Raw genomic sequence first — 57223 nt, 5'->3', positions numbered from 1 at the left:
CAATTAACAGTAATAGCGGGCGGTCAAACAGTAAGTTGATGAAATCGGATTGAGAACTGCTGGCCGGGCGAATCAGATAGAGCTGGTAATTATCTTCACCGTCGCGCACAGAGAACGGCCCGACCAGTTCCACGCGACCATACTTTTTCTTCTGCGGGTGATCGGCGTTATCCGCCTGACCAATAAAGTTGCGAATGATCTGCATTTCGCTGCGTTCAGCACCGATCACGCGGCCTTCGGTGGTTACCAGTAATAAACGCTGACCAGGTGGTGCCCATTTATCAATGGCACGGAACAGGCGACGCCACCACATTAAATCGTTGGGGGGATCGTTCGCCAGTTCCGCTTCGACATGCTGCTCAATCATCAGCCCCTGACGCTGTTCGCTATCCAGAAGCTCGGTCATCTGGCGTGAATCGAGCTTGGGTAACATCAAAACCAGCATCAACACCAGCGCCAGCGTCAGCCAGAAGATGGCGAAGATGCGCGCGGTTAAACTGCCTATCATGAAGCAGAAACCATCAGATAGCCGCGACCACGCAACGTTTTAAACCACGGATGCCCGTCTTTGCGATCCGGCAGCTTACGGCGCAGGTTGGAGATGTGCATATCGATAGCACGGTCGAAAGGCGTCAGGCGTTTGCCCAGCACTTCCTGGCTTAAATGCTCACGAGAAACTACCTGGCCCAGATGCTGCGCCAGCAAATAGAGCAGGGTAAATTCAGTACCGGTTAACTCCAGCGTTTGTCCGTCGAAGCTGGCTTCCTGACGACCTGGATTCAGCACTAACGCATCTACTTCCAGCGTCGGTGAACCGTTGTCGCTATTTTGCTGTTGCTCGCTCCAGTGCGAACGGCGCAGGATCGCGCGAATACGTGCAACCAGCTCACGATCATTAAACGGTTTCGGGAGATAGTCATCCGCGCCCAGCTCAAGGCCAAGAACGCGATCAAGTTCACTGCCGCGCGCTGTTAACATAATGACAGGCGTCTGGTGTGTCTGGCGAAGTGCCTTCAATGTATCGATACCATTTTTCTTCGGCATCATCACATCAAGCAAAAGTAAATCAATGCTGTCGTCCAGAAGATCAAGCGCCTGTTCTCCATCATGGGCAACAATCACGTCGAAACCTTCCATCTCGAGCAGTTCCTTTAACAGGGACGTTAGCTCTCGGTCATCATCAACTAACAAGATTTTATTCATTCTTTAATTACCTCCGAGGCAGAAATTACGTCATCAGACGTCGCTAATCCATGACTTTACGTTGTTTTACACCCCCTGACGCATGTTTGCAGCCTGAATCGTAAACTCTCTATCGTTGAATCGCGACAGAAAGATTTTGGGAGCAAATGATGCGCATAGTTACCGTTGCCGTCATGGCCTCAACGCTGGCAGTCAGTTCACTAAGCCACGCTGCTGAAGTCGGTTCAGGCGATAACTGGCATCCGGGCGAAGAACTTGCGCAGCGCAGTACGCAGAGCCATATGTTCGACGGCATAAGTTTAACCGAACATCAGCGTCAGCAGATGCGAGATCTTATGCAACAGGCCCGGCACGAACAGCCTCCTGTTAATGTTAGCGAAGTGGAGACAATGCATCGCCTTGTCACCGCAGAAAATTTTGATGAAAACGCTGTGCGCGCTCAGGCAGAAAAAATGGCGAAAGAGCAGATCGCTCGCCAGGTTGAGATGGCTAAAGTCCGCAACCAAATGTATCACCTGTTAACGCCGGAGCAGCAAGCGGTTTTAAACGAGAAACATCAACAGCGAATGGAGCAGTTGCGCGACGTGACGCAATGGCAAAAAAGTTCATCGTTGAAGCTATTGAGTAGTAGCAACTCACGTTCCCAGTAGTAAACCCTGTTTTCCTTGCCATAGACACCATCCCTGTCTTCCCCCACATGATGTGGGGGTTTTTTTTATCCTCAATTTGCCTGTTGCTTAATGCATTGCAGATGATTTGCTTCCGTTATACTACCGTCAGTTGATAGCGGGAGTATTTATGAATCAATCTTATGGACGGCTGGTCAGCCGGGCGGCGATTGCTGCGACGGCGATGGCTTCGCTGCTATTGCTGATTAAAATTTTTGCATGGTGGTATACCGGTTCGGTGAGTATTCTCGCCGCGCTTGTCGACTCGTTGGTGGATATTGGTGCGTCACTGACCAATTTATTGGTGGTGCGTTATTCGTTGCAACCGGCGGATGACGAACATACTTTTGGTCATGGTAAAGCAGAATCCCTGGCTGCGTTGGCGCAAAGTATGTTTATCTCTGGTTCGGCGTTGTTTTTGTTTTTAACCGGGATCCAACATCTGATTTCACCGACGCCAATGAATGATCCAAGTGTCGGTATTATCGTCACAATTGTCGCGTTAGTTTGCACCATCGTTCTTGTCTCGTTTCAGCGTTGGGTGGTTCGCCGTACACAAAGTCAGGCGGTGCGTGCAGATATGCTCCATTATCAGTCTGATGTTATGATGAACGGCGCGATTTTGCTGGCACTTGCATTATCCTGGTACGGCTGGCATAGCGCAGATGCCCTGTTTGCTTTGGGTATTGGCATCTATATTTTATATAGTGCGTTACGCATGGGGTATGAGGCGGTACAGTCATTGCTGGATCGCGCGTTACCCGATGAGGAGCGGCAGGAAATTATTGATATCGTGACTTCCTGGCCGGGAGTAAGCGGCGCTCACGATCTTCGCACGCGGCAGTCAGGGCCGACTCGCTTTATTCAGATTCATTTGGAAATGGAAGACTCTCTGCCTCTGGTTCAGGCGCATATGGTGGCTGATCAGGTAGAGCAGGCTATTTTACGGCGTTTTCCAGGCTCGGATGTCATTATTCATCAGGACCCTTGTTCCGTCGTGCCCAGGGAAGGTAAACGGTTTGAGCTATCATAATGCTTGCGAAAAGAGAGCCAGACCCGCATTTTGTGTATAAATTACCGCCATTTGGCCTGACCTGAATCAATTCAGCAGGCAGTGGTTGTTATACTATCTGCATATTCGTTTGGTGTTCGATATGCAGAATCGACTTCCGGCAACAGATTTCATTTTGCATTCCAAAGTTCAGAGGTAGTCATGATTAAGAAAATCGGTGTGTTGACAAGTGGCGGTGATGCGCCTGGCATGAACGCAGCAATCCGTGGTGTCGTACGTGCGGCGCTGTCGGAAGGTCTGGAAGTCATGGGGATTTATGACGGCTATCTTGGCCTGTATGAAGACCGTATGGTTCAGCTTGACCGTTACAGTGTGTCTGACATGATCAACCGTGGTGGTACATTCCTCGGTTCTGCGCGCTTCCCTGAATTCCGCGACGAAAACATCCGCGCGGTGGCTATCGAAAACCTGAAAAAACGTGGCATCGATGCGCTGGTTGTTATCGGTGGTGACGGTTCCTACATGGGTGCAATGCGTCTGACCGAAATGGGTTTCCCATGCATTGGTCTGCCGGGCACCATCGACAACGATATCAAAGGTACTGACTACACCATCGGTTTCTTCACTGCACTGAGCACTGTTGTAGAAGCGATCGACCGTCTGCGTGATACATCTTCTTCTCACCAGCGTATTTCAGTGGTGGAAGTAATGGGTCGTTACTGTGGCGACCTGACTCTGGCTGCAGCAATCGCCGGTGGTTGTGAATTTGTTGTTGTACCGGAAGTCGAATTCAGCCGTGAAGATCTGGTAAACGAAATCAAAGCGGGTATTGCGAAAGGTAAGAAACACGCGATTGTGGCGATCACTGAACACATGTGCGATGTCGATGAACTGGCGCATTTCATCGAGAAAGAAACCGGTCGTGAAACTCGTGCAACCGTGCTGGGGCACATCCAGCGTGGTGGTTCTCCGGTGCCTTATGACCGTATTCTGGCTTCCCGTATGGGCGCATATGCGATTGATCTGCTGCTGGCAGGCTACGGTGGTCGTTGCGTAGGTATTCAGAACGAACAACTGGTTCACCATGACATCATCGACGCTATCGAAAACATGAAGCGTCCGTTCAAAGGTGATTGGCTGGACTGTGCGAAAAAACTGTATTAATGATATCGGGAAAAGGCAGCTTTCTTTTGCCTGAAACCGATGACAAAAGCAAAAATGCCTGATGCGCTTCGTTTATCAGGCCTATATGAATTCTGCAATTTATTGAATTTGCAAATTTTTGTAGGCCGGATAAGGCGGTTACGCCGCATCCGGCATGAACAAGCGTACATTGTCAGCAATTTGAGGCGGATTCATTCCGCCTTTTTTACTCCCCCATATATACCCTCAAGTTATATCCAATCTTTTTTTATTCTTTAATGTTTGATTCACGTTCTGGCACGCTTTGCTTATCACAACACAACATAAGAGAACCGGGCGATGAACAAGTGGGGCGTAGGGTTTACATTTTTGCTGGCGGCGACCAGCGTTATGGCAAAGGATATTCAGCTTCTTAACGTTTCGTATGATCCTACGCGCGAGTTGTACGAACAATACAACAAAGCGTTCAGTGCCCACTGGAAGCAGCAAACGGGCGATAACGTAGTGATTCGTCAGTCGCACGGCGGCTCAGGTAAACAGGCAACGTCGGTGATTAACGGCATAGATGCTGATGTAGTGACGCTGGCGCTGGCTTACGACGTGGATGCGATTGCTGAACGTGGTCGAATTGATAAAAACTGGATCAAACGTCTGCCGGATAACTCCGCGCCGTACACCTCCACCATTGTCTTCCTGGTGCGCAAGGGTAATCCGAAGCAAATCCATGACTGGAACGACCTGGTTAAGCCCGATATTTCAGTGATCACGCCTAACCCGAAAAGCTCTGGTGGCGCCCGCTGGAACTACCTGGCAGCGTGGGGATACGCGCTGCATCACAATAATAACGATCAAGCGAAAGCACAGGATTTCGTGCGGTCGTTGTATAAAAACGTTGAAGTTCTGGATTCCGGCGCGCGTGGCTCTACTAATACTTTCGTCGAACGTGGTATTGGTGATGTGCTGATAGCCTGGGAAAACGAAGCACTGCTGGCAACGAATGAATTGGGGAAAGATAAATTCGAAATCGTCACGCCGAGCGAGTCTATTCTCGCGGAACCGACGGTGTCGGTTGTCGATAAAGTGGCGGAGAAAAAAGGCACCAAAGAGATCGCAGAAGCCTACCTGAAATATCTCTATACCCCAGAAGGTCAGGAGATTGCAGCCAAAAACTATTACCGTCCGCGCGATCCGGAGATAGCGAAAAAATATGAAAACGCTTTTCCGAAGCTGAAATTGTTTACCATCGATGAAGAGTTTGGCGGCTGGACGAAGGCGCAAAAAGAGCATTTTTCTAACGGTGGTACGTTCGACCAAATCAGCAAACGTTAATTTTGTTGAAGGTAACCAGGCCCGGAGGCATCTTGCGACCGGGTTTTTTATTTGTCACGATTTTGCGTTACCCTTGCATCTCTTTGAGGTACAGGGAAAAAACGATGAAAAAAACGGTTATTTTCATTTTGGTGATGATAGTTATCGCCGTTGCTGCGGGTTTCGGCTACTGGAAATTTACCGGTGATTCGGAGGTATTACGTAAGATTGTCCTTGAGCAATGTTTGCCCAATCAGCAGCAAAACCAAAACCCTTCGCCATGTGTGGAGGTAAAACCTAATGCCGGGTATGTGGTTTTAAAAGACATTAACGGCCCACTGCAATATCTGTTGATGCCAACGTATCGTATTAACGGTACTGAAAGCCCTTTGTTGACCGATCCTTCAACGCCTAACTTCTTTTGGTTGGCCTGGCAGGCGCGTGATTTTATGAGCCAAAAATACGGTCAGCAGATTCCCGATCGTGCGGTATCTCTGGCGATTAACTCCCGCACCGGGCGCACGCAAAATCATTTTCATATTCATATTTCTTGTATTCGTCCAGATGTACGCGAACAACTGGATAACAATCTGGCGAACATCAGTAGTCGTTGGTTGCCGCTGCCGGGCGGATTACAGGGGCATGAATACCTGGCGCGTCGGGTAACTGAAAGCGAATTAGTACAACGTAGTCCGTTTATGATGTTAGCGGAAGAAGTGCCTGGGGCACGGGAACATATGGGAAGTTACGGGCTGGCGATGGTACGACAGAGTGATAACTCGTTTGTATTGCTGGCGACGCAACGAAATCTCCTGACGCTGAATCGTGCTTCAGCCGAGGAAATTCAGGATCATCAGTGTGAGATTTTGCGTTAAGGCGAGTTAAGTGCCGGATGTGATATCCGGCACCTGTCAGACTTAAGCCTGTTTAGCGGCTTCTGCAGCTTTAACGATCACTGCGAAGGCGTCGGCTTTCAGAGAAGCACCGCCAACCAGTGCGCCGTCGATGTCCGGCTGAGCGAACAGTTCGGCGGCGTTAGAGGCGTTTACAGAACCGCCGTACTGGATGATCACTTGTTCAGCGATGTTAGCGTCAACTTTAGCGATGTGATCACGGATGAATTTGTGAACAGCCTGAGCCTGCGCTGGAGTTGCAGATTTGCCAGTACCGATTGCCCATACGGGTTCGTAAGCGATTACTGCACCTTCGAATGCAGCAGCACCCTGAGTTTTCAGCACCGCGTCGATCTGACGTGCGCACACTTCTTCAGTTTTGCCCGCTTCGTTTTCAGCTTCGGTTTCACCGATGCACAGAACCGGAGTCAGACCCTGCTCTTTCAGCACAGCGAATTTTTTCGCGATCAGTTCGTCAGACTCTTTGTGGTAAGTACGACGTTCAGAGTGACCGATGATGATGTACTGTGCGCCGATGTCTTTCAGCATAGCGGCAGAGGTTTCACCGGTGAATGCGCCGGACAGGTTCAGATCCACGTTCTGCGCGCCCAGCATGATGTGGCTGCCTTCAGCTTCACGCTTCGCCATATCGATGTACATTTCCGGTGGTGCGATTGCAACCGCACAGCCAGCAACACCTGCCAGCTCTTTACGCAGGTTAGAAACCAGCTCGTGAACCATGTGGCGGCTGCCGTTCAGTTTCCAGTTACCCATCACTAAAGGATGTCGCATTTTAATTCTCCACGCTTATAAGCGAATAAAGGAAGATGGCCGCCCCGCAGGGCAGCAGGTCTGTGAAACAGTATAGAGATTCATCGGCACAAAGGCTTTGCTTTTTGTCATTTATTCAACCCTTCAAGCGATTCAGATAGCGCCAGCTTAATCGGTTCAACAGCGAAGGTTAGCCCTTTTTCGCCGTTGTCCGCGACAACATAGCGCAATGCGCCTTCTGTCTCGGTGTAATAACGTTTGTTTTTCCCCGCAGTAAGGAGTGATTGCAGCTTTTTTTGGCTCTGTGTTTTGGTCATCAGCGGGGTAAGCGTGCGGATCATTGCCGCCATGTATTCCTGGGCTTTTGCTTTAGCGGCTTTTTGCTCTGGTCCCTGGATTGGTAGCCAGGTAATTTGAATACTTTTGATTTTTAAAGTGCCGCGCTCCAGCGCCGTAGAGGCATACAAGTTCTCGTTAATTTTACTGGCGGCGCGAGTCAGGTTGGCTTTGTCGGGGCTGCTGTCGATGGCGCGAAATTCGTTCAGTGGCAGATTGGGATTCTGGCTGTTAAAGTCTTCTCGAAACTGGCTGATGGAGAGATCGAAAGTGGGGGCACCAGCCAGCAGGTAGGGCGCTGTCGTTGCCGTGCCAGGCGATTGTGCGTGCACCGTTGCACTAACGGATAACACAACAGATAAGAGAAAAAACAGTGAACACCCTGACTTCATCGGCAGTACCTTTTGTTATGACTGGGTTCGATTAAAACGATATCTGTCGCCCTTGTCAAAAGGGTAGAATCCTGGAAAAGACAACCATCAAGGAACTTACATGACCATACAGCAATGGTTATTCTCGTTTAAAGGGCGTATTGGACGCCGTGATTTCTGGATTTGGATTGGCCTCTGGATCGTTGGGATGCTGGTGCTTTTCTCACTGGCAGGTAAAAAATTACTCGATATCCAGACCGCCGCGTTTTGCCTTGTGTGCCTGTTATGGCCGACAGCGGCAGTGACGGTGAAACGGCTGCACGATCGCGGCCGTTCTGGCGCATGGGCATTTTTGATGATTGTAGCGTGGATGCTTCTGGCGGGTAACTGGGCGATTTTACCGGGCGTCTGGCAATGGGCGGTAGGGCGTTTTATTCCGACGTTGATTCTGGTGATGATGCTTATTGATCTTGGCGCATTTGTCGGCACGCAAAGCGCAAATAAATACGGAAAAGACACCCAGGACGTAAAGTATAAGTCCGAGAATAAATCAAGCCATTAGTCCTTAATATATCTCTTATTGCTATTTTTATCCGGGATCGTTATTTCCACGTTGCAAATGACGATGCCCGGAAAATCTTCTTCATTTCCTCATCTTAAGCAATATCAAAAAAAATGGTAATCCATAAGATCATTACTTGTTTGTTCTTCTCTTAACGGCGCATTATTCTTAAGTGGCAATCGACAGAGAGGCGAATATACAGAGGTGCCCTATGAAAGATGTCGTAGATAAATGCAGTACTAAAGGATGTGCGATTGATATCGGTACGGTTATTGATAACGATAACTGTACCAGCAAACTTTCGCGCTTTTTTGCCACCCGCGAAGAAGCAGAGTCCTTTATGACTAAACTGAAAGAGCTTGCTGCTGCCGCATCCTCTGCGGATGAAGGGGCCAGCGTGGCTTATAAGATTAAAGATCTGGAGGGGCAGGTTGAGCTTGATGCGGCCTTCACCTTCTCATGCCAGGCCGAGATGATTATTTTTGAGTTATCACTGCGTTCACTTGGTTAATGGAGTTAAACATGGCTTATAAACACATTGGCGTGGCAATTTCCGGGAATGAAGAAGATGCCTTACTGGTGAACAAAGCCCTGGATCTCGCCAGACATAACGATGCCCACCTGACGTTAATTCATATCGATGATGGCTTAAGCGAGTTGTATCCGGGTATCTACTTTCCGGCAACAGAAGATATTCTTCAACTGTTGAAAGATAAGTCGGATAACAAACTGTATAAACTGACGAAAAATATTCAGTGGCCGAAGACGAAACTGTGCATTGAGCGCGGAGAAATGCCAGAAACACTGCTGGAAATTATGCAAAAAGAGCAGTGCGACCTCCTTGTCTGTGGTCATCACCACTCGTTTATCAACCGTTTGATGCCAGCATATCGCGGAATGATCAATAAGTTGAATGCGGATCTACTCATCGTGCCGTTTATCGATAAGTAACCGCTTACCAGTAATGCTCCGCTGTCATGTGGCCCGGTCGACGACGTAAATGTTTCGTCATCTGCCGGGTCTCTTTCAGCAGTTGCTGCGTATCACGCACCATCTGCGGATTGCCACACAGCATCACATGGCTGGTCTCTTTGTTCATTGGCAGGCCAACCGCATTTTCCAGTTCACCACTTTCAATCAACGCCGGTATCCGGCCGGTAAGTGAACCCGCTACCGTTTCCCGGCTGACCACCGTCTGAATGCGCAGTTTTCCCTCGTAGCGTTTTTCCAGTTCCTGCATAAGAGGCAAATAACTTAAGTCGGCGGCATAACGTGCGGCGTGAACCAGTACCAGATTTTTGAAGCGATCTAAATCTTTGCCCAATTGTAGAATCGATAAATAGGGGCCAATCGCCGTACCGGTCGCCAGCATCCAAAGTGTTTCGCAATCCGGCACTTCATCCAGCACAAAGAACCCTGCCGCCTCGCTAACGACCTGCACTTCGTCACCCGGTTTTAGCGCCGCCAGTCGCGGGCTTAATTTGCCATCGGGGACGGTGACCAGATAAAACTCCAGATCGGGATTGTCGGGCGAGTTCACATAGGAGTAGGCACGCTGAACGCGTTCGCCATCAATTTCAAGGCCAAGTTTGGTGAATTGCCCGGCGGTAAACGGAAGCACGGGAGCGTGAACGGTGAGACTAAACAGGGCGTCGGTCCAGTTCTGCACTTTAGTGACTTTGCCTGTTACCCAATCAGCCATGTTTCTCTCCTGTTTTGATTGACTTGCCTTATCTTCGTTCTCCGAACAAAAAAATTCCAGTCCCGAAGGACTGGAAGGCTCAATCGATCAAATCGATCAGAGAATATGCACCTGCATTTCCGGGTCTTTACGATCCAGATAATGAATCGACTGAATGCGACGAATGGTACGTGATTTACCACGGATCAGCAGCGTTTCAGTGGTGGCAATATTGCCTTTGCGGCTAATCCCTTCCAGCAGATCGCCTTTGGTGATGCCGGTGGCAGAGAAGATGACGTTATCGCTACGCGCCATATCGCCCAGACGCAGCACTTTACCGGCTTCAATACCCATTGCTTTGCAGCGTGCCAGTTCCTGTTCGCCAATGCGGCGATTTTCCAGGTTATCACCTTTGACATCATGGCGTGCCAGCAGACGGCCGTTCATATCGCCATCTAATGCACGGATCACCGCCGCAGAAACCACACCTTCTGGCGCACCGCCAATGCCGTACAGCACATCAACTTCGCTATCCGGCATACAGGTAAGAATGGAGGCGGCGACGTCGCCATCCGGAATAGCAAACACGCGCACGCCGAGTTGTTGCATTTCTGCGATAACCGCGTCGTGGCGTGGTTTCGCCAGAATCGTTACCGTCAGTTCGCTTAACGGTTTGCCGAGTGCCGTTGCAACATTGCGCAGGTTATCCGCCAGCGGCAGATTCAGGTCGATGACGCCTTTGGCACCAGGTCCGACGATCAACTTCTCCATATACATATCCGGCGCATTGAGGAAGCAGCCTTTATCGCCTACAGCCAGCACCGCCAGCGCGTTAGCCTGGCCCATCGCTGTCATTCGCGTACCTTCAATCGGATCCACAGCAATATCCACCGCATCGCCGCGACCAGTACCGACTTTTTCACCAATGTAGAGCATCGGCGCTTCGTCGATTTCACCTTCACCAATGACGATGGTACCGTCAATGTTGACCTGGTTGAGCATAATACGCATGGCATTTACTGCCGCACCGTCAGCGGTATTTTTATCGCCGCGTCCTAACCATTTGTAGCCAGCCAGCGCCGCAGATTCAGTGACGCGGGAAAATTCGATGGCAAGTTCTCGTCTCATAGCAAACTCTAAGCAGTAAGGAATGGCGCGAAGTGTAGCACAGGGGAGGGGGCGGATTATTGATGTGTGCGGGGATTGCCCCCGCACGGAGCCATAGTCTGCGACATGCCGGATGCGGCGTGAACGCCTTATCCGGCCTACACAAAATGGCATCGGTTCGTAGGCCTGATAAGACGCGTCAGCGTCGCATCAGGCAATCAGCATCAGGCAATCGGTCAGATGCCTGACATTACTCCTCGTGTTCTTCCCACGCCATCGCACGTTTAACCGCTTTTTTCCAGCCTGCGTAACGGTAATTACGCTCGGTAGTTTCGATGCCTGGACGGAACTCGCGTTCAATCACCGCTTTCTCTTGCAGTTCGTCGAGATTTTGCCAGAAGCCAACCGCCAGACCGGCGAGATACGCCGCACCTAAGGCGGTAACTTCGCGAACTTCCGGACGCTCAACGCGAGTGCCAAGAATGTCCGACTGGAACTGCATCAGGAAGTTATTCGCCACCGCGCCGCCGTCCACGCGCAGGGCGTGCAGGCGAATACCGGAGTCAGCCTGCATTGCTTCCAGCACATCGCGCGTCTGATAGGCAATGGATTCCAGTGTCGCGCGGATAATGTGATTAGCGTTCACGCCACGAGTCAAACCGAAAATCGCCCCGCGTGCATACGGATCCCAGTACGGTGCGCCCAAGCCGGTAAAGGCCGGAACGACATATACACCGTTGGTGTTTTGTACTTTGGTCGCAAAATATTCGGAATCGTCGGCGTCGCTAATCAACTTCATTTCATCACGCAGCCACTGAATGGATGCCCCCGCCATAAACACCGCACCTTCCAGCGCATAGTTCACTTCCCCGCCTGGGCCACAGGCGATGGTGGTCAGCAGGCCGTTTTCTGATTTCACCGCTTTATCGCCGGTGTTCATCAGCATAAAGCAGCCGGTGCCGTAGGTATTCTTCGCCATCCCTTCTTTCACGCACAACTGACCGAATAGCGCCGCCTGCTGATCACCCGCGATCCCAGCGATCGGAATACGAGTGCCGCCTTTGCCGCCAATGTTGGTCTGGCCGTACACTTCAGAAGAGCGACGCACTTCTGGCAGCATCTCGCGCGGGATATCCAGCGCGTCGAGCATTTTGTCGTCCCAGTCCAGAGTATGGATGTTGAATAACATGGTACGGGATGCGTTGGTGTAATCGGTCACGTGAACGCGGCCCTGAGTCATTTTCCAGATAAGCCACGTATCAACCGTACCAAACAGCAATTCACCACGACGCGCACGCTCGCGAGAGCCTTCCACATGGTCGAGGATCCACTTCACTTTGGTGCCAGAAAAGTACGGGTCAATCACCAGACCGGTATTGCTGCGGATATAATCTTCTAAACCGTCACGTTTTAAATGCTCGCAGATCTCGGCGGTACGACGGCACTGCCAGACGATGGCGTTATAGATCGGTTTGCCGGTTTCTTTTTCCCAGACGATAGTGGTTTCACGCTGGTTAGTAATACCAATAGCTGCAATTTGATCGGAACTGATATCGGCTTTCGCCAGCACTTCCACCAGCGTGGAGCTTTGGGTGGCCCAGATTTCCATTGGGTCGTGTTCTACCCAGCCTGGTTTTGGGTAGATTTGCTCAAATTCGCGCTGTGAGACGCTAATGATATTGGCATCGTGATCCATCACGACTGCGCGGGAGCTGGTTGTGCCCTGGTCGAGTGCAACGATATATTTTTTTTCAGTCATGTTTAATTGTCCCGTAGTCACATTACAGTGAAGCTTTTTGTTCTGAAGGAGTTGTGATCTCCTTTTCTTCCACAACACAGATATCGCAAGGCAAATGGCGGCCAATCAGTTTGCGGTAGGCAAATGCACCTACAATCGCACCGACGATAGGGCCAAAAAGCGGCACCAGGAAGTAAGGAATGTCTCTGCCGCCGGTAAAGGCGACATTGCCCCAGCCCGCCAGCCAGGCAAAGGCTTTCGGACCGATGTCACGCGCTGGGTTCATGGCAAAGCCCGTCAATGGACCCATAGATGCGCCAATAACCGCAATCAGTAGACCAATCAACAACGGTGCCAACGGCCCACGTGGTACACCGTTGCCATCGTCCGTTAACGCCAGGATCAGCCCCATCAGAATAGCGGTAATCACCATCTCAACTGCGAAGGCCTGCACAAAATTGATATGAGGATTAGGGTAAGTAGAGAAAGTACCTGCCAGATCAACACTTTCAACGCTGCCGCGAACAATGTGATGAGTCTGCTCGAAGTCGAAAAATAAATTGTAGTAAAGCCCGTAAACTAAAGCCGCAGCACAGAAAGCGCCGGCAACTTGTGAAACGATAAAAGGAATAACTTTGCGCTTGTCGAAACAGGCAAACAGCCACAATGCAATGGTAACAGCGGGATTAAGATGCGCGCCGGAAACCCCTGCGGTCAGGTAGATGGCCATTGCCACCCCCAGTCCCCAAATGACACTGATTTCCCACTGACCAAAAGACGCACCAGCGACTTTTAGTGCTGCAACGCAACCCACACCGAAAAAAATCAACAACCCGGTACCGAGGAATTCAGCAATGCACTGGCCTTTCAAGGTTGATGTTTGACTCATAATCGGATCCTGAAGAGTTAATGTTTGTTGTATGCGTGAAAGTCACGGACCTCCACGATGCTTGTAGGCATGCTGTAAACTTATCGTTAACGAGCAAAAACGAGAAATATCGAACTTAAAATGTGTGTGCTTCGTCATAAAATGAGCGTTATCGCGCCATTTATTCCATCTGATTGTACATGATGCATGTTTGTTAGATCATTCGCGCAACAAATTTATTAACATTTTCGATTGGTGTGGATTATGTCACCAGGAGAAGGATGAAAAGTGTGGCAAACCGTAATCTGCAAGGCGTGCCTCTGGACAGCGATGGCGCGGCTTCATACAATCGGAGCTAACTAAAGTGCGCTCGTATTTATTAAGGCGTCACCGATAATCGGGACGAGGATTTTTATCCATCAACGCCTTGCAATTCAGGAGAGGTATGACAATGTCATTAGAAGTGTTTGAGAAACTGGAAGCAAAAGTACAGCAGGCGATTGATACCATCACTCTGTTGCAGATGGAAATCGAAGAGCTGAAAGAAAAAAATAACTCACTGTCGCAGGAAGTTCAGAATGCCCAGCATCAGCGCGAAGAACTGGAGCGTGAGAACAACCATCTGAAAGAACAGCAGAACGGCTGGCAGGAACGTCTGCAGGCCCTGCTGGGTCGCATGGAAGAGGTTTAATCTCTTCCACGCAGAGGCGCCGCAAGGCGCCTTATTTTTTACTTCACTGTATTTTTAGCAGACAACATAATCTCCATCGCCTGTTGGCGATATTTATCTGCCGTATCTGGCTCCATTAATGCAATGATCCCCACAGCCCTGGGGGTGTCTTCAAGATAAACACTGATGGTTCTTTTCTGCTGACCATCAAAATTTATCAACACATCCTGATACTTACAGGTGAAATGTTTGGCATTACAATCATGAAACTGGAAGGTTTCTTCATTGTATTGATCCTTGAGATTGTCTCGCTGCATCTTCTTTAACTCTTCCAGCGAGTCATCGGCGCTACGTCCTGCGGGCAGGCGGAAAGCCGAAATAAAGACGCTATTATCTTCACTTCTTATATCAATGGTTTTATCAGTACTAATAGAAACCGTATTCCAGTGTCGGTTTGGGACAGTCACGGAAATAGCTGCCTTCTCAAACGTATAGTGCCACGGGGTGAACAGACGAAACGTATTGCCGACGTTGGATAAAAGCAGGACTCCCAATACCCAACAGCACCCGCGAGTAAAACTGGCGAAGTTACGCGTTTTTTTAGTGAATGTGCACAGAATACCTGACACAAGCACGGGAAGTAATAACGGCCCAAGAAGTACTGAACCGATATACTCGCCAACCATCCCAGGATCTCCAGTAAGCAAGTTACTGTGCTGAAGATGACTAAGAAAAACAGTTATTATCCATAGTATTAATAAGATAACGTATCTCATATCAATCCATTATTATTAACATGCACATCAGATCATTGACGAGCAGAAAGCATCATTTTCATTACTTCTTCTTGATATTCGTCCAAATAATCTGGGTCGATAGCTGCGACCAGTTGTATCAAATTAGTGTTATCCAGTAGGGTCATGAAAATAGCATGTCTTACTTTGCCATCACTCATTGTTTGCACTCCTTCCTGATAAGCGCAGGCAAATCCCTGAACATCACAAACATGCATTTTTGCAGTTCCGTTTTGAGTCGCGGTAAGTTCCTCGATTGAATGCACACCGAGTTCATTTTGTGAGAAGGCAACAATAGCTAAAATAGCATGGGCATCCCGGGTCACCAGGGTTGGTCCTTGTTTTACTATATTGGCAACCCACTGTTTGCTCGGAACCGTGACGGTGATACCTGGCTCCGGGAAAGTATAATCCCATATGCTGTGTCGTTCCCACACCGTATAGCTGCTATAGATAAGAAATAATCCCATTAACCAACAAGTGCCGCGAATAAAGCTGCGGCTGCTTCTTTTTTTTATCGTTATACAGATGATTGTGGCGATAATAAATGATAAGGCAAGTGGGTTAAAAAATACGTTAGCAAAATATAAAATCATTTCACCCGCGTTGCCAGATAAAAGAAATTTGTAGCGGAAATGGTTAACGGCTATAAGTAATAAATATATAAATAAAAGAATAATATTCTGCATGAATACGTCCATGTATAAAAAAGGGGAATTTAATTCCCCTTTTAACGCATGGCAGATACTTATTCAATATCCAGCGGATCTTCTGAAAGAATAATCCCGGTATTGTCGGCATAAAGATGGTCGCCGGAGAAGAAGGTGACGCCGCCAAAATTGACGCGGACATCGCTTTCACCAATGCCTTCGCCAGCGGCACCGACCGGAATTGCGGCCATCGCCTGGATGCCGATATCCAGCTCTTCCAGATCATCTACCTGGCGCACTGCACCATAAATGACCAGGCCTTCCCATTCATTTTGTACCGCCAGACGCGCCAGTTCAGCATCGACCAGTGCGCGACGAACAGAACCACCGCCATCGACGACAAGAACACGACCACGGCCATTCTGTTCGAGCAGATCGTACAGCAACCCGTTGTCCTCGAAACATTTTACCGTGATGATTTGTCCGCCAAACGACGCCCGTCCACCAAAGTTGGAGAACAGCGGTTCCACGACGTTGACATCTTCTTGATAGATGTCACAAAGCTCGGAAGTATCGTATTTCATAGGCTTAACATTCAGTTGCTGCGAGAATTTTCAGTATATCGCGCTATGTGGGTTGTTGGCAAAATCATCAATTGTTAATTGATATTTGTCAGTTATGCTGCCCACTGGCTTAGGAATATCCCCAAAACAAACAGCAGGTTAGTCAGTAATGCCCCTTTAACAGTGCGTTCCAGCATCGGACGCATCGCCACCGGGTCCATTTCACGCATCACATAACGGGTTTGTTTCACTAACAACGGTGCCGCCAGCAGGAACAGCCAACCCCACAGGCTATGCAGCGAAAAGAGATTAAACAGTGCCAGGCACACCAGTGACCCCATCAGCAGACAGGCATGGTAACGGCGTGCGTTCACTTCACCTAAGCGTACAGCCAGCGTGTTCTTGCCATTCTCGCGGTCGCTATTGATATCACGCAGATTATTAATGTTCAGTACCGCAGTAGCCAGCAGGCCACATGCTGTAGCCGGAAGGATCAACGCCGGAATCAGGGTATGCGCCTGCAAATACCAGCTCCCCATCACGCTTAACCAACCAAAGAACACCAGTACGGAAATATCGCCAAGGCCAATATAACCATAAGGACGATTGCCCACGGTGTAGGTGATAGCGGCAATGATCGACAACCCGCCAAGAATCAGGAAACCGACAAAATCGGCCAGCGTATGGCACGCCACTGCAACCAGTGCCAGCCCGGAGAGACAGATGAGCACGACGGTAATAATGAGCGCCCGTTTCATCTCTTGCTGGGTAATGACCCCTTTTTGCATCCCGCGTAGTGGTCCGATACGGTCAGGTTTGTCGCTGCCTTTAACGGCATCACCGTAATCATTGGCGAGGTTAGAGAGGATCTGTAACAGCCCGGCGGTAATCAGTGCCAGCAGAGCGACCAGCGGATCGAAGTGACCTTGCCACCATGCCAGCGCCGTCCCGACGATAATTGCAGCAAAGGCGAGGGGGAGGGTTTTAGGTCGTAAACTTTCCAGCCACGCCTGAGTTCGGCTAATTTGTTGTTCAGTCATAATACGCGCCAATAAAAATGGGGCCTTTCAGCCCCATCAAACAATGATGAAAATGATTGAACGCGATTATAGGATAAAACGGCTCAGATCTTCATCTGCCACCAACGCATCCAGATGTTTGCTCACATAATCTGCGTCAATGATGATAGTTTGACCGCTTAAATCGCTGGCGTCGTAGGAGATCTCCTCCATCAAACGCTCCAGAACGGTATGTAAACGACGTGCACCGATGTTTTCGGTAGATTCGTTCACCTGCCATGCGGCTTCCGCGATGCGCTTAATACCGGAGTCGGTGAACTCAATGTTTACGCCTTCAGTCGCCATCAGTGCTTTGTACTGCACGGTGATAGAGGCATTCGGTTCGGTCAGAATACGCTCGAAGTCGCTGGTGGTCAGTGCCTGCAGCTCAACGCGGATCGGCAGACGACCTTGCAGTTCCGGGATCAGGTCAGACGGTTTAGCAATCTGGAACGCACCAGAAGCGATAAACAGAATGTGGTCAGTTTTGACCATCCCGTGTTTAGTGGAAACGGTGCAACCTTCTACCAGTGGTAGCAGGTCGCGCTGAACGCCTTCACGAGAAACATCCGGACCGGAAGATTCGCCGCGCTTACAGATTTTGTCGATTTCGTCGATAAACACGATCCCGTGTTGTTCAACGGCATCGATAGCGTCTTGCTTCAGCTCTTCCGGGTTCACCAGTTTCGCCGCTTCTTCTTCAATCAGCAGCTTCATGGCGTCTTTGATTTTCAGCTTACGCGCTTTTTGCTTCTGACCACCCAGGTTCTGGAACATAGACTGCAACTGGCTGGTCATCTCTTCCATTCCCGGAGGTGCCATAATTTCAACACCCATCGGTGCTGCGGCAAGATCGATCTCGATTTCTTTGTCATCGAGCTGGCCTTCACGCAGTTTTTTGCGGAATGCCTGACGTGCTGCAGACGGTTCCTGCTGCTGTTCGGTCTGTCCCCAGTTGTTTTTGGCCGGAGGGATTAGCACGTCGAGAATGCGCTCTTCTGCCAGTTCTTCAGCGCGATAACGGTTTTTCTCGATAGCCTGGACGCGTACCATTTTCACGGCGGCATCGGTCAGATCGCGAATAATAGAATCCACTTCCTTACCGACATAGCCCACTTCGGTGAATTTGGTGGCTTCAACTTTGATGAACGGCGCATTCGCCAGCTTCGCCAGACGACGGGCGATTTCAGTTTTACCGACGCCGGTCGGGCCGATCATCAGGATGTTTTTTGGGGTCACTTCATGGCGCAGCTCTTCGTTGAGCTGCATGCGACGCCAGCGGTTACGCAGTGCAATCGCCACAGAACGCTTAGCGTTATCCTGGCCGATGATGTGCTTATCCAGTTCGCTGACGATTTCGCGTGGGGTCATTTCAGACATGGGAGATCCTTACGCTTTGTAGCTTAATTCTTCGATGGTGTGGAAATGGTTGGTATAGATGCAAATGTCGCCTGCAATATCCAACGCCTTTTCAGCAATTTCACGGGCGCTAAGTTCAGTGTTTTCTAACAGCGCGCGCGCCGCCGCCTGGGCGTAAGGGCCGCCGGAACCGATAGCAATAAGATCGTTTTCTGGCTGCACAACGTCACCGTTACCGGTGATGATAAGCGATGCAGTTTCGTCCGCGACCGCCAGCAGTGCTTCAAGTTTGCGCAACATGCGATCGGTACGCCAGTCTTTTGCCAGTTCAACGGCAGCTTTAACCAGATGGCCCTGATGCATTTCCAGCTTACGTTCAAACAGTTCGAACAGCGTAAAAGCATCCGCAGTACCGCCCGCAAAGCCCGCGATGACTTTGTCGTTGTACAGACGGCGGACCTTTTTCACGTTGCCTTTCATTACGGTATTGCCCAACGTGGCCTGGCCATCACCAGCGATGACCACATGGCCGTTACGGCGTACGCTTACTATAGTTGTCACGAGCTGACCCCTTGGTTACGAATACAGAGTACAAACCCCGTACAAAAGTACGGGGCATAATGCAATTATAGATGGGGGAGATTTTGAGGGTTTCAACCCCCGGTGGCGAGCCGAATACAGTTTGTGTGACCCGCCATCTTCAAACGATTGAGGGTGTTGTCTGCGTTTTCTTTGCCTTTCACCGGGCCAATGACCACACGATTCCAGCCATTGTTGGTGGTAATTTTCGAGTCAAAACCTTCGAACGCCAGTTGAGCACGCACCGTCTCTGCCTGTTCCGCGCCTCTGAACGAACCGCACTGTACCATCCAGCGGCGTTCATCTTTTTTCTCTGCCGTCGGTTTTGGCGCGTCTGCGGCACGAGCAACGGGCGCAGCCTGCTGTGGTTTCGGCTGTGCAGCAGTATGCGCAGGCGTTTGCAGCAGATCCTGGTACGGTTGCTGAGTGGACGCAGGTTTAGACTGCCGCGGCTGAGACTGTACTGGCGCGGCTTGCGCAGTACGTGTCTGTTGCTGCCAGCTTTGTTCTGTCGCACGTGGCTGCTGGGCCAGACGTTGCTGTTCTGCTAACTGCTGCGCCTGACGCTGGCGTTGTAGCGTTTGCTGGCGCTGTTCCGGCGTCTGCTCATTCCACGGAACTTCAATTAGCTGCGTTGGCTGCTGGCGCATATCGGCCTGCATTTGCTCAAGAAGCTGGCGCTGTTCCGGTGTCAGTTGTTCCGGCGTTTTCACTTCACCACCGGCAGAAGGTTCTGTTGGCGCACGCACACCAGGCTGGCGACTTTCCAGCTCTTTTATGTAACGCCAGCGTTCTTCCGGTTTCGGAGGTAGTCCATTTCCGGTCACTTTCTGGCTTTGCAGCGTCTCGGACTCTTCTTTCTTGTGATGCGTAATGAAGTACAGACCACCGATAAAGGTCACAAGAACGGCGGCAGCAATAGCGACCATTGCGGGAGAAACCGCAGGCAGATTTCGTTGCTTTTTCCGTGAGGTGCTCTTTTTTCGCCGCGAAGGTGCCGGTTGGCTGCGGCGTACATAATCTCGTTGTGCCACTATCGTTTCGCTGTATTTATTCGTTCGTCAGCCCGCCATGTTACTTAAGCGGCGGGCCTTTGACCAGTCACGGAAGTCTTAAAGGTTTACTTTAAGTCAATGTGCGCGTCGATCCCCGGATAATAAGCTCGCAGTCCATTAAACGTGAGCCACTGCCGACCGTTTGCCCTTGCATTTGATCAAGCAATAACAGCATAGCTTCCCGACCGATTTCGTAACGCGGCTGCGCAATGGTTGTCAGCGGCGGATCACAGAATTGCGTCAGGTCGATGTTATCAAAACCGATGATGGAAAGGTCGTCAGGGATTTTCAGCCCCTGACGTTTGGCCTGTGAAAGTGCGCCGAGCGCCATCACATCGCTATGACAGAAGACGGCAGTAGGCGGCTGCGGAAGGTCGAGCAACTGTTGCATGGCCTTACTTCCGGCTTCGAAGGTGAAATCGCCTCGGGCGATATATTGCGGATCAACCATAATTCCGCAGCGACGCAGCGCCTGAACGTAGCCTTGCAGGCGATAGTGACACAGCGGCATCTCTTCTGGACCAGCAATACAGCCAATCCGTTTATGTCCCTGTTCATACAGGTAATTTACCGCATCGAATGCCGCGGTCAGGTTGTCGATATGAACCGTCGGCAGCTCCAGCTCCGGCGCAAATTCGTTCGCCATCACCATAGGCGGCAGATTACGTTGCTCCTCTATGCTGGCATCAAACGGCAGCCTTGAACCCAGCAGCAACATGCCATCAATTTGCTTGGTGATGATTAAATCGATAAAGGTTTTTTCCTGCTGATTTTGATGTGCGCAGTCACCAATCAGCACCAGATATCCGTGACTTGCCGCCGTAATTTCGATACCGCGAATAATTTCGCTAAAGAAGGGATCACAGATATCCGGGACAATTACCAGAACTGTACGGGACTCATTACGCTTAACGTTACGTCCCATTGGCTGTGGTAAATAACCCACTTCCCGAGCGGCTTTTTCAACCCGATTACGAGTGGCCAGGGAGACTTTATCGGGATTCATCAATGCTCGGGAAACGGTCGCTGTAGAGACTTTTGCTTTCAGGGCAACGTCTTTCATGGTTGCGGCAGTTTCCTGCTTCTTCTTCGCTTTCACACTCACTCCTCGCCTGGCACGTCAGGCGTACTACATCCATGTTTACTTCATATCGGCAACATTTTTAGCAGATAGTGCGTGAAAACGGTTACAGAATTTTCATGAAAAGTGTGATGAATATTTAATTTTTCGATCCGCCTCGCATCGTGAGCGGTTTAGCCTTCAATGGGATCGACATCCAGCACCCATTTCACTTTTCGTGAATCCGGTATTGTGTTGATAAGCGCCAGAGTGCCATTAATGATGTGCTGCAAGCGCACGCGGGAAGGGTGTTGCAACAAGATCTGCCAGCGCCAGCGACCGCCTCGTTTGGGTGCCAGTGCCGGAACCGGGCCGAGAACCCACAGTTTGTCATCCGCCAGCGGACTGGAGAGGATCAGATTGCGCAACTGCTGCAGGAACAGCGGTGCGTGCTGATTATTATGATCTTCTGCGCGCACAATCACATGGCTGGTCCACGGTGGCAGTTGCATCATTCGCCGTTCGGCCAGCGCCTGTTCGGCAAAGGCGTCGTAGCCTTTATAGAGCAACGTTTGCAACAGAGGATGTTCCGGATGGTGTGTTTGCAGCACCACCTCACCCTGTTTACCTGCACGCCCCGCACGACCAGCGACCTGAGTGTAAAGCTGGGCAAAACGTTCTGCTGAGCGAAAATCGGCAGAAAATAGCGCGCCATCGACGTCCAGTAACGCCACAAGCGTGACATCCGGAAAGTGGTGACCTTTCGCCAGCATTTGCGTACCAATCAAAATCCTCGCGCCACCGCGATGCACTTCCGCCAGTTGCTGCTCCAGCGCGCCTTTACGGCTGGTGGTGTCGCGGTCGATACGTGAAATGGCTACACCAGGGAACATCGGCGCAAGCGTCTGTTCAAGCTGCTCAGTGCCCAGCCCCACCGGCATCAGGTGCGTAGAGCCGCAGGACGGACACTGGCGCGGCACCGGGCGCTGGCTATCGCAATGGTGGCAGCGCAGATGTTGCTGTGCCTGATGCAGCGTGTAGTAGTGATCGCAACGTGGGCATTCGGCAATCCAGCCGCAGTCGTGGCACAGCAGCGCAGGCGCAAAACCACGGCGATTAAGAAAGAGAATAACCTGGTTGTCGGCCTGTAAATGCTGGCGCATACGACTGATTAACGCTGGAGCCAGCCCTGCCTGCACCTTCTGACCTTTTAAATCCAGCACGTGTTGAATTGCCGGACGCGCATTACCCGCCCGACGTGTCAGGCGCAGCAGGCGATATTTTTTCTGTTGCACGTTGCATAGCGTTTCCAGTGCAGGCGTTGCCGAACCGAGAATGATCGGGATTTGCTCGCTGTGCGCGCGATATACCGCCAGGTCGCGGGCATGATAGCGCCAGCCTTCCTGCTGCTTGTAGGAACTGTCATGCTCTTCGTCGATGACAATCACGCCGAGATTTTTAAATGGCGTAAACAGTGCGGAACGCGTACCAATCACAATCGCTGCTTCGCCATTTTTCGCTTTCAGCCACGCCGAAAGGCGTTCGCTGTCGTTCAGACCAGAATGCAGAACTTCCACGGGGGCGTTAAATCGTTCACGAAAACGGGCGATAGTTTGCGGTGTCAGGCCGATTTCCGGCACCATTACCAGCGCCTGCTTGCCCTGGCTGAGAACGTTTTCCAGCACGCTTAAATAGACTTCCGTTTTACCGGAACCGGTGACGCCCGCCAGCAGCCAGGCAGAAAAAGAATCGGCCGCGCTATGAATTGCGCCAACGGCGGTGGCTTGTTCAGTATTCAGCCGCAGACGTTCGCCAGAAACGGCATAGCCCGTTCGCCAGTCGCTAAATTCTGGCGTTTCGCTTGCCAGTTCACACAAACCTTTTTTGCGCAGCGCCTGTAGTGCGGCATCATTAAATTCGAGAGTGGCGACCTGGTCGCGCCAGATTTTCCCTTGCCGCAATGCTGCCAGCGCTTGCTGCTGTTTTGGCGAACGTTTCAGGCTGTTGATATCCACCGCCTGACCCTGCTCGGTGGCAAACCAGTACCACATTGGCGTGTTCGCCGCAGGTCGCCCCTGGCGCAGTAAAATCGGCAAGGCATGAAATAACACATCGCCAATCGGATGATGATAGTAATCCGCCGCCCATAGCAGTAATCGCCAGACGGAGTGAGTAAACACCGGCTCACTGTCCAGCACTTCTCCCACCGCTTTCAGTTCGTTGAGTGGCAACTCGCTGACGTCGCTAACCGACACCACAATCCCGATGCGTTCTTGCTGTTTGCCAAACGGCACGCGCACGCGACACCCGGCTTTAACCGTCATGCCTTCAGGCAGCAGATAGTCAAAGGTACGAGGGAGCGGAACGGGCAAGGCAACGTGGGCAACGGGCATAGCATCATCCTGACTTGAAATTCGGTGGAACAGTATACACATTGCCGTAGAGGAGTGCGGATCAGTTTGCATACGCTGGTTAATTTCTGTATGATTCGGCGCCTTTGATACGAAATGATCGTATTGAAACTATACTTTAAACATCGCGTGGTGTCTGGCGTTAGGGCTGGAAGAGCGACGCGGCCTTAAACCGAGGTTTTCCCATGAAAAAAGATATTCACCCGAAATACGAAGAAATTACTGCTAGCTGCTCTTGCGGTAACGTAATGAAAATCCGCTCCACCGTTGGTCATGACCTGAACCTCGACGTGTGCAGCAAGTGCCACCCGTTCTTCACTGGCAAACAGCGTGATGTTGCTACCGGTGGCCGTGTTGATCGCTTCAACAAGCGTTTCAGCATCCCGGGCAGCAAATAAGACCGGATTTCCGAAAAAAGCGCCGCACGGCGCTTTTTTTGTGCCTGAAAACTTTCATCAGCAACATAACTCATTGAGTTTGTGTTTTTTTATCTTTTCTTTCATCGCGAAAATCCATTTTATCGATACCGTATTTTTTCATGCGCAAATACAGCTTTTTTCTGGGTATCTGAAAGTAATCTGCAACGTCGTTTATACGACCCTGGTGGAAGTTGAGAGCATCAATAATTATTTGTCTTTCATAACTTTCTACTCGTTCATCCAGCGGTGCTGGATCAGTCTCCATCATCTGCAAATTGACCGAATCGTCCAGCATTAAAACACCTACTGCAACCAGTTCTGCTGCATTCACCAACTCAATGATATTACCCGGCCAGGCACGCGCCATCAGCCGTTTATAAAACGTTTTTCCCAGCAACGGCTGTTGGCGATTTAATCGTTTACAGGTGAGTGTCAGATAATGGTGAAAAATAGGTTCAATATCCCCCGGTCGTTGGCTTAGTGGTGGGCATTCAATGTGGGTGAGTGAAAAAAGAAAATACAATGCGGGAATGATTTTCTGTGCGGCGGCCAGTTCAGCCAGAGGGCTTTGATTAACAACCATCAGACGAAACGATCGATCCTGTGGGCGTTCCTGGAGTTGAATCAAGAGACGCTGATTTTCTTGTGTTAAATGTTCAAGTTCTTTTAATAACAGCGTGCCACCTTCTGCCTCTTTCACCCATTCTTCCAACGGTTGCTGACTATTAGCGCTGAGTGTGCGTTCAATTAAAGGTCTTTCTTTGCGAGAACTAAATTGATGAAGATAATGAGCAGCTAATGTTCTCCCTGTACCCGGTTCGCCGTAAAAACAGACGGGAAGATCGGTTTCTGCCAGCGTTTCAAGTTGTTGGCGTGTCTGGCGGATCCAGCCGCTGTTACCGATTAAGTGTCGATTAAACTGAGTGTGTCGCCATTTTTTTTGTTCCAGATAAGCTTCACGCTCTGCCAGTGCTTTTTCGATAAGTGATAGAAATTGTTCCGGATTGACCGGTTTTTGCAGGAAATCCCACGCTCCCTTTTTTACCGCTTCAACGGCCATAGGAACATCGCCATGACCGGTGATCATCAGAATAGGAAGATTAGGGTCGATCAGCGTTATTTTTTCCAGCAGCGTAATGCCTGAAATATCTGGCATGCAAACGTCGCACACAACGATGCCTTCCCAGGTATTTTGCAGCAATTGTAGGGCCTCTGAAGGGTTGCTACAGGTACATACTACATAACCCTCTTGCTGTAAGAGAGCGCTGTAGGCTTGCAGAACATCATTATCGTCATCAATTAACAGTATTGTTGGGTGAGTGTCTGTCATGCTTAAAGCTTCCTGAAACGTAGAATAACCAGCGCATGGTGGTCGAGAGTAGACGCGATATGTAACTCTCCCTGGCACTGACGCATAATAGAATGACTAATCGAAAGGCCAATACCCAAACCTACAGCTTTGTCAGTGGTAAAAGGTGTTAATAGTCGATCAGCCAGAAGCACAGGCCAGCCTTTTCCATTGTCAGCAATATATAGCGTTACAGTGGTGGCTTCTTCTTCAAAGTTAATGGTTATTGTGGGCGGTTCTTCCAGACAGGCTTCCAGGGCATTGGTAAATAAATTAACTAAAACTTGTTGAATTAAAACATCATCGCCATACACAGCAGGGAAATGATCCGGGTAGTGAAGAGAGGCTTTCAGTGGTCGATGTTTCAATGCCAGAAGTTCCCAGGATGAATAAATTACCTGCTGTAAATTGATTGCGCCGCCAGCTAATTCACTATCACGACGGCGGGCGAAGTTGCGCAGTCGTTTAACGATGTTATCCATGCGTTCGACCAGCGATCGCATAGTGACGATATAATTTTTTACCAAACCAACGTCTTGTTGTTCTAAAGCGCGGTTGGCACTGAACAGATACATAGATAATGCATTAAGTGGTTGATTAATTTCATGTGCCAGTGTTGTCATTGTCTGCCCGACTACGGCCAGTTTTGCGGTTTGGATCAATTCACTTTGTGCAGTACGAAGGTTTTTTTCAGTCGCTATTCGATCGCATATTTCCTGCTCCAGTTGACGTTGTTGTTGATTAATTTGTTCAATGGTCTGGCGGAGCAGGTTGGCAATTCTCCCAAGTTCATCGTTGCCGGAGACAGGGATATCAGCATCGAGTTCACCATTGCTTAACTTGACGACGGCATCATTCAGTAACTGAAATCGGCGGATCATTCTGGGACGAATGTAGAGGTAATTTACCAGAATGACGAACAGCAAGGCGGTAACCATAGCCGACAAAATCAGTAGCCCGCTGATTTGCATTATTTTTTCCAATCGTAGATTGAATGTTTGTAGTTGTTGATGGCTATTTCCTAATTGAGTTTCTAATTGGTTGCGTATTTGCGTAAATACACGCTCTTTATCCCCGATAGTACTCATGAGGGGCTGTTGAGCTTGCTGCCAGGCAGCGAGGGTTCCGGGTAGATAATTTTGTTGAGTACCAAGCTCCCACAAGGAATAAACCGTCTGATGTAATGTGATGGTACTGGAATAAGACGATAACGATCTCACATTTTCGTCAATGCTGTGCTTCAAAAAATTCAGGTATTGAATATGTTGTTTTAACGAATCTATATCTCCACTATGTGTGTTAAGCATCTCCTTCAGTGTGCTGACGATCTGGGTTTCTATATGTGAAAGTTCGAAAACAAGTTGTAATTCTTTTTGAATAGTTTGTTGAGCATTTTGCAAATCCTGATTTTCGTGCAGATCTTTTCGTTGGCTGAGTTGATTGAGCAACGACGATTGTTGCCAACTTAAATCCTGAGTCAGAGAGTTAAGCTCATTATTGAAATCATCATGTAACCAGTTAACTCTTGAGGATATAACGTCGAGTTTTCCTTTTTCTTGATTGTTGTTATTCACCGCGCTATCGAGCTTGCTAAGCAATCTGTGACTACTGGCAACCTGTTGGTTAAGCGCATTTTGATGTACTGAATCAAGATGGGGATTAATGGCCTTAATTTTTTGCAGCCGTTGTTCAATTTGTTCTCTCACCTGAAGACGATTAACGGTATTGGTTGTCTGTTGTAGCTCATTGAATTCATTTACCAATGCGGTAAGGTTTTCTTCAAAAAGAAATGAAGCCTGAATCCGCGGGAAATAATCATCAAGCGCGTAGCGAACCTGAGAATTTTGTTCATACCACGAATAGAGGCTAACTACGCTAACGAATAGCGTAAGAACGGCACTAAAAACAAAGGCGAGGCGTAAGCTCGTCCCTATAGTATGTAGTTGTTTCACTTTAATGACTCGAGTTGCATGTTCACTAATTGCTGTTGATGCAGGAAAAACTGCTGCCATGCCATGATCTGAGCTTCACGAAAGCCTGATTGCAGTTCGAATTGCTGCAGGTACATGGAATTAATAGCCTGTTGTGGGGTAACAGGAACGGCTGTTAATAATGTGCGCACATCTGGCAATTTACGCTTAAGCCGATGTTCTGCGGCATATAATGATTTCCAGGTGTTTTGAAGTTCGGTAAGGCGAAAAGTAATCGCATTATCAAATAACAATTGCACGAGCTTTTGGCGTTGCATAATCAACGGATAATCAAGGGAAGGGGAGGAAAATAATCGTAGTTGTTGCTCCGCGAGAGGAGTGCCGGAGGGCAGTGGGTATACCGGATATTTTCCTGAGTCAGAATCGCTCAATGCTTGTTGTCCTTCCGGGCTCAATAAGAAATTAATAAAACGACCCGCCTCCTGTGAATGTTCACTGCCGTTTGTGATAGCAATAAACATAGGTGCTGCGCGAGAGTTTGGGAAATAACTGAAACGTAAGGTTGAATTATTAAGCAGTACGTTAGCGTAATTGTCGATTATCGGACCAGCGTCTCCCAATCCTGTGCTGATCTTATTTGCTACACCGAAACTACGTGATGAAATGGTCGCGAGATTGCCGCCTATTTTCAGTAGTGTGCTCCAGCCGTTATTCCATCCTTGTTGTTGCAGGAGATCTTCAATCATCAGATGAGTGGTATCTGAACGCGAAGGGCTACTCATTAATAAGGTTCCTTGATAACGTGACCTGCTTAATTCCTTCCATGAAGTAGGTACTGGCTCATTTTTATCTTCCAGATGCGCTACATTGATCAGGATGCCATAGCCCGATACTGCAACTGCAACGGTGGTTGACCGAATAGAGTCGGGGACTAACTTTCTGCTTGTTTCTATCTGATTATTAAATGGCTGGAGCAGGTTTTTACTTTGTAATCGCTGTAGCAACATGGGGGATGAACTCAATACCAGATCAATATTTTCACCCAATGGATTTTCAAGCAGGCGCTCAATGGATGCACTGGTTCGGTTGAGTGTTCGGATTTGGGTTGCCAGGGGTTGCTTTTGCCATTGACTGATAATGTGCTCTGTCGCTTCCGAAGAAAGCGTTGTAGCAATCACCAGCTCTTGTGCTGAGGTGACGTTGACGCATAAAAGCCAACAGATTAGTGTTCGTTGTATAATACGAATCATGTCAAAAATCCTATTAACGAGAGAAAAACTCTTACGCTGTAATTCATATCATTATCCGTTCGCTAATATACTCAATGAACAGCAAGACACTTGTGTCAGTATCAGAAATTATCATTAATTTGGATGTAGCCAGCGTCACTATATCCGGAAGCGTTTGTTAAAAAAAGATCAATATTGCACCTCTGAACACGTGTATCTTGCGGAAATAGCGGTTGTTATGGGTATGCTCGGTAATTAATTTCCACACTTGCGCTATCGGATTCAGGTTATGACCGGATTCTATTGTTTCTTTGCGCCAGCCTTCATGCGCCGGAAGAATGGCTTTAATTCGAGCGCAAATGTGCTTGTCATGAAGGATATCATGAAAATGTTTAAGTCCTCCTTGTTGTTGAGCGGTGATGAAAACTTTCATGTTGCGCAGCATGATCCTCCGATAGGGTAAAATCAAGTATCTTCAATGATCACGTGTATAGATACAAAATATGTGACTGACATCAAAAACTGAAAAAATTAATAAAAGGAATTATTTTTATATTGGGGCTGTTGTAACCCGTTAAGACTTAAATAAGAGCCGAATTCTATTTTGGGATGTGAAAATGGGAAAGAAATGGAACATGATATTTGTATTTTTGAGTCAATTTTGACTCATTTGCCTTGTATTGTAACTTAAACTCTCTTGCTTCACTATCTTCAAAACCAATGAAGCAAGGGCTTTTGAAATACTCATCAGAGAGTAGCAACTAGCATTGCTGTTTAAAATAACTCTATGAACTGGAAGGTGATGTATGCTTTCTCTATTGAAACCTCAAGTGGCAACACATAAGGTTCCTGAAAGTGAAATAAAGAATACCTATAATCGTTATCGTATGCAGGCGCTATTTAGCGTGTTTATCGGTTATCTTTCGTATTATATTGTCAGGAATAACTTTGTTCTCTCCACACCTTATTTAAAACAAGATCTTAATCTGTCTGCGACTCAAATAGGGCTACTTAGCAGTTGTATGCTAATCGCCTATGGTATTAGTAAAGGGGTAATGAGTAGCCTGGCAGACAAAGCTAATCCTAAAGTCTATATGGCTGTGGGTTTAGTTCTTTGCGCCCTCGTTAACGTGGCGCTTGGTTTTAGTTTTGCTTTTTGGATGTTTGCGGGACTTGTCATTCTGAATGGCCTCTTTCAAGGGATGGGCGTTGGCCCTTCGTTTATTACAATAGCCAACTGGTTCCCTCGTAAAGAACGGGGCATCGTCGGTGCGGTCTGGAATATTTCGCACAATGTGGGGGGCGGTATTGTTGCTCCGATTGTTGGTGGTGCATTTGCCGTATTGGGTACTGAACACTGGAAAATAGCAACGTATGTTGTTCCAGCGATTGTATCAGTTGTCATTGCTATAGTCGTGCTGATGACAGGTAAAGGTTCTCCCGTAAGTGAAGGTTTACCACCATTAAGCGAAATTGTTCCGGACGACGTCAGCATTAAAGCAAAAGATGATCGTGCGCCAGAAGATATGACTGCCTGGCAAATTTTTTGTACCTATGTGCTAAAAAACAAGAATGCATGGTTCGTCTCTTTCGTTGATGTTTTTGTCTATATGGTGCGTTTCGGAATTATCAGTTGGTTGCCCATTTACCTGTTAAGCGTGAAACATTTTACGAAGACTGAAATGAGCACGGCATTTTTAATTTTTGAATGGGCGGCTATTCCAACGACGTTATTTGCTGGCTGGTTGAGTGATAAATTATTTCATGGTCGCCGTATGCCACCCGCGATTATCAGTATGGTATTGATTTTCTTCTGCCTGCTGGGCTACTGGAAAAGCGACTCTCTGCTCTCTATTACCATTTTTGCTGCTTGCGTAGGCTGCCTTATCTATGTTCCGCAGTTCCTGGCTTCTGTGCAGACAATGGAAATTGTCCCCAGTTTTGCCGTGGGTTCCGCAGTCGGTTTGCGTGGTTTTATGAGTTATATTCTTGGCGCAACGCTTGGTACAAGTTTGTTTGGTGTTATGGTCGATCAGGTAGGTTGGGATGGCGGTTTTTATCTTCTGCTTGCTGGTGTTATCTGTTGCATTATTTTCTGTACGCTAACGCACTTTGGCGCGGTCGCTATGGAACGACAGCGTCAAAATGACGTGGCTGCGTTTTCGCAAGAGCTTCAGACCAATAAAAATTAGATTTTGGGGGCCAGTCACGAGGTGATTGGCCCATTACCAGGAAAACAGCGGCCATTCTTTAGCGACGGTAGTGAGTTGTGGCGCATCGAAAACGGCCTGTGGTGAAACCACCGTTTCTTCAAGCGGGATATTTTTGCCGTAGCGTTCTTTGAGCTTCGCCTGGACCAGCGGGTTGCTAAGATCGAACTCTTTCAGTTTTTGCTGCTCGCCCACGCTCATTCCCAGCGCGTTCTGATACACCTTCCACACCACTTCTGAACAATACTGGCGATCGTCGCTCCACGAGAAGCTGAAGTCATACGGTTTACCAAGATAACGTTTTGTCGCTTGCGCCAGTTTTTGCTGTTGTTCGGTATTCAGCCCGCCTTCAACACGGCGCACAATGTATTTGCCCTTTTCACCGTGGGCGATCCACTGCTTCAGCGGGGTGTATTTCACCGGGCCGACGGCTTCAAAGACGTAGGGCTTTTTATTGCGTATCACCAGCATACCGGTATGGCTGTAATCGGAATGGGTCGCCAGTTGGATCGCTTTACTTTGCGATGAGCGAGAGATCTGAAAGATGATGTCGCCGGTTTGTGGCTGCCAGGCAAAGGCTGGCGCAGAAACCAGCAGGCTGGGGATGAGTAGCCTGATTTTCATCGTTAAACGTCCATGTATAAAAAGGCGGTGGGTTAGATCTGAGCCGCTGACAACGTGCTTGTTGTTTATGCCGGATGCGGCGTGAACGCCTTATCCGGCCTACAAGTTCGTGCAAATTCAATAGATTGCAATATGACGTAGGCCTGATAAGCGTAGCGCATCAGGCGATTTTGCCTTTGGCAGCACTCCCCACGCCGCTCTTTTCCGCTTTAGTATTCCCACGTCTCCGGGTTAATCCCCATCTCACGCATGATCTCTTTTGCCGCTTCCGGGATTTCGTCGCTGCGCTCTTTACGCAGATCGGCATCATCCGGCAGCGGTTGCCCGGTAAAGGCATGCAGAAACGCTTCACACAGCAGTTCGCTGTTGGTAGCGTGACGCAGGTTATTCACCTGACGACGCGTGCGCTCATCGGTGAGGATTTTTAACACCTTAAGAGGAATGGAAACCGTAATCTTTTTGACTTGTTCACTCTTCTTGCCGTGCTCAGCGTATGGGCTGATATATTCGCCGCTCCATTCAGCCATGAGATACTTAATCCTCTTCGTCAATAAATTGAGACCAGACCGTACAATTAATAAGGTTACTGGTCATAAACCCGCATAGTTTACCGTACAGGCGCTACCGTGACATCGTGTAATGCGCCTGTCAGCGTGATAATGCATGTAATTTTAACGGCAATTTCTGATTTGCTCAATCTATACGCAAAGAAGTTTAGATGTCCAGATGTATTGACGTCCATTAACACAATGTTTACTCTGGTGCCTGTCTTTTCACCGACTCAGCCCAGGGAACTTCATCACATGACGCGTAAACAGGCCACCATCGCAGTGCGTAGCGGGTTAAATGACGACGAACAGTATGGTTGCGTTGTCCCACCGATCCATCTTTCCAGCACCTATAATTTTACCGGATTTAATGAACCGCGTGCGCATGATTACTCGCGTCGCGGCAACCCGACGCGCGATGTCGTGCAGCGTGCGCTGGCAGAACTGGAAGGTGGCGCTGGCGCGGTGCTTACTAATACCGGCATGTCAGCCATCCATCTGGTGACTACCGTCTTTTTGAAGCCGGGCGATCTGTTGGTTGCGCCGCACGATTGTTACGGCGGCAGCTATCGTCTGTTCGACAGTCTGGCGAAACGTGGTTGTTATCGCGTGCTGTTTGTTGATCAAGGTGATGAGCAGGCATTACAAGCGGCACTGGCAGAAAAGCCCAAACTGGTGTTGGTAGAAAGCCCCAGTAATCCATTGTTACGCGTCGTGGATATTGCGAAAATCTGCCATCTGGCAAGGGAAGTTGGGGCGGTGAGCGTGGTGGATAACACCTTCTTAAGCCCGGCATTACAAAATCCGCTGGCATTGGGTGCCGATCTGGTGTTGCATTCATGTACGAAATATCTGAATGGCCACTCTGACGTAGTGGCTGGCGTGGTGATTGCTAAAGATCCGGATGTGGTCACCGAACTGGCCTGGTGGGCAAACAATATTGGCGTGACGGGTGGTGCGTTTGACAGTTATTTGCTGCTGCGTGGTCTGCGAACTCTGGTTCCGCGTATGGACCTGGCTCAGCGCAACGCGCAGGCGATTGTGAAATATCTGCAAACCCAACCGCTGGTGAAAAAACTTTATCACCCGTCGCTGCCGGAAAATCAGGGGCATGAAATTGCCGTGCGTCAGCAAAAAGGCTTTGGCGCAATGTTGAGTTTTGAACTGGATGGTGATGAGCAGACGCTGCGTCGCTTCCTGGGCGGGCTGTCGTTATTTACGCTGGCGGAATCATTAGGGGGAGTGGAAAGTTTAATCTCTCACGCCGCAACCATGACACACGCAGGCATGGCACCAGAAGCGCGTGCTGCCGCCGGGATCTCCGAGACGCTGTTGCGTATCTCCACCGGTATTGAAGATGGCGAAGATTTAATTGCCGACCTGGAAAATGGCTTCCGGGCTGCAAACAAGGGGTAAAAATGAGTGTGATTGCGCAGGCAGGGGCGAAAGGTCGTCAACTGCATAAATTTGGTGGCAGTAGTCTGGCTGATGTGAAGTGTTATTTGCGTGTTGCGGGCATTATGGCGGAGTACTCTCAGCCCGACGATATGATGGTGGTTTCCGCCGCGGGTAGCACCACTAACCAGTTGATTAACTGGTTGAAACTAAGCCAGACCGATCGTCTCTCTGCGCATCAGGTTCAACAAACGCTACGTCGTTATCAGTGCGATCTGATTAGCGGCCTGTTACCCGCCGAAGAAGCCGATAGCCTCATCAGCGCCTTTGTCAGCGATCTGGAACGTCTGGCGGCGCAGCTCGACAGCGGTATCACCGACGCAGTATATGCGGAAGTGGTAGGCCACGGTGAAGTGTGGTCGGCGCGTTTGATGTCTGCGGTGCTTAACCAACAAGGATTGCCTGCGGCCTGGCTCGATGCCCGTGAATTTTTACGCGCTGAACGCGCCGCACAACCGCAGGTTGATGAAGGCCTGTCTTATCCGTTGCTGCAACAATTGCTGGTGCAGCATCCGGGCAAACGTCTGGTTGTGACCGGGTTTATCAGCCGTAACAACGCCGGTGAAACGGTACTGCTGGGGCGTAACGGTTCCGACTATTCCGCCACCCAAATCGGTGCGCTGGCGGGTGTTTCCCGCGTAACTATCTGGAGCGATGTCGCCGGGGTATACAGCGCCGACCCGCGCAAAGTGAAAGATGCCTGTCTGCTGCCATTGCTGCGTCTTGATGAAGCCAGCGAACTGGCGCGTCTGGCAGCCCCTGTTCTCCACGCCCGTACCTTACAGCCCGTTTCTGGTAGCGAAATCGACCTGCAACTGCGCTGTAGCTATACGCCGGATCAAGGTTCTACGCGTATTGAACGTGTACTGGCTTCCGGCACTGGTGCGCGAATTGTCACCAGCCACGACGATGTCTGTTTGATTGAGTTTCAGGTGCCAACCCGCCAGGATTTCAAACTGGCACATAAAGAAATCGACCAGATTTTGAAACGTGCTCAGGTGCGTCCGCTGGCAGTTGGCGTGCATAACGATCGCCAGTTGCTGCAATTTTGCTATACCTCCGAAGTGGCTGATAGCGCCCTGAAAATTCTCGATGAAGCAGGATTGCCAGGCGAACTGCGTCTGCGTCAGGGGTTGGCGTTGGTAGCGATGGTAGGCGCAGGTGTCACCCGTAACCCACTGCATTGCCACCGTTTCTGGCAGCAACTGAAAGGTCAGCCGGTCGAATTTACCTGGCAGTCGGATGACGGTATCAGTCTGGTGGCAGTACTACGCACCGGCCCGACCGAAAGCCTTATTCAGGGACTGCATCAGTCCGTCTTCCGCGCGGAAAAACGCATCGGCCTGGTCCTGTTCGGTAAGGGCAATATCGGTTCGCGTTGGCTGGAACTGTTCTCTCGTGAGCAAAGTACGCTCTCGGCGCGTACCGGATTTGAGTTTGTGCTGGCAGGCGTGGTGGACAGCCGCCGCAGCCTGTTGAGCTATGATGGCCTGGACGCCAGCCGCGCGTTAGCCTTCTTCAATGATGAAGCCGTCGAGCAGGATGAAGAGTCGCTGTTCCTGTGGATGCGCGCCCATCCGTATGATGATTTAGTGGTGCTGGACGTTACCGCCAGTCAGCAGCTTGCTGACCAGTATCTCGATTTCGCCAGTCACGGTTTCCACGTTATCAGCGCCAACAAACTGGCGGGAGCCAGCGACAGCAACAAGTATCGCCAGATCCACGACGCTTTCGAAAAGACCGGACGTCACTGGTTGTATAACGCCACCGTCGGCGCGGGCTTGCCGATCAACCACACTGTGCGCGATCTGATCGACAGCGGCGACACTATTTTGTCGATCAGCGGGATCTTCTCCGGCACGCTCTCCTGGCTGTTCCTGCAATTCGACGGCAGCGTGCCGTTTACCGAACTGGTGGATCAGGCGTGGCAACAGGGCTTAACCGAGCCTGACCCGCGTGATGACCTTTCCGGTAAAGACGTGATGCGCAAACTGGTGATTCTGGCGCGTGAAGCGGGTTACAACATTGAACCGGACCAGGTGCGCGTGGAGTCGCTGGTGCCAGCACATTGTGAAGGCGGCAGCATCGACCACTTCTTTGAAAACGGCGATGAACTGAATGAGCAGATGGTGCAACGACTGGAAGCCGCCCGCGAAATGGGGCTGGTGCTGCGCTACGTGGCGCGTTTCGATGCCAATGGCAAAGCGCGTGTTGGTGTAGAAGCGGTGCGTGAAGACCATCCGCTGGCATCACTGCTGCCGTGCGATAACGTCTTTGCCATCGAAAGCCGCTGGTATCGCGATAACCCGCTGGTGATCCGTGGGCCAGGCGCTGGGCGCGACGTCACCGCCGGGGCGATTCAGTCGGATATTAACCGCCTGGCGCAGTTGTTGTAATTTCAGGAATCTAATAATGCCTGGTACACATGTTTTCGTGTCTATGGTTTCTAACTAAATATATTGATTTATCATTTGGTTATAGGCCGGATGAAGCGTTTGCGCTACATCCGGCAAGAAGCAATAAGTACGTTGTCAGCCTGCATCTGTAATCCGGTCTGCCTTGCATTCCGGATTTTCTTTTCCTTACCATCCTGAATTTTTCTCATCTTTCCTGATTTTTCCTCACCATCATTGGTCATTTTTCGGTTGACGCTCCTCCGCTTTTCCTTCATCTTTACATCTGGACGTCTAAACGGATAGATGTTCACAACACAACATATAACTACAAGCGATTGATGAGGTAAGGTATGAGCTTTTTTCACGCCAGCCAGCGGGATGCCCTGAATCAGAGTCTGGCAGAAGTCCAGGGGCAGATTAACGTTTCGTTCGAGTTTTTCCCGCCGCGTACCAGTGAAATGGAGCAGACCCTGTGGAACTCCATCGATCGTCTTAGCAGCCTGAAACCAAAATTTGTTTCGGTGACCTATGGTGCGAACTCCGGCGAGCGCGACCGCACGCACAGTATTATTAAAGGTATTAAAGAGCGTACTGGTCTGGAAGCTGCACCGCATCTTACCTGCATTGATGCGACTCCCGACGAGCTGCGCACCATCGCCCGTGACTACTGGAATAACGGTATTCGCCATATCGTGGCGCTGCGTGGTGACCTGCCGTCGGGAAGCGGTAAGCCGGAAATGTATGCTTCTGACCTGGTGGAGCTGTTAAAAGAAGTCGCGGATTTCGATATTTCAGTAGCGGCGTATCCGGAAGTTCACCCGGAAGCGAAAAGCGCCCAGGCGGATTTACTCAACCTGAGACGCAAAGTGGATGCTGGAGCCAACCGCGCTATCACTCAATTCTTCTTTGATGTCGAAAGCTACCTGCGCTTTCGCGACCGTTGTGTCTCTGCGGGGATTGATGTGGAAATTATTCCGGGCATTTTGCCGGTCTCTAACTTTAAACAGGCGAAGAAATTTGCCGACATGACTAACGTGCGCATTCCGGCGTGGATGGCACAAATGTTTGACGGCCTGGATGACGACGCCGAAACCCGTAAACTGGTGGGTGCAAATATCGCAATGGATATGGTGAAAATTTTAAGCCGTGAAGGGGTAAAAGATTTCCACTTCTATACTCTGAACCGTGCTGAAATGAGTTACGCGATTTGCCATACGCTGGGTGTTAGACCGGGTTTATAAGTGTTTTTGTTTCGGTGAAAATCACACAGTGATCACAAAATTAAAACAAAGCACAAAATGCCTCCTCGAAGCGAGGGGGCAGACCAGCAAAACTATTGACTCGCTTTTTCTCCTTTATTCCTTAAAGGAACAGGGAGAAAACAGCGATAAAGCCTCTTTGTATAAAGTATTTATCCGTAATCGGACATAATCAAAAAGGCTTATTTAAGATCATTTTGATCTACATCTCTTTAACTAATGATATGTAAGATCCCAACTATCGCATCCGTGGATTAATTCAATTATAACTTCTCTCTAACGCTGTGTATCTTAAGGGTAACACTGTAGAGGGAGCATATTGATGAGCACGTCTGACGATATCCATAACACAACAGCTAGCGGAAAATGTCCGTTCCATCATGGCGGTCATGACCAGAGCGCCGGTGCGGGAACAACCACTCATGACTGGTGGCCAAAACAACTCCGTGTTGACCTGTTAAACCAACATTCTAACCGTTCTAACCCACTGGGTGAGGACTTCGACTACCGCAAAGAATTTAGCAAGCTAGATTACTACGGCCTGAAAAAAGATCTGAAAGAGCTGCTGACAGAGTCCCAACCGTGGTGGCCAGCAGACTGGGGCAGCTACGCGGGTCTGTTTATTCGTATGGCCTGGCACGGCGCGGGGACTTACCGTTCAATCGATGGTCGCGGTGGCGCGGGGCGTGGTCAGCAACGTTTTGCACCGCTCAACTCCTGGCCGGATAACGTCAGCCTGGATAAAGCGCGTCGTCTGTTGTGGCCAATCAAACAAAAATATGGTCAGAAAATCTCCTGGGCCGACCTGTTTATCCTTGCGGGTAACGTGGCGCTGGAAAATTCTGGCTTCCGTACTTTCGGTTTTGGTGCCGGTCGTGAAGACGTCTGGGAACCGGATCTCGACGTAAACTGGGGTGATGAAAAAACCTGGCTTGCCCACCGTAATCCGGAAGAGCTGGCAAAACGGCCATTAGCAGCAACCGAAATGGGGCTGATTTACGTTAACCCGGAAGGACCAAATGCCAGCGGTGAACCGCTTTCCGCGGCTGCAGCTATTCGCGCGACATTTGGCAATATGGGAATGAACGACGAAGAAACCGTTGCGCTGATCGCAGGTGGTCATACGTTAGGTAAAACTCACGGTGCAGGCCCGGCAACGCACGTAGGTCCTGATCCGGAAGCCGCACCGATCGAAAACCAGGGCTTAGGCTGGAAAAGTGATTTTGGTTCCGGTGTCGGTGCCGATGCCATTACTTCAGGCCTGGAAGTGGTCTGGACGCAAACGCCGACTCAGTGGAGCAACTATTTCTTCGAAAACCTGTTCAAATATGAGTGGGTACAGACTCGTAGTCCGGCAGGTGCCATCCAGTTTGAAGCAGTCGATGCACCGGAAATTATCCCGGATCCGTTCGATCCGTCGAAGAAACGTAAGCCGACGATGTTGGTCACTGACCTGACTCTGCGTTTTGATCCAGAGTTTGAGAAGATTTCACGTCGCTTCCTCGATGATCCACAAGCGTTCAACGAAGCCTTTGCCCGTGCATGGTTCAAACTGACGCACAGGGATATGGGGCCGAAATCTCGCTACATCGGACCGGAAGTGCCGAAAGAAGATCTGATCTGGCAAGATCCGCTGCCACATGCGTTCTTCAACCCGAGCGAGGAAGATATCCTTAATCTTAAGGCGGCGATTGCTGAATCTGGCCTCTCCGTGAGCGAGCTGGTTTCTGTTGCCTGGGCTTCCGCCTCCACCTTCCGCGGTGGGGATAAACGTGGCGGCGCGAATGGTGCGCGTCTGGCATTGGCTCCACAGCGCGACTGGGAAGTTAATGCCGCAGCAGCACGTGCATTGCCGGTGCTGGAAGGGATCTACAAATCCTCCCATACAGCGTCGCTTGCCGACATTATTGTTCTTGCCGGTGTCGTTGGTGTTGAAAAAGCGGCGAGTGCGGCGGGTATCAGCGTTAATGTTCCGTTTACACCGGGCCGTGTAGACGCGCGCCAGGATCAGACTGACATTGAGATGTTTGAGCTGCTCAAACCTGTTGCCGACGGTTTCCGTAACTATCGTGCTGCGGCGGGTGAGGCTACAACTGAATCTCTGTTGATCGATAAAGCACAGCAATTGACCCTGACTGCACCGGAAATGACGGTGTTGGTCGGCGGGATGCGCGTACTGGGTGCCAACTTCGATGGCAGCAAAAACGGCGTCTTTACTGACCGCGTGGGCGTATTGAGCAATGACTTCTTTGTGAACTTGCTGGATATGCGTTACGAGTGGAAAGCGACCGACGAATCGAAAGAGCTGTTCGAAGGCCGTGACCGTGAAACGGGTGAAGTGAAATACACTGCCAGCCGTGCGGACCTGGTATTTGGTTCTAACTCCGTCCTGCGTGCGCTGGCAGAAGTTTACGCCAGCAGCGACGCCCACGAGAAGTTTGTTAAAGACTTCGTGGCGGCATGGGTGAAAGTGATGAACCTCGACCGTTTCGACCTGCTGTAATCTGAACTCCTTCAGCGACTGCCTTTCAGGCGGTCGCTGAAGTTTCTTTACCAGCGTATAGTGTCCACAGGAAAACTACACACTGGATCTCTCATGTCTGCCGCAGGAAAGAGCAACCCACTGGCAATCAGTGGCCTGGTTGTGCTCACACTTATCTGGAGTTATAGCTGGATTTTCATGAAGCAAGTCACCAGCTACATCGGTGCCTTCGACTTTACTGCTTTACGCTGCATTTTTGGCGCTCTCGTTTTATTCATCGTCCTTTTATTACGTGGTCGCGGTATGCGTCCGACGCCGTTTAAATACACTTTAGCTATTGCCCTGTTACAAACCTGCGGGATGGTGGGACTGGCGCAATGGGCGTTGGTGAGCGGCGGAGCAGGGAAGGTGGCAATCCTGAGCTATACCATGCCGTTCTGGGTGGTGATTCTCGCGGCGCTGTTTCTTGGTGAACGCCTGCGACGCGGGCAATATTTCGCTATTCTGATTGCCGCCGTTGGATTATTGCTGGTGTTACAGCCGTGGCAACTCGATTTCTCCTCGATGAAAAGCGCCATCCTGGCAATCCTCTCCGGCATCAGTTGGGGAGCGAGTGCGATTGTTGCGAAACGCCTTTATGCCCGCTATCCGCGCGTGGATTTATTGTCGTTAACATCCTGGCAGATGCTTTATGCGGCGCTGGTGATGAGTGTGGTCGCCTGGCTGGTGCCGCAACGTGAAATTGACTGGCAGCCCACGGTGTTTTGGGCGCTGGCCTACAGTGCGATTCTGGCGACGGCACTGGCCTGGAGTTTGTGGCTATTTGTACTGAAAAACTTACCTGCCAGTATTGCCAGCTTAAGCACGCTGGCGGTTCCTGTTTGCGGAGTACTCTTTTCCTGGTGGCTGCTTGGTGAAAACCCCGGCGCGGTTGAAGGCAGCGGTATTGTGCTGATTGTGCTGGCACTGGCGCTGGTAAGCCGTAAGAAAAAAGAAGCCGTCAGCGTAAAAAAAATCTGAAGAGCGTCTTCCCTGGGCGCTATCGCTTATTTAGCAAAATAGCGGTAGTGCCCGACAATCTGCCAGCTAAACAACACATCTTCTTCCTGCGCGCCTGCGCCAATGTTATGTATCACCAGTGGCGTACCGTTGCGGGCGAAGCCATCTGAAACCACCCCAATATGTGCCAGCCCGTTATCTAATCGCCAGGAGACAATATCGCCCGCTTGATAGTCACTGGGGTTCTTGCTGGTGGGGCGTGTTTTATCGTGGTGGATAAACCAGGTTTCCAGATTAGGCACCCGACGGTGATCGATGTTGCTGTCCGGGCGCTTTAACTTCCATTTTTGCGGGTACTCGGCAAAATTCTTCGCCATATCTTCATGAACCAGCTTCTGCAAATCTACCTGCTGGCTGCGTAATGCGCGGATCACTACATCAGAACATACGCCGCGTTCCTGCGGGACATCACCGCCAGGATAGGTAAGCTGCACATACGCCGGATCGTAAAATAGCGTGCTGCTAATTTGCTGTCTGGCACCGTCTGCGATGGCAAGGTTGGTGTTGGCCTGGATTTGTACCACGGTTGGTGGAACGGCGGGAGATTTTAAGGAGTGGCTGGTAAATGCCGTTAGAAGGCTGACCAACGCCAGTGAAGCTTTCATCTGTTTCGTCCGTGAAAATAAGAGTCACAGATTCGACCTTCCGGGCTAACGATTGTTCTGTGGAGAAAATGTCCAGAAGCGGATAAAAAACTCCCGGACAAGCCGGGAGTTTGGCGTAGGTTATTCCCACTCTTGCAGGAAACGCTGACCATACTGGTCGGCTACCAGCAATGCAGCGTAAACCTGATCTGGCGTGGCGCCGCCAGGCATGTTGTGAATAGTTTCACCTTCTGCACAAGATGCTTCTGCGACAATCCGCATTTTCGCCGGGATATCTTCTTTAATATCCAGTTGTGCCAGGGTAATTGGCAGGCCGACAGCATGGCACAGCGCAGCTACGGTTTCGATTTCCTCAACTGGTGCGTTTTCCAGAACCAGTTGCGTCAGCGTACCGAATGCCACTTTTTCACCGTGATAATAGTGATGCGCATCCGGAATGGCCGTCAGGCCATTGTGCACCGCGTGCGCCGCCGCCAGGCCGCCGCTTTCAAAGCCCACGCCGCTCAAATAGGTGTTAGCTTCAATCACACGTTCCAGCGCCGGAGTCACCACATGCTGTTCAGCGGCAAGCATCGCTTTTTCGCCTTCTTCCAGCAGGGTGTTGTAGCACAGTTCAGCCAGAGCCAGTGCTGCCTGAGTACATTTACCGCCCGCCATCGTGGTTGCGCCGCTGCGGGAACAGGCACGTGCTTCAAACCAGGTTGCCAACGCATCGCCAATACCCGCCGCTAACAGACGTGCAGGTGCGCCAGCAACAATTTTGGTATCCACAATGACGCGTTCCGGGTTGTTCGGCAGCAGCAGATAGCGGTCAAACTCACCATCATCGGTGTAGATAACAGACAGCGCACTGCACGGTGCGTCGGTAGAGGCGATAGTCGGAGCGATTGCTACCGGAACACCCATGAAATGTGCCAGTGCTTTGGCGGTATCGAGGGTTTTACCGCCGCCAATACCGAGAATTGCACCACACTGTGCGGTTTCTGCGATGCCACGTAGACGATCGATTTCATTTTGCGAACATTCACCGCCAAAGGGTGCGATTTCAACAACCAGCCCGGCATCTTTAAAGCTTTGCTCGACGGTTGCCTGAGCAAAACCTAATACAAATTTATCGCCAACAACTAACCAACGTTCTGCCAGCGGTTTCAGGTATTCGCCCAGGCGATTAATTACATCAGCGCCCTGGATGTATTTACCTGGTGATTGAATAATGCGGTCCATAATTGCTCCTTTAGAGATGAGTATTGCCAAATGCGGCATTCCAGTCGTGCTCGAACTTCTCTATAGCTGACTCTACCGCAGGGGTGTTAAGCATTTGTTGCGCTACATCTAAGGGCAGTGTGATGGATTCACATCCTGCCAGCAAACAATCCAGCGCCTGACGCGGTGTTTTAAAGCTGGCTGCCAGCACCATGCTTTCTGGCGCGTGCATTTCCAGTAACGCTTGCAGCTCCTGTACGGTACGAATGCCGTCTCCGCCCTGAGCGTCCACGCGGTTTACATAGGGGGCCACGTATTTTGCGCCAGCCAGTGCGGCTAATAGCCCTTGTGCGGCGCTGTAGACTGCGGTTCCCAGCGTGGTAATGCCTTCTTTTTTCAGCAATTTAATTGCTGCCAGACCTTCGGATGTTACCGGAATTTTCACCACAATTCCCGGAATAACGTCGCGCAGACGTTTCGCTTCTTCTACCATGCCCTGTGCGTCGCGGCTCATAGTCTGAGCAAACAGAATGCCCTCATCACCAATCGCTTTTTGCAGACGCGGCAGTACATCCCAGATGGACTCCTTGCTGGCAGCAATAATGCTCGGGTTAGTCGTCACTCCGGCAATCGGGAATATGCGTGCCAGACGTTCGACTTCTGCGACGTTAGCGGTGTCCAGATACAGTTCCATGATGTTTCCTTTTACAGTTCCAGTTCATGTTGCAGCAGGCTGGCGATAGCGTCGGCGGAAGCGGCGTTAACCAGCGCGTTACGGAATTCTTCGTGCATGATGCGGCGAGCGAGGCGCGAGAAAATGCGCATATGCTGATCGCCCGCAGCGTGTTTGTTCAGGGTTAACATAATGATGAATTGTGCTTCATCATCGCCCCAGCGCACAGGTGCTTGCAGACGAGCCACACTGATGGTCGACTGCTCAATATGTTCTGATTTGCTGTGTGGAATGGCGAAACTAAAGCCCAGTCCGGTAGAGAAGACGGCCTCACGCGCCCACAGATCGGCTTCCAGTTTCCGCGGATAGCGACAGCGTCCTGCCAGCAGCAGGTTATCGGTCATGCCTTTGAGCACTTCTTCTTTGCTGCGCCAGTCGCTTTCCAGCGTGATGCACTCGGCGGTAACCAGCGGCGCATCCTGTTGCGTCATACGGAACTGCGCCAGCAGATGCTCCACTTCCAGTGAAGTACGGCAGGCCATCGCCTGGTTAAGCAACTGACGACATTCGCGGCTGTCGAGTTGCGCCATGCGTGCTTTTGCCGCCGGAATTGACGGTGCGCTCATGCTAAGTTCATCCAGCCCTAAACCGATCAGCAGCGGCAGTACGGAACCTTTTGCCCCCAGTTCTCCGCACAGGCCGATCCATTTACCCTGGCGATGCACTGCCTGAACGGCGTAATCAAGCGCCCGCAGGAATGCCGGATTCAGACTGTTGTAGTGACGGGTGACTTTAGCGTTATCACGATCCACCGCCAGCAGATACTGCGTCAGGTCGTTACTGCCGATACTAAAGAAATCAATCTCTTCGCAGCACTGGTCGATAATGAACATGACCGACGGTACTTCCAGCATGATGCCGAGTGGGATCTTTTCATCAAACGGAATGTGTTCGTTACGCAGTTGCTGTTTGGCTTCCGCCAGCTTTTCTTTCACCCATAAGATCTCTTCCATTGAGGAGATCATCGGGATCATGATTTTCAGGCTGCCGTGAGCAGAGGCGCGCAGGATCGACCGTAATTGCGTGGTAAACAGTGACGCGTATTCTTCATAAATACGCACCGCGCGATAACCAAGGAATGGGTTGGCTTCTGCGGGAATATTCAGATAATCAACGGGTTTATCGCCGCCAATATCCATAGTACGCACAATAATGCTGCGCCCGTTGGCGGATTCCAGCGCCTGACAAAAAATGTTGTACAACTCGCTTTCGCCCGGTGCACTGGTGCGATCCATATAGAGCATTTCAGTGCGGAACAGACCAACGCCTTCTGCGCCATTGCCAAACGCAGCCTGTGCTTCTACCGAGTGAGCGATGTTAGCAGCAACTTCGATACGGATACCATCAGCGGTGCGGGCTTGCTGGGTCAGCCAGACACGTTGTTGCTCACGCAGAGCGTCCTGTACGCGCGCTTCCTGTTGATAATAACGCGCCACCGCTTCTGTCGGTTCGACCACAATCGCCCCGGCGTTGCCGTCGATATAAATCGTTTGTTGCAGCCACGGGCTAAGGGTCTCGATATCCACGCCGACCAGCGTCGGAATATTAAATGAACGGGCAAGGATCACCGTGTGTGAGGTGGTGCCGCCGCTTTTCAGTAGCAGACCTTTGAGGTGATTTTTATCCAGTTCGAGGAACTGACTGGGGGTTAGTTCATCCGCCATACAAATGGCTGGCTGCGTCAATTTACCCGGTGCCGGGAAGCGTTGTTCGCCGTAAATTTGCTGGAGTAACTGGAAGCAGACGTCGCGCACATCCAGCGCACGCTCTTGCAGGTAGCTACTACTGGAACGGGCGAACTCTTCGCAAAAGTGATTCGCACTGGCAACAATCGCTTCGGCACAGCTTAATCCCTCGCTGACACCCGCCAGTAAGTGTTGACGTAAAGAGGTATCGCCCGCTAACGAACGGTGGGCTTCCAGTATTGCGCTGGTGGCACCGTCGCTATCCAGCAGACGAAACTCAATGTTTTTCAGTACCAGTGTCAGGCCGTTTTCCAGTGCAGATTGTTCGGCGTCAGCATCTTTAGCGGCAGGAAGATTACCCAGTGCATTGAGATCTAAAGAGGAAATCGGCGTCAGGATGCCGCCTGCGCTACCGTTACACACGGTGCGGGCGCGGATAATGCGCGGATTCAGATTAGTCAGTGAAACCGGCAGCGGCTCCAGTTCGTCAGATTTTACTTCTTCCAGCGGCGCGTCACAGTGGGGAAATTCATCGCGCAGCCATTGGCTTAAACGCTGGTGTGCTTCTTGTTCGTCGGCTCCAGAAATCAGTAACTGGCAGTTATCGCCCACCAGTGTATCGGTGCCAATCAGCGCCAGCGCGCTTTTGGCGTTGCCCTTGCGATCGGTACGCAGGTTATGCCACTCAATTTGCGATGAAAAAGTATTACATAGCGTTTCAACGTGGCTTGCCGGACGTGCATGTACGCCATTAGGTAGCTCACAAATAAATTCCACAATCAGGGCCATTGCCTCTCTCCCGGTAAGGTTTTCTGTTTACAGGATAAGAGTGCACGGTAACGGCCTGCCATGTGACAAATCTGTCAAAAGCTGGACAAATGTAATGTAACCGTCAATTTGCGACGCGTCTCACAAGACGCGCCACTCCGGCATGATTCCGAGATAACGCAAGTTATGAGGCGGATCGCATTTTTGTACTGACATTACAAAAGTCCAGTAAATGGCCTTTTTATCCACTGTTTGCTCCGCTTGCGATTGCCTATTGTTTCTCCCATCAAAAAAATATGGACATGGGCTTTTGCAAGCCCAGGAGCAGCTTATGAATGAGTTGGTGCAGATACTGAAAAACACTCGTCAGCATTTAATGACGGGCGTTTCACACATGATTCCCTTCGTAGTATCGGGCGGTATTTTGCTGGCGGTTTCCGTCATGCTGTACGGCAAAGGTGCGGTGCCAGATGCCGTAGCCGATCCGAATCTGAAAAAACTGTTTGATATCGGCGTCGCGGGCTTAACGCTGATGGTGCCTTTCCTTGCTGCTTACATCGGTTATTCCATTGCGGAACGTTCCGCGCTGGCTCCGTGCGCTATTGGTGCCTGGGTCGGTAACAGTTTTGGTGCAGGCTTCTTTGGCGCGCTGATCGCCGGGATTATCGGCGGCATCGTGGTGCATTACCTGAAGAAAATCCCGGTGCATAAAGTTCTGCGTTCTGTCATGCCAATCTTCATTATTCCGATCGTCGGCACCTTAATTACCGCTGGCGTCATGATGTGGGGGCTGGGCGAGCCTGTGGGCGCATTGACTAACAGTCTGACCCAGTGGCTTCAGGGAATGCAGCAGGGCAGCATTATCATGCTGGCGGTCATTATGGGGCTGATGCTGGCGTTCGATATGGGCGGTCCGGTTAACAAAGTGGCGTATGCATTCATGCTGATTTGTGTCGCCCAGGGTGTTTATACCGTGGTGGCGATCGCGGCAGTAGGGATCTGTGTTCCGCCGCTGGGGATGGGGCTGGCGACGCTGATTGGTCGCAAAAACTTCTCCGCAGAAGAACGTGAAACCGGTAAAGCGGCATTGGTGATGGGCTGTGTTGGTGTCACTGAAGGGGCGATTCCTTTCGCCGCCGCCGATCCGTTGCGTGTGATCCCTTCCATCATGGTGGGCACTGTTTGTGGCACGGTCACCGCGGCATTGGTTGGTGCGCAGTGCTATGCAGGCTGGGGTGGTCTGATTGTGCTGCCGGTAGTTGAAGGCAAGTTGGGTTACATCGCGGCAGTGGCTGTTGGGGCTGTAGCAACGGCTATCTGCGTTAACGTGCTGAAAAGTCTGGCGCGTAAAAATGGGTCTTCAACTGATGAGAAGGAAGACGACCTGGATCTGGATTTTGAAATTAATTAATTGAGGAACGAGCCATGGCGAAAATTATTGCAGTAACCGCATGTCCTTCAGGTGTTGCCCATACCTATATGGCGGCAGAGGCGCTGGAAAGTGCCGCGAAAGCAAAAGGCTGGGAAGTGAAAGTAGAAACCCAGGGGTCGATTGGTCTGGAAAACGAACTGACTGCGGAAGACGTGGCGAGCGCCGATATGGTGATTCTGACCAAAGATATCGGCATCAAGTTTGAAGAGCGTTTTGCTGGCAAGACCATCGTGCGTGTCAACATCAGCGACGCAGTAAAACGCGCTGACGCCATTATGAGCAAAATTGAAGCTCACCTGGCGCAAACCGCTTAAGTTCTTATCCCGCCCGCAAGGGCGGGTTCGCTTTCCCACAGGAGTTCCTCATGACGAATCGTATCTCTCGCCTTAAAACTGCACTGTTTGCCAATACCCGTGAAATCTCGTTGGAGCGGGCGCTGCTTTATACCGCCAGCCATCGGAAAACCGAAGGCGAACCGGTGATATTGCGCCGGGCGAAAGCGACAGCGTATATCCTTGAACATGTTGAAATTTCGATTCGTGATGAAGAACTGATTGCCGGTAACCGCACCGTAAAACCGCGCGCCGGGATTATGTCGCCGGAAATGGATCCTTACTGGTTGCTGAAAGAGCTGGATCAATTCCCGACACGCCCGCAGGATCGCTTCGCCATTAGTGAAGAAGATAAACGTATCTATCGCGAAGAGTTGTTCCCGTACTGGGAAAAACGCTCGATGAAAGATTTCATCAATGGGCAGATGACGGACGAAGTTAAAGCGGCGACCAGTACGCAGATTTTCAGCATCAACCAGACGGATAAAGGCCAGGGGCACATCATTATTGATTACCCACGCCTGCTGAATCACGGGCTGGGTGAGCTGGTGGCGCAGATGCAACAACATTGCCAGCAACAGCCGGATAATCACTTTTATCAGGCTGCGCTGTTATTGCTGGAAGCCTCGCAGAAACATATTTTGCGTTACGCCGAACTGGCAGAAACGATGGCAGCAAGCTGCGTTAATGCCCAACGTCGGGAAGAATTGCTGACTATTGCGGAGATCTCCCGTCATAACGCCGAACATAAGCCGCAGACGTTCTGGCAGGCGTGCCAGTTGTTCTGGTACATGAACATCATTCTGCAATATGAATCTAACGCCAGTTCGCTGTCGTTAGGGCGCTTCGATCAGTATATGTTGCCGTTCTATCAGGCCTCGCTGACCCAGGGTGAAGATCCGGCGTTCCTGAAAGAACTGCTCGAGTCCCTGTGGGTGAAATGTAATGACATTGTGCTGTTACGTTCCACCAGCAGCGCGCGCTATTTCGCAGGTTTCCCGACCGGCTATACCGCACTGCTCGGTGGTTTAACGGAAAACGGACGTAGCGCGGTGAATGTGCTTTCGTTTCTCTGTCTCGACGCCTATCAAAGCGTACAGTTGCCGCAGCCAAATCTCGGTGTGCGCACTAACGCCTTGATTGACACGCCGTTCCTGATGAAAACCGCAGAAACCATTCGTCTTGGTACTGGTATTCCGCAAATCTTCAACGATGAAGTGGTGGTGCCCGCGTTCCTCAACCGTGGTGTTTCGCTGGAAGATGCGCGCGACTATTCAGTGGTCGGTTGCGTGGAATTATCCATTCCGGGCAGAACCTACGGTCTGCACGATATCGCGATGTTTAACCTGCTGAAAGTGATGGAAATCTGCCTGCATGAGAATGAAGGTAATTCCGCATTGAGTTATGACGGTTTGCTGGAACAAATTCGCGCGAAGATCAGCCACTACATCACTCTGATGGTTGAAGGCAGCAATATTTGCGATATCGGCCATCGTGACTGGGCACCAGTGCCGCTGCTCTCTTCGTTTATCAGCGATTGTCTGGAAAAAGGCCGCGATATTACCGACGGCGGCGCGCGTTATAACTTTTCCGGCGTGCAGGGGATTGGTATCGCTAACCTGAGTGATTCACTCCATGCGTTGAAAGGGATGGTTTTTGATCAACAACGTTTAAGTTTTGACGAGTTGTTGTCGGTATTAAAAGCAAACTTCGAAACGCCAGAAGGCGAAAAAATCCGTGCTCGTTTAATTAACCGCTTTGAGAAGTACGGCAACGATATCGACGAGGTGGATAACATTAGCGCCGAATTGCTGCGCCATTACTGCAAAGAAGTGGAAAAATACCAGAACCCGCGCGGCGGCTACTTCACGCCGGGGTCGTATACCGTTTCTGCTCACGTCCCGCTGGGGTCGGTGGTTGGCGCGACGCCAGACGGCCGCTTCGCCGGAGAACAACTGGCTGATGGTGGTTTGTCACCAATGTTGGGTCAGGACGGACAAGGGCCAACGGCGGTGCTGAAGTCAGTAAGTAAACTTGATAACACGTTGCTTTCTAACGGTACGTTGCTGAATGTGAAATTCACTCCGGCTACCCTGGAAGGTGAAGCGGGATTACGCAAACTGGCTGACTTCTTACGTGCATTTACTCAGCTTAAGTTGCAGCACGTTCAATTTAACGTAGTGAATGCCGACACGTTACGTGAAGCCCAATTGCGCCCGCAGGACTATGCGGGGCTGGTGGTACGCGTTGCCGGATACAGCGCCTTCTTTGTCGAACTCTCGAAGGAAATTCAGGATGACATTATCCGCCGTACAGCGCATCAGTTGTAACGTTGTGGAAACGCGCCGCGAGGATGTGGCGCGTATTTTTAACATTCAGCGTTATTCGCTGAATGACGGTGAGGGTATTCGTACGGTGGTCTTTTTTAAAGGCTGCCCACATCTGTGCCCGTGGTGTGCTAATCCGGAGTCGATCTCCGGCAAAATCCAGACGGTGCGTAGAGAGGCGAAATGTCTGCATTGCGCGAAATGTTTACGTGATGCAGATGAATGTCCTTCCGGCGCATTTGAGCGGATTGGTCGTGATATCAGCCTCGACGCTCTGGAACGGGAAGTGATGAAGGATGACATTTTCTTTCGCACGTCTGGCGGTGGTGTCACGCTTTCTGGCGGTGAAGTGTTGGTGCAAGCGGAGTTTGCTACCCGTTTTTTGCAACGACTGCGGCTGTGGGGCGTGTCATGTGCCATCGAAACTGCCGGAGACGCGCCAGCAAGCAGGTTGCTACCGCTGGCGAAATTGTGCGATGAAGTGTTGTTCGATTTAAAAATTATGGACCCGACAAGAGCGCGGGACGTGGTGAAAATGAATCTGCCGCGCGTGCTGGAGAATCTGCGTTTGCTGGTGAGTGAAGGTATCAATGTGATCCCTCGTTTGCCGCTGATCCCTGGCTATACGCTCAGCAGAGAGAATATGCAGCAGGCGCTGGATGTGTTGATTCCTTTGAATATCAGGCAGATCCACCTGTTGCCGTTTCATCAGTACGGTGAACCGAAATACCGTCTGTTGGGGCGCGAATGGTCGATGAAAGATATACCGGCACCGTCGTCAGCCGATGTGGCATTGATGCGTGAAATGGCTGAACAGGCTGGTTTTCAGGTTACGGTTGGGGGGTAGGATGGCATATCTGGTTGCAGTTACCGCCTGCGTTAGCGGTGTGGCACATACCTATATGGCGGCAGAACGGCTGGAAAAGTTGTGTCAGCAGGAAAAGTGGAGCGTCAGCATTGAAACTCAGGGGGCGCTGGGAACGGAGAACCGCTTATCGGACGAGAATATCCGTCGCGCGGATGTTGTGTTGTTGATTACAGATATCGAGCTTTCTGGTGCCGAGCGTTTTGAACATTGTCGCTATGTACAATGCGGTATCTACGCTTTTCTACGCGAACCTCATCGGGTGATGAGTGCTGTTCGTAAGGTGCTTTCTGCGCCGCAGCAAACGCACCTTATTCTGGAGTAGTTGGTTTTTCTGTCAGTTGGCTGTGGTACTGCCGACGATATTCCGACGGCGAGCGTTCGGTATTTTTACGAAACAGACGGCAGAAGTAGTTGCTGTCGACAAAACCGCAGGCGTGAGCCACTTCTTTTACCTTCAGATCATAGCCTTTCAGTAGCGTCTTAGCATGTTCCAGTCGCGTGTGATTCAGGTATTCGTTAAAGCCAATAGCCCCCGTTTTTTGAAACAGGTGCGATAGGTAGTTTGGTGAAATGTAGAACGCCTGCGCGACAGATTCGCGGGTCAGCGCGGTGGCATAACGTTCGTCGATGTAATCGCGAATGGCTTCGAAAAGTGCCTGGCTGCGAGAGGCTGTCTGAATTTGGCTGCCGAGCAAATCGCGGCAGTGGCTAAGCAAACTGGTGACAATAAGCCTGGCTGTTTGTTGCTCCTGCGGCTGCATTTGCATTTCATTGAGCGTTTGTAGCAGGAACGAGCCAATACGTGGGCCACGTCGGGCGACGTGTTGCTTTGCCAGATTTTGATATTGTTTGCCATCCCACTGTACGACGCTGAAGCCGAGTTGCTGTTTGCCAAACAGAACGCTAAATGTCGTGGCGGGTGTTTCCCATTGTGGGAAATTCCACCCGCCAGCGGGAACGTACAGTACATCGCCGGAAACTAACGTTGCACCTGTACCGGTATCAACAAACTCGCCTTCCAGCACAATTTCCAGCCGTGGAAAATCGACCTTATACGCGAGATCGGGGGCCGGGCCGTTGCTGCTCGCGAAGTAAACCTGGCGGAGTAACAGCGGGCCGTTGATTAGGCGGGAGAGCAGATAGTTGACGTCGTGATACATGTTATTCCCTCAGGTATGTAGACGGGAAAACAGTAACTGGCATTATGAAAAAAGGCCACCTGAAAAGTGTGGCCTGATGGGAGTGAGATGTAAACATTGCGGCAGTTGTATTGCCGGATGCGGCGTAAACGCCTTATCCGGCCTACCGCCGCGATCTGTAGGCCGGATAAGACGCGTCAAGCGTCGCATCCGGCAAATAGCACCTGGTAGATAATTACTGATTACCCACCTGATCGCCATACGGCAGAGTGTCGTAATCGATCAGCGCATTTTTCTTATACGGGTTACCAATCCAGCGGGTGGTTTCTTTGAATTGCGGGTTCACCACCGAACGGGTTGGATCGTAACCATCGTAAGATAAGCCCGCCAAATCCGACCAGGTGTGGATCAGTTCAGCCAGGCTGTATTTACGATCGACATCCTGCGAGAAATCACGCGGATGAGTCGCCTGCCATTTTTCCGACGTCCACAGCAGGAACGGAATGGTGTACATGTGGCGCGTCGGGTTGTCTTCATTACGCCCCTGAGTTTTATGCGGTGGTGTGTCATAAACCTCTTCACCGTGGTCAGAGAAGTAAACCAGGAAACCATTCGGATCAGCAGCTTTAAAGTCTTTAATCAGGCTGGCAACTACGTGATCGTTGTACAAGTTGGCGTTGTCGTAATCGTTATACGATTCCAACTCTTCTGCGCTTAATCCCGGCGGCACGTGATCGGTATTGCCATCAAACTTGCCCTGATCTTCCGGGTAACGATATTTGTATTTGATGTGCGTACCCAGCAGATGAACGATGATCAGTTTCTTCGGCGCGGGGTCCTTCAGCACTTCCTGGAACGGCTTCAGCACGTTGGTGTCGTATTCACGCGCACTCTGTGTGCGTTGCTGGTTCATGTAGTACTGTTTATCGGTCTGGCGCGAAAATACCGTCAGCATGGTGTTGCGGGCGGTCATCGTTTGCTGGTTGGTGATCCAGAACGTTTTATAACCCGCCTGTTTCATCATGTTCATCAGCGACGGCTGCGTCAGGTACAGATCCGGATTCTTTTCGTTGGCGAAAGTCAGCGCCTGTTGCAGGATTTCAATGGTGTACGGACGCGATGTGACCACATTATTGAACACGGTCAGGTTTGGGTCGGTTTTATGCAGCGCATCCAGTTCAGGCGTGGTTTCACGCGGATAACCGTACAGGCTCATGCGTCCACGCTGGGTTGATTCGCCAATCACCAGTACTAAGGTGCGCGGTTCGTTGCCCGATTCGTCTTTGAAATTAGCCAGCGGCGGTAATGCGTTATTTTCATTCAGTAGTTTCGTCAGTGAGTTAAGTTGCTGGCGATACTGATAATAACCTGTCAGGAATTGCCACGGCGCGGCGGGTTCCATGCGCGATGCCAGATTATCCAACGTTTTCTCAAACGGTTTGTTTTTGATAAACGTGTTCATGGCGATCGGGTGCAGAATCAAACCATAAAGCAGGGCAAAAGAGACAACATAACGCCACGGCTTCGGAATATAGACCGGGCGCAGGCGTGTCCATAGCAGAACTGCCACTGCTGTATAGGCCAGCGCGATAAGCACAATCTTCAGGCTGAAATACTGGCTTAAATACTCGCTGGCTTCGTTGGTGTTGGTTTCAAACATCACAAACAGAACGCTCTGCGAGAACTCCTGACCGTATATGACGTAGTAACACAGCGCCGCCAGAGAGGCCGCCCACAGCATCACGCCGATTATCGCGGCGATAATTTTAATCCGCTTCGGAAAGAGGAATACCGGGATCAACCACAGCGAACTAAACAACAGCGAGTCGCGCATGCCGTTAGTACCGCTGTAGCCGCTGACGTAAATAATGACCTGTAGTAGGGTAGAGAAAAACCAAAAGTAGAGCAGTGCCCAACCCAGGGCTTTCCAGCTAAAAAGGGGTTTAGCCTGGACTTCTGTGGAATGCATAGTAAGAACCTGTCTCGAAAAAATAGCGCCGAATGTAAGGGTAAAACCTTAAGGATATCTGAAGAGATATCCAGGATTTGAATAAAATGCAGACAGAAATATATTGAAAACGAGGGAGTTAGAACAGAAGTATTTCAGAAAACCCTCGCACTATTGCACGAGGGTTGATTGAGGGAGAGATTAGCCGGTATTACGCATACCTGCCGCAATCCCGGCAATAGTGACCATTAACGCTTGTTCTACGCGGGGATCCGGTTCATGACCTTCTTTTTCCGCCTGGCGGGAGCGGTGCAGTAGCTCTGCCTGCAACACGTTCAGCGGGTCGGTGTATATATTCCGTAGCTGAATAGACTCGGCAATCCACGGCAGATCCGCCATCAGATGGGAATCGTTGGCAATCGCCAGCACCACTTTGATGTCTTCTTCTTGCAGATTGCGTAACTCTTTACCTAACGGCCACAGTTCTTTGTCGACCAGGCGTTGGTCATAGTATTCCGCCAGCCACAGATCCGCTTTTGCGAACACCATCTCCAGCATTCCCAGACGTGTTGAGAAGAACGGCCAGTCGCGGCACATGGTTTCCAGTTCGTTCTGTTTGCCATCTTCGACCACTTTTTGCAGCGCTGTACCCGCACCCAGCCAGGCGGGAAGCATCAGGCGGTTTTGCGTCCAGGCGAAGATCCACGGAATGGCGCGCAGTGATTCGACGCCGCCGGTTGGGCGACGTTTCGCCGGACGTGAACCCAACGGCAGTTTGCCCAGTTCCTGTTCTGGCGTAGCGGAACGGAAGTAAGGAACAAAATCTTTGTTTTCACGCACGTAGCCACGATAGACATCGCAAGAGATGACCGACAGTTCATCCATAATCCGACGCCAGCTCTCTTTCGGCTCTGGCGGTGGCAGCAGGTTGGCTTCCAGAATCGCCCCGGTGTACAGCGACAGGCTGCTAACGGTGATTTCCGGTAGACCGTATTTAAAGCGGATCATCTCGCCCTGTTCGGTCACACGCAGGCCGCCTTTCAGGCTTCCCGGCGGTTGCGAAAGCAGTGCTGCATGTGCTGGTGCGCCACCGCGGCCAATGGAACCGCCGCGACCGTGGAACAGCGTCAGTTCAATACCCGCCTTTTCGCAGGTTTTGATTAACGCATCCTGTGCCTGATACTGCGCCCAGGATGCCGCCATCACGCCCGCATCTTTTGCTGAGTCGGAATAGCCAATCATTACCATCTGTTTGCCCTGAATCAGACCGCGATACCAGTCGATATTCAGCAGTTGGGTCATAACATCGTTGGCGTTGTTCAGGTCATCGAGGGTTTCAAACAGCGGTGCGACCGGCATCGCGAATCCAATTCCCGCTTCTTTCAGTAGCAGGTGGACAGCCAGTACGTCAGACGGTGTTTTCGCCATCGAGATCACGTAGGCGGCAATGGAGCCTTGCGGCGCTTCGGCAATCACCTGACACGTATCGAGCACTTCGCGTGTTTCGGCGCTTGGTTGCCAGTTGCGAGGCAGCAACGGACGTTTAGAGTTCAGTTCGCGGATCAGGAACGCCTGTTTGTCGGCCTCTGACCAGCTTTCGTAGTCTCCGATGCCGAGGTAGCGGGTCAGTTCACCCAATGCTTCGGTATGACGAGTACTCTCCTGGCGGATATCAATACGCACCAGCGGTACACCGAAACATTTCACGCGGCGCAGAGTATCAAGCAGATCGCCGTTGGCGATAATCCCCATGCCACACGCCTGAAGTGACTGGTAGCAAGCGTAGAGCGGCTCCCATAATTCTTCGTTCTGTGTCAGCAGGCCTTCCGGTTTTGGCAGTTCTTCACCTTTCAGGCGCGCTTCCAGCCACGCCTGGGTCGCCATCAGGCGAGAACGCAGGTTTTTCATCAGATAGCGATACGGCTCTGCAGCACCTTCTTCACCGACCAGCGCCAGCAGTTCAGGTGTTGCTTCAACCATCGACAACTCGGAGACCAGAACCTGAATATCTTTCAGGAACAGGTCAGTTGCTTTCCAGCGACTGAGCAGAAGTACGTGACGGGTGATGTCGGCGGTGACGTTTGGGTTGCCATCGCGGTCGCCGCCCATCCACGAGGTAAAACGAACCGGAACAAATTCTACCGGCAGTTTGTAGCCCAGGTTTTCTTCCAGTTGCTCATTCAGTTCGCGCAGGTAATTCGGCACGCCCTGCCACAGGCTGTTTTCTACTACTGCAAAACCCCATTTGGCTTCATCAATTGGGCTTGGGCGTAGTTTGCGGATTTCATCGGTATGCCACGACTGAGCGATCAACTGGCGCAGACGGCGCATTAATTGGTGATGTTCGTAGTCAGCGAGATCTTTGTTGTCGAGCTGTTTTAAGCAGGCGTTCACTTCCACCATTTTGTGGATCAGTGTGCGGCGGGTGATTTCGGTTGGGTGTGCGGTAAGAACCAGTTCCAGCGACAACGATTCAACCGCTTTTTTGATAGTTTCTTCGCTAAGGTCTGGCTGGTTTTTTAGTTTACGCAGGGTACGGGCGATCACTTCCGGATTGCTGGCAGCCTCACCTTTTGGCGAAATGCTGTGGTATTGCTCGGCGGTGTTGGCCAGGTTCAGGAACTGGCTAAACGCACGCGCAACGGGTAGCAGCTCGTCGTTCGACAAATTTTGTAAGGTGGTGAGCAACTCCTGGCGGTTAGCATCATTGCCAGCGCGTGAAGATTTGGACAACTTACGGATAGTTTCTACGCGTTCAAGAATGTGTTCTCCCAACGCATCCTTGATGGTTTCTCCCAGCACTTTGCCGAGCATACTGACATTACTGCGCAACGCGGAATATTGTTCGTTCATATGACCCCAGACACCCCATCTTATCGTTTGATAGCCCTGTATCCTTCACGTCGCATTGGCGCGAATATGCTCGGGCTTTGCTTTTCGTCGTCTTTTATAAAGCCACGTAAACGCGGTGACGTCAAATGCTGCGAAATCGCTTCAGCAAACGAATAAATAGCAGGGATTTACGCCATTAAATTCACGACGTTTTAAATAAGCGTAACTTATGGGAATGTTAAAAATTCGCCTCGCGTAACACCAAATACGTAGGTCGGATAAGATGCGTAAGCATCGCATCCGACATTATTGCGGCGCTGGAGTTTGGCAACAGTGCCGGATGCGGCGCGAGCGCCTTATCCGGCCTACGGTTGGGCATCATTTGAGTCACTGTAGGTCGGATAAGATGCGCAAGCATCGCATCCGACATTATTGCGGCGCTGGAGTTTGGCAACAGTGCCGGATGCGGCGCGAGCGCCTTATCCGGCCTACGGTTGGGCATCATTTGAGTCACTGTAGGTCGGATAAGAT

The 57223-nt window shown here is 50.6% G+C and carries 53 protein-coding genes (1 of these 53 cut by a window edge); 21 read left to right on the top strand and 32 right to left on the bottom strand.

Annotated elements, in window-relative coordinates; translation table 11 throughout:
* A protein-coding gene (gene cpxA, locus BEA93_RS17680; RefSeq protein WP_000580416.1) for an envelope stress sensor histidine kinase CpxA crosses the window boundary here: on the bottom strand, window positions 1–508 show its beginning. 866 nt of this gene lie to the left of the window's left edge; the window shows 508 of its 1374 coding nt (coding positions 1–508); the start codon lies at window positions 506–508; the stop codon falls past the left edge of the window.
* Window positions 505–1203 (bottom strand): envelope stress response regulator transcription factor CpxR, encoded by a 699-nt coding sequence (cpxR, locus tag BEA93_RS17675; protein ID WP_001033718.1) that lies wholly within the window; start codon window positions 1201–1203, stop codon window positions 505–507. Before cpxR ends, cpxA begins: the two co-directional genes overlap by 4 nt.
* 149 nt (window positions 1204–1352) lie before the next feature.
* Here cpxR and cpxP point away from each other — a divergent pair, with 149 nt between their 5' ends.
* The 5 genes from cpxP (at window position 1353) to cdh (ending at window position 6209) form a co-directional block, all read left to right on the top strand.
* The gene (gene cpxP / locus BEA93_RS17670; protein WP_001517491.1) at window positions 1353–1853 is read left to right on the top strand and encodes a cell-envelope stress modulator CpxP; all 501 of its coding nucleotides are present in this window, start codon (window positions 1353–1355) and stop codon (window positions 1851–1853) included.
* Between the two features lie 148 nt (window positions 1854–2001).
* Window positions 2002–2904, top strand: a complete 903-nt coding sequence (gene fieF, locus BEA93_RS17665; RefSeq protein ID WP_105224820.1) for a CDF family cation-efflux transporter FieF — start codon at window positions 2002–2004, stop codon at window positions 2902–2904.
* Between the two features lie 180 nt (window positions 2905–3084).
* Window positions 3085–4047 carry a 6-phosphofructokinase gene (gene pfkA, locus BEA93_RS17660; protein ID WP_001517511.1) on the top strand — a complete coding sequence of 321 codons (963 nt, stop codon included), beginning with the start codon at window positions 3085–3087 and terminating at the stop codon, window positions 4045–4047.
* Window positions 4048–4365: 318 nt separating this feature from the next.
* Window positions 4366–5355, top strand: a complete 990-nt coding sequence (sbp, locus tag BEA93_RS17655; protein ID WP_016262739.1) for a sulfate/thiosulfate ABC transporter substrate-binding protein Sbp — start codon at window positions 4366–4368, stop codon at window positions 5353–5355.
* A 104-nt stretch (window positions 5356–5459) separates the two neighbouring features.
* On the top strand, window positions 5460–6209 hold the full coding sequence (cdh, locus tag BEA93_RS17650; RefSeq protein ID WP_010376556.1) for a CDP-diacylglycerol diphosphatase: 750 nt from the start codon (window positions 5460–5462) through the stop codon (window positions 6207–6209).
* 42 nt (window positions 6210–6251) lie between these two features.
* On the opposite strand, the gene tpiA is transcribed toward cdh, so the two are convergent.
* Window positions 6252–7019 (bottom strand): triose-phosphate isomerase, encoded by a 768-nt coding sequence (gene tpiA, locus BEA93_RS17645; protein WP_001216325.1) that lies wholly within the window; start codon window positions 7017–7019, stop codon window positions 6252–6254.
* A 107-nt stretch (window positions 7020–7126) separates the two neighbouring features.
* Complete coding sequence (locus tag BEA93_RS17640) at window positions 7127–7726, bottom strand: YiiQ family protein (RefSeq protein WP_000834907.1); 600 nt, start codon at window positions 7724–7726, stop codon at window positions 7127–7129.
* 100 nt (window positions 7727–7826) lie between these two features.
* Between BEA93_RS17640 and BEA93_RS17635 the strand changes: the two genes are divergently transcribed.
* The 3 genes from BEA93_RS17635 to uspD all read left to right on the top strand — a co-directional run bounded on the left by BEA93_RS17635 (window position 7827) and on the right by uspD (window position 9218).
* Entirely contained in the window at window positions 7827–8267 is a 441-nt protein-coding gene (locus BEA93_RS17635; protein ID WP_000155271.1) for a DUF805 domain-containing protein, read from the top strand.
* 211 nt (window positions 8268–8478) lie between these two features.
* On the top strand, window positions 8479–8778 hold the full coding sequence (locus BEA93_RS17630) for a DUF406 domain-containing protein (protein WP_000655993.1): 300 nt from the start codon (window positions 8479–8481) through the stop codon (window positions 8776–8778).
* A gap of 11 nt (window positions 8779–8789) precedes the next feature.
* Window positions 8790–9218, top strand: a complete 429-nt coding sequence (uspD, locus tag BEA93_RS17625; RefSeq protein WP_016249374.1) for a universal stress protein UspD — start codon at window positions 8790–8792, stop codon at window positions 9216–9218.
* A 4-nt stretch (window positions 9219–9222) separates the two neighbouring features.
* On the opposite strand, the gene fpr is transcribed toward uspD, so the two are convergent.
* The 4 genes from fpr to glpF form a co-directional block, all read right to left on the bottom strand.
* Entirely contained in the window at window positions 9223–9969 is a 747-nt protein-coding gene (fpr, locus tag BEA93_RS17620; RefSeq protein WP_000796325.1) for a ferredoxin--NADP(+) reductase, read from the bottom strand.
* A 96-nt stretch (window positions 9970–10065) separates the two neighbouring features.
* The gene (gene glpX / locus BEA93_RS17615) at window positions 10066–11076 is read right to left on the bottom strand and encodes a class II fructose-bisphosphatase (protein WP_001250656.1); all 1011 of its coding nucleotides are present in this window, start codon (window positions 11074–11076) and stop codon (window positions 10066–10068) included.
* 229 nt (window positions 11077–11305) lie between these two features.
* Window positions 11306–12814, bottom strand: coding sequence for a glycerol kinase GlpK (gene glpK, locus BEA93_RS17610; protein WP_105224819.1), 1509 nt, complete (start codon window positions 12812–12814; stop codon window positions 11306–11308).
* Between the two features lie 22 nt (window positions 12815–12836).
* Window positions 12837–13682 (bottom strand): glycerol uptake facilitator protein GlpF, encoded by an 846-nt coding sequence (glpF, locus tag BEA93_RS17605; RefSeq protein ID WP_038355001.1) that lies wholly within the window; start codon window positions 13680–13682, stop codon window positions 12837–12839.
* Between the two features lie 424 nt (window positions 13683–14106).
* Between glpF and zapB the strand changes: the two genes are divergently transcribed.
* A complete protein-coding gene (gene zapB, locus BEA93_RS17600) occupies window positions 14107–14352 on the top strand; it encodes a septal ring assembly protein ZapB (protein ID WP_001296623.1) in 246 nt (81 codons plus the stop codon).
* Window positions 14353–14390: 38 nt separating this feature from the next.
* On the opposite strand, the gene BEA93_RS17595 is transcribed toward zapB, so the two are convergent.
* The 9 genes from BEA93_RS17595 to priA form a co-directional block, all read right to left on the bottom strand.
* Window positions 14391–15017 (bottom strand): hypothetical protein, encoded by a 627-nt coding sequence (locus tag BEA93_RS17595; RefSeq protein ID WP_000232687.1) that lies wholly within the window; start codon window positions 15015–15017, stop codon window positions 14391–14393.
* A gap of 122 nt (window positions 15018–15139) precedes the next feature.
* Window positions 15140–15814 (bottom strand): hypothetical protein, encoded by a 675-nt coding sequence (locus BEA93_RS17590; RefSeq protein WP_016262742.1) that lies wholly within the window; start codon window positions 15812–15814, stop codon window positions 15140–15142.
* A gap of 59 nt (window positions 15815–15873) precedes the next feature.
* A complete protein-coding gene (gene rraA, locus BEA93_RS17585; protein ID WP_000872908.1) occupies window positions 15874–16359 on the bottom strand; it encodes a ribonuclease E activity regulator RraA in 486 nt (161 codons plus the stop codon).
* 92 nt (window positions 16360–16451) lie between these two features.
* Window positions 16452–17378: a 1,4-dihydroxy-2-naphthoate polyprenyltransferase gene (gene menA / locus BEA93_RS17580; protein ID WP_010376573.1), complete on the bottom strand. Its 927-nt coding sequence runs from the start codon at window positions 17376–17378 to the stop codon at window positions 16452–16454.
* Between the two features lie 66 nt (window positions 17379–17444).
* On the bottom strand, window positions 17445–18776 hold the full coding sequence (gene hslU / locus BEA93_RS17575; protein ID WP_001293343.1) for an HslU--HslV peptidase ATPase subunit: 1332 nt from the start codon (window positions 18774–18776) through the stop codon (window positions 17445–17447).
* 9 nt (window positions 18777–18785) lie between these two features.
* A complete protein-coding gene (hslV, locus tag BEA93_RS17570) occupies window positions 18786–19316 on the bottom strand; it encodes an ATP-dependent protease subunit HslV (RefSeq protein WP_000208242.1) in 531 nt (176 codons plus the stop codon).
* A gap of 92 nt (window positions 19317–19408) precedes the next feature.
* Window positions 19409–20368, bottom strand: a complete 960-nt coding sequence (gene ftsN, locus BEA93_RS17565; RefSeq protein WP_000068823.1) for a cell division protein FtsN — start codon at window positions 20366–20368, stop codon at window positions 19409–19411.
* 91 nt (window positions 20369–20459) lie between these two features.
* Window positions 20460–21452, bottom strand: coding sequence for a DNA-binding transcriptional regulator CytR (cytR, locus tag BEA93_RS17560; protein WP_194245949.1), 993 nt, complete (start codon window positions 21450–21452; stop codon window positions 20460–20462).
* A gap of 191 nt (window positions 21453–21643) precedes the next feature.
* Window positions 21644–23842, bottom strand: coding sequence for a primosomal protein N' (gene priA, locus BEA93_RS17555; protein ID WP_001517517.1), 2199 nt, complete (start codon window positions 23840–23842; stop codon window positions 21644–21646).
* 203 nt (window positions 23843–24045) lie between these two features.
* Between priA and rpmE the strand changes: the two genes are divergently transcribed.
* Window positions 24046–24258, top strand: a complete 213-nt coding sequence (rpmE, locus tag BEA93_RS17550; RefSeq protein ID WP_000710770.1) for a 50S ribosomal protein L31 — start codon at window positions 24046–24048, stop codon at window positions 24256–24258.
* A 70-nt stretch (window positions 24259–24328) separates the two neighbouring features.
* Here rpmE and pgtA read toward each other — a convergent pair whose 3' ends face one another.
* The 4 genes from pgtA to BEA93_RS17530 form a co-directional block, all read right to left on the bottom strand.
* Window positions 24329–25609, bottom strand: a complete 1281-nt coding sequence (gene pgtA, locus BEA93_RS17545; protein WP_000132598.1) for a two-component system response regulator PgtA — start codon at window positions 25607–25609, stop codon at window positions 24329–24331.
* A 2-nt stretch (window positions 25610–25611) separates the two neighbouring features.
* Entirely contained in the window at window positions 25612–27639 is a 2028-nt protein-coding gene (locus tag BEA93_RS17540; RefSeq protein WP_236942063.1) for an ATP-binding protein, read from the bottom strand.
* Window positions 27576–28808, bottom strand: coding sequence for an ABC transporter substrate-binding protein (locus BEA93_RS17535; protein ID WP_105224817.1), 1233 nt, complete (start codon window positions 28806–28808; stop codon window positions 27576–27578). The genes BEA93_RS17540 and BEA93_RS17535 overlap by 64 nt, the downstream gene beginning before the upstream one ends.
* A 157-nt stretch (window positions 28809–28965) precedes the next feature.
* The gene (locus BEA93_RS17530; RefSeq protein WP_233461550.1) at window positions 28966–29220 is read right to left on the bottom strand and encodes a hypothetical protein; all 255 of its coding nucleotides are present in this window, start codon (window positions 29218–29220) and stop codon (window positions 28966–28968) included.
* Between the two features lie 373 nt (window positions 29221–29593).
* Between BEA93_RS17530 and pgtP the strand changes: the two genes are divergently transcribed.
* The gene (gene pgtP / locus BEA93_RS17525; protein WP_000949936.1) at window positions 29594–30979 is read left to right on the top strand and encodes a phosphoglycerate transporter PgtP; all 1386 of its coding nucleotides are present in this window, start codon (window positions 29594–29596) and stop codon (window positions 30977–30979) included.
* A 33-nt stretch (window positions 30980–31012) separates the two neighbouring features.
* Here the strand turns inward: pgtP and BEA93_RS17520 are convergent, their stop codons facing one another.
* Both BEA93_RS17520 and metJ read right to left on the bottom strand, forming a co-directional pair.
* A complete protein-coding gene (locus tag BEA93_RS17520) occupies window positions 31013–31621 on the bottom strand; it encodes a YiiX family permuted papain-like enzyme (RefSeq protein ID WP_016249369.1) in 609 nt (202 codons plus the stop codon).
* A gap of 209 nt (window positions 31622–31830) precedes the next feature.
* Window positions 31831–32148 (bottom strand): met regulon transcriptional regulator MetJ, encoded by a 318-nt coding sequence (gene metJ / locus BEA93_RS17515; RefSeq protein ID WP_000852812.1) that lies wholly within the window; start codon window positions 32146–32148, stop codon window positions 31831–31833.
* A 276-nt stretch (window positions 32149–32424) separates the two neighbouring features.
* Here metJ and metB point away from each other — a divergent pair, with 276 nt between their 5' ends.
* The gene (gene metB, locus BEA93_RS17510) at window positions 32425–33585 is read left to right on the top strand and encodes a cystathionine gamma-synthase (RefSeq protein WP_016262747.1); all 1161 of its coding nucleotides are present in this window, start codon (window positions 32425–32427) and stop codon (window positions 33583–33585) included.
* Window positions 33586–33587: 2 nt separating this feature from the next.
* Entirely contained in the window at window positions 33588–36020 is a 2433-nt protein-coding gene (gene metL, locus BEA93_RS17505) for a bifunctional aspartate kinase/homoserine dehydrogenase II (RefSeq protein ID WP_000110800.1), read from the top strand.
* Between the two features lie 104 nt (window positions 36021–36124).
* On the opposite strand, the gene BEA93_RS25250 is transcribed toward metL, so the two are convergent.
* Complete coding sequence (locus tag BEA93_RS25250; protein ID WP_154663965.1) at window positions 36125–36262, bottom strand: hypothetical protein; 138 nt, start codon at window positions 36260–36262, stop codon at window positions 36125–36127.
* A gap of 108 nt (window positions 36263–36370) precedes the next feature.
* Here BEA93_RS25250 and metF point away from each other — a divergent pair, with 108 nt between their 5' ends.
* The 3 genes from metF (at window position 36371) to yijE (ending at window position 40781) form a co-directional block, all read left to right on the top strand.
* Complete coding sequence (gene metF, locus BEA93_RS17500; protein ID WP_000007531.1) at window positions 36371–37261, top strand: methylenetetrahydrofolate reductase; 891 nt, start codon at window positions 36371–36373, stop codon at window positions 37259–37261.
* Between the two features lie 340 nt (window positions 37262–37601).
* Window positions 37602–39782, top strand: a complete 2181-nt coding sequence (gene katG, locus BEA93_RS17495; RefSeq protein WP_000107702.1) for a catalase/peroxidase HPI — start codon at window positions 37602–37604, stop codon at window positions 39780–39782.
* Window positions 39783–39875: 93 nt separating this feature from the next.
* Complete coding sequence (yijE, locus tag BEA93_RS17490) at window positions 39876–40781, top strand: cystine transporter YijE (protein ID WP_001271260.1); 906 nt, start codon at window positions 39876–39878, stop codon at window positions 40779–40781.
* Between the two features lie 26 nt (window positions 40782–40807).
* Here the strand turns inward: yijE and BEA93_RS17485 are convergent, their stop codons facing one another.
* From BEA93_RS17485 to ptsP, 4 genes are all read right to left on the bottom strand, one after another.
* On the bottom strand, window positions 40808–41425 hold the full coding sequence (locus tag BEA93_RS17485; RefSeq protein ID WP_105224816.1) for a DUF1287 domain-containing protein: 618 nt from the start codon (window positions 41423–41425) through the stop codon (window positions 40808–40810).
* Between the two features lie 120 nt (window positions 41426–41545).
* The gene (gene gldA / locus BEA93_RS17480) at window positions 41546–42649 is read right to left on the bottom strand and encodes a bifunctional L-1,2-propanediol dehydrogenase/glycerol dehydrogenase (protein ID WP_000373979.1); all 1104 of its coding nucleotides are present in this window, start codon (window positions 42647–42649) and stop codon (window positions 41546–41548) included.
* A 10-nt stretch (window positions 42650–42659) separates the two neighbouring features.
* Entirely contained in the window at window positions 42660–43322 is a 663-nt protein-coding gene (gene fsa, locus BEA93_RS17475) for a fructose-6-phosphate aldolase (RefSeq protein ID WP_000424828.1), read from the bottom strand.
* An 11-nt stretch (window positions 43323–43333) separates the two neighbouring features.
* A complete protein-coding gene (gene ptsP, locus BEA93_RS17470) occupies window positions 43334–45835 on the bottom strand; it encodes a phosphoenolpyruvate--protein phosphotransferase (protein WP_001185149.1) in 2502 nt (833 codons plus the stop codon).
* A gap of 310 nt (window positions 45836–46145) precedes the next feature.
* Between ptsP and BEA93_RS17465 the strand changes: the two genes are divergently transcribed.
* The 5 genes from BEA93_RS17465 to BEA93_RS17445 are packed head-to-tail and all read left to right on the top strand — an operon-like array spanning window position 46146 to window position 51095.
* Entirely contained in the window at window positions 46146–47225 is a 1080-nt protein-coding gene (locus tag BEA93_RS17465; RefSeq protein WP_001004461.1) for a PTS fructose transporter subunit EIIC, read from the top strand.
* 14 nt (window positions 47226–47239) lie between these two features.
* Window positions 47240–47560: a PTS fructose-like transporter subunit IIB gene (locus tag BEA93_RS17460; RefSeq protein WP_038354991.1), complete on the top strand. Its 321-nt coding sequence runs from the start codon at window positions 47240–47242 to the stop codon at window positions 47558–47560.
* Between the two features lie 50 nt (window positions 47561–47610).
* Complete coding sequence (locus BEA93_RS17455; RefSeq protein ID WP_105224815.1) at window positions 47611–49908, top strand: formate C-acetyltransferase; 2298 nt, start codon at window positions 47611–47613, stop codon at window positions 49906–49908.
* Window positions 49874–50752: a [formate-C-acetyltransferase]-activating enzyme gene (locus BEA93_RS17450; RefSeq protein WP_000175534.1), complete on the top strand. Its 879-nt coding sequence runs from the start codon at window positions 49874–49876 to the stop codon at window positions 50750–50752. Before BEA93_RS17455 ends, BEA93_RS17450 begins: the two co-directional genes overlap by 35 nt.
* 1 nt (window position 50753) lies before the next feature.
* Complete coding sequence (locus BEA93_RS17445; protein WP_000323857.1) at window positions 50754–51095, top strand: PTS fructose-like transporter subunit IIB; 342 nt, start codon at window positions 50754–50756, stop codon at window positions 51093–51095.
* Here BEA93_RS17445 and BEA93_RS17440 read toward each other — a convergent pair.
* From BEA93_RS17440 to BEA93_RS25765, 4 genes are all read right to left on the bottom strand, one after another.
* Entirely contained in the window at window positions 51082–51933 is an 852-nt protein-coding gene (locus tag BEA93_RS17440; RefSeq protein ID WP_000274587.1) for an AraC family transcriptional regulator, read from the bottom strand. The two genes, BEA93_RS17445 and BEA93_RS17440, sit on opposite strands and share 14 nt — an antisense overlap.
* 214 nt (window positions 51934–52147) lie before the next feature.
* Window positions 52148–53881 (bottom strand): phosphoethanolamine transferase CptA, encoded by a 1734-nt coding sequence (locus BEA93_RS17435; protein WP_000556325.1) that lies wholly within the window; start codon window positions 53879–53881, stop codon window positions 52148–52150.
* Between the two features lie 180 nt (window positions 53882–54061).
* A complete protein-coding gene (gene ppc / locus BEA93_RS17430) occupies window positions 54062–56713 on the bottom strand; it encodes a phosphoenolpyruvate carboxylase (protein WP_001005558.1) in 2652 nt (883 codons plus the stop codon).
* A 217-nt stretch (window positions 56714–56930) separates the two neighbouring features.
* Window positions 56931–57223, bottom strand: a 293-nt coding sequence (locus tag BEA93_RS25765) for a hypothetical protein (RefSeq protein WP_236942894.1), incomplete at its 5' end; no start/stop codon positions are given.

The organism is Escherichia sp. MOD1-EC5950, assembly GCF_002965345.1.
GTDB lineage: Bacteria > Pseudomonadota > Gammaproteobacteria > Enterobacterales > Enterobacteriaceae > Escherichia > Escherichia marmotae.
Note: the sequence above shows the minus strand (reverse complement) of the source record. Positions and strands in the feature narration are given on the sequence as shown.

What these genes read in the sequence shown, in the direction of transcription:
- cpxR (WP_001033718.1), bottom strand. Translation starts at nt 1,203, where the DNA reads ATGAATAAAATCTTGTTAGTTGATGATGACCGAGAGCTAACGTCCCTG.
- cpxP (WP_001517491.1), top strand. Translation starts at nt 1,353, where the DNA reads ATGCGCATAGTTACCGTTGCCGTCATGGCCTCAACGCTGGCAGTCAGT.
- fieF (WP_105224820.1), top strand. Translation starts at nt 2,002, where the DNA reads ATGAATCAATCTTATGGACGGCTGGTCAGCCGGGCGGCGATTGCTGCG.
- pfkA (WP_001517511.1), top strand. Translation starts at nt 3,085, where the DNA reads ATGATTAAGAAAATCGGTGTGTTGACAAGTGGCGGTGATGCGCCTGGC.
- sbp (WP_016262739.1), top strand. Translation starts at nt 4,366, where the DNA reads ATGAACAAGTGGGGCGTAGGGTTTACATTTTTGCTGGCGGCGACCAGC.
- cdh (WP_010376556.1), top strand. Translation starts at nt 5,460, where the DNA reads ATGAAAAAAACGGTTATTTTCATTTTGGTGATGATAGTTATCGCCGTT.
- tpiA (WP_001216325.1), bottom strand. Translation starts at nt 7,019, where the DNA reads ATGCGACATCCTTTAGTGATGGGTAACTGGAAACTGAACGGCAGCCGC.
- BEA93_RS17640 (WP_000834907.1), bottom strand. Translation starts at nt 7,726, where the DNA reads ATGAAGTCAGGGTGTTCACTGTTTTTTCTCTTATCTGTTGTGTTATCC.
- BEA93_RS17635 (WP_000155271.1), top strand. Translation starts at nt 7,827, where the DNA reads ATGACCATACAGCAATGGTTATTCTCGTTTAAAGGGCGTATTGGACGC.
- BEA93_RS17630 (WP_000655993.1), top strand. Translation starts at nt 8,479, where the DNA reads ATGAAAGATGTCGTAGATAAATGCAGTACTAAAGGATGTGCGATTGAT.
- uspD (WP_016249374.1), top strand. Translation starts at nt 8,790, where the DNA reads ATGGCTTATAAACACATTGGCGTGGCAATTTCCGGGAATGAAGAAGAT.
- fpr (WP_000796325.1), bottom strand. Translation starts at nt 9,969, where the DNA reads ATGGCTGATTGGGTAACAGGCAAAGTCACTAAAGTGCAGAACTGGACC.
- glpX (WP_001250656.1), bottom strand. Translation starts at nt 11,076, where the DNA reads ATGAGACGAGAACTTGCCATCGAATTTTCCCGCGTCACTGAATCTGCG.
- glpK (WP_105224819.1), bottom strand. Translation starts at nt 12,814, where the DNA reads ATGACTGAAAAAAAATATATCGTTGCACTCGACCAGGGCACAACCAGC.
- glpF (WP_038355001.1), bottom strand. Translation starts at nt 13,682, where the DNA reads ATGAGTCAAACATCAACCTTGAAAGGCCAGTGCATTGCTGAATTCCTC.
- zapB (WP_001296623.1), top strand. Translation starts at nt 14,107, where the DNA reads ATGACAATGTCATTAGAAGTGTTTGAGAAACTGGAAGCAAAAGTACAG.
- BEA93_RS17595 (WP_000232687.1), bottom strand. Translation starts at nt 15,017, where the DNA reads ATGGTTGGCGAGTATATCGGTTCAGTACTTCTTGGGCCGTTATTACTT.
- BEA93_RS17590 (WP_016262742.1), bottom strand. Translation starts at nt 15,814, where the DNA reads ATGCAGAATATTATTCTTTTATTTATATATTTATTACTTATAGCCGTT.
- rraA (WP_000872908.1), bottom strand. Translation starts at nt 16,359, where the DNA reads ATGAAATACGATACTTCCGAGCTTTGTGACATCTATCAAGAAGATGTC.
- menA (WP_010376573.1), bottom strand. Translation starts at nt 17,378, where the DNA reads ATGACTGAACAACAAATTAGCCGAACTCAGGCGTGGCTGGAAAGTTTA.
- hslU (WP_001293343.1), bottom strand. Translation starts at nt 18,776, where the DNA reads ATGTCTGAAATGACCCCACGCGAAATCGTCAGCGAACTGGATAAGCAC.
- cytR (WP_194245949.1), bottom strand. Translation starts at nt 21,452, where the DNA reads ATGAAAGACGTTGCCCTGAAAGCAAAAGTCTCTACAGCGACCGTTTCC.
- priA (WP_001517517.1), bottom strand. Translation starts at nt 23,842, where the DNA reads ATGCCCGTTGCCCACGTTGCCTTGCCCGTTCCGCTCCCTCGTACCTTT.
- rpmE (WP_000710770.1), top strand. Translation starts at nt 24,046, where the DNA reads ATGAAAAAAGATATTCACCCGAAATACGAAGAAATTACTGCTAGCTGC.
- pgtA (WP_000132598.1), bottom strand. Translation starts at nt 25,609, where the DNA reads ATGACAGACACTCACCCAACAATACTGTTAATTGATGACGATAATGAT.
- BEA93_RS17540 (WP_236942063.1), bottom strand. Translation starts at nt 27,639, where the DNA reads ATGGCAGCAGTTTTTCCTGCATCAACAGCAATTAGTGAACATGCAACT.
- BEA93_RS17535 (WP_105224817.1), bottom strand. Translation starts at nt 28,808, where the DNA reads ATGATTCGTATTATACAACGAACACTAATCTGTTGGCTTTTATGCGTC.
- BEA93_RS17530 (WP_233461550.1), bottom strand. Translation starts at nt 29,220, where the DNA reads ATGAAAGTTTTCATCACCGCTCAACAACAAGGAGGACTTAAACATTTT.
- pgtP (WP_000949936.1), top strand. Translation starts at nt 29,594, where the DNA reads ATGCTTTCTCTATTGAAACCTCAAGTGGCAACACATAAGGTTCCTGAA.
- BEA93_RS17520 (WP_016249369.1), bottom strand. Translation starts at nt 31,621, where the DNA reads ATGAAAATCAGGCTACTCATCCCCAGCCTGCTGGTTTCTGCGCCAGCC.
- metJ (WP_000852812.1), bottom strand. Translation starts at nt 32,148, where the DNA reads ATGGCTGAATGGAGCGGCGAATATATCAGCCCATACGCTGAGCACGGC.
- metB (WP_016262747.1), top strand. Translation starts at nt 32,425, where the DNA reads ATGACGCGTAAACAGGCCACCATCGCAGTGCGTAGCGGGTTAAATGAC.
- metL (WP_000110800.1), top strand. Translation starts at nt 33,588, where the DNA reads ATGAGTGTGATTGCGCAGGCAGGGGCGAAAGGTCGTCAACTGCATAAA.
- BEA93_RS25250 (WP_154663965.1), bottom strand. Translation starts at nt 36,262, where the DNA reads ATGACCAATGATGGTGAGGAAAAATCAGGAAAGATGAGAAAAATTCAG.
- metF (WP_000007531.1), top strand. Translation starts at nt 36,371, where the DNA reads ATGAGCTTTTTTCACGCCAGCCAGCGGGATGCCCTGAATCAGAGTCTG.
- katG (WP_000107702.1), top strand. Translation starts at nt 37,602, where the DNA reads ATGAGCACGTCTGACGATATCCATAACACAACAGCTAGCGGAAAATGT.
- yijE (WP_001271260.1), top strand. Translation starts at nt 39,876, where the DNA reads ATGTCTGCCGCAGGAAAGAGCAACCCACTGGCAATCAGTGGCCTGGTT.
- BEA93_RS17485 (WP_105224816.1), bottom strand. Translation starts at nt 41,425, where the DNA reads ATGAAAGCTTCACTGGCGTTGGTCAGCCTTCTAACGGCATTTACCAGC.
- gldA (WP_000373979.1), bottom strand. Translation starts at nt 42,649, where the DNA reads ATGGACCGCATTATTCAATCACCAGGTAAATACATCCAGGGCGCTGAT.
- fsa (WP_000424828.1), bottom strand. Translation starts at nt 43,322, where the DNA reads ATGGAACTGTATCTGGACACCGCTAACGTCGCAGAAGTCGAACGTCTG.
- ptsP (WP_001185149.1), bottom strand. Translation starts at nt 45,835, where the DNA reads ATGGCCCTGATTGTGGAATTTATTTGTGAGCTACCTAATGGCGTACAT.
- BEA93_RS17465 (WP_001004461.1), top strand. Translation starts at nt 46,146, where the DNA reads ATGAATGAGTTGGTGCAGATACTGAAAAACACTCGTCAGCATTTAATG.
- BEA93_RS17460 (WP_038354991.1), top strand. Translation starts at nt 47,240, where the DNA reads ATGGCGAAAATTATTGCAGTAACCGCATGTCCTTCAGGTGTTGCCCAT.
- BEA93_RS17455 (WP_105224815.1), top strand. Translation starts at nt 47,611, where the DNA reads ATGACGAATCGTATCTCTCGCCTTAAAACTGCACTGTTTGCCAATACC.
- BEA93_RS17450 (WP_000175534.1), top strand. Translation starts at nt 49,874, where the DNA reads ATGACATTATCCGCCGTACAGCGCATCAGTTGTAACGTTGTGGAAACG.
- BEA93_RS17445 (WP_000323857.1), top strand. Translation starts at nt 50,754, where the DNA reads ATGGCATATCTGGTTGCAGTTACCGCCTGCGTTAGCGGTGTGGCACAT.
- BEA93_RS17440 (WP_000274587.1), bottom strand. Translation starts at nt 51,933, where the DNA reads ATGTATCACGACGTCAACTATCTGCTCTCCCGCCTAATCAACGGCCCG.
- BEA93_RS17435 (WP_000556325.1), bottom strand. Translation starts at nt 53,881, where the DNA reads ATGCATTCCACAGAAGTCCAGGCTAAACCCCTTTTTAGCTGGAAAGCC.
- ppc (WP_001005558.1), bottom strand. Translation starts at nt 56,713, where the DNA reads ATGAACGAACAATATTCCGCGTTGCGCAGTAATGTCAGTATGCTCGGC.